Origin of the sequence: Bacillus sp. BF2-3 (assembly GCF_008368795.1) — a bacterium.
GTDB classification, from domain to species: Bacteria; Bacillota; Bacilli; order Bacillales; family Bacillaceae_G; genus Bacillus_A; species Bacillus_A cereus.
The window spans coordinates 1-57,671 of record NZ_QOSA01000037.1 but is presented as its reverse complement, the minus strand read 5'-3'; the positions used below and the strand labels follow the sequence as shown (position 1 = coordinate 57,671).

Sequence of the window (57,671 nt, the reverse complement as noted above, 5' to 3'; positions counted from 1 at the left end):
TCTTTAGTCCTTACGATGATAGATTGCCTGTTTTTACAGATGGAATAAAAACAATAGATGATTTAAAAAGACATTCAAAGGTTAGGATTGGGGATGTTATCCTTACAATACCGCCTACTTCTATTGAGATAAACAAAACTTCGAATATCTCAAAAATAAAAGCACTTCGTACAAAATCCTCTGTATTAGTTAACAGTGGTCAAACACTTACTACTTTAAGTATGGATCTTTATTTCCACGATATTGAATCAATTAATGGTAAGAAATATCCGTGGAAGAAAGAATATGCAAAAGGAGAAGAAGCTAAGCACTTCTATGTCGATGGACTTAGACCATTACTTGGACAATTTTCTAAAGCGCCGTTTCTTCCAATTGATAACTACTACATTAATGATGTGTTAGGTATTCGTGATGTAGCTTTAATGAATATTGAAGTAACAACAGTCCCTAATTTCCCAGAGTCCTTAATCGCCAAGTTAACGCTTGTTGAATTTAATTCAGAAGCATACTTAATGGATAAAAGCACATTGGGAGACTCTATAAATTATCCAATGTTAAGATGGTATTATAATCAATCTCTATCGAATCGTGGGGACAAGTATCGTTTCTTCAAAGGGTTAGAAGGTCCAATTAAAAGTGATATCAAATTCACTCTTGCTGATGAAACTATCCTATCTACACGAAAGCACGCTATTGATTATATGAAAAATGCAGATTCTCCAGAGCAAAGACGAAGTGATTTAAAGACAAAGAATCAGGATTACAAAAATAAAAAAGCAGATGCATCTGTTGTTAACGAAATCTTGGATCAGTATAAACGTTATAAAGATTCTAAGTTTGAGGAAGAAATGATTATTGATGACCTTCGAAAAGGTTTTGGTGATGTTAACTATTGGTACATGGTCAAAGAACTCCAAAAGAAATACAAATTAAAAACAGAAAAAGCAGAAAATGTTCTAGTTAAAGGAGCGGAAATGTTTTCTGAAATTTATGATGGTAAATACAAAGGTTCGTTTGTCAATCTTGTTGACCAGGAAATCTTTATCCCATATCAATCTCGTGTATACTTTAAGACTCGATTTGATTGGTCGGATGTATCCGCAATACTCAATTACTATGATGAAGACCCTCCAGTGGATTATTCAGAAGAACAATACAAGGGAAAAGAAGAAAGCGGTCTTATTATCTTAAAGAAACTTAAAGATGCAGGTAACCAAAAACTTCTTGAAAGTCAATTCAAGAAGTTTTATGCAAAAGGAAAATTCTGTATTCCTGCTGAGTCTAGTGTGATAGAGACATTGAAAAAAATTGCTAATGGTACAAAAGCGATGGAAGAAGAAATAAACAAGTACGAGGATGCTTTCAATGAAAATATGAAAATTATTGAAGCTACTGAACTTGTGATTCCAATGAAAGAGTACCCAATCTCTGGGGGAGTTATCCCCATTTCTATCAATGCTCGTTTCTCAAATGAGTTTAGCATGTCTAATGTTCAATCCAGTGAATCTGCAACTTTACAATTTATGGGAGGTGGAGACCCATATATTGATTTAATCTTAGAAGTTGATGAAGGTGGTGCAAGAGATTTTAATAATCTTATTGCGATTTCTGATTACTACGCTAAGACATATAATCAGGGTATTACAAACGGATATATTGGTATTGAAAACGATCTTGCACAATTATTTGGTATTCGATATGTAATGTTTGAAGGTATTTCTGTAAATACAGTTCCTAACTATCCTGGAAGATATCAAATTATGCTTCAAGGTATTGGGTTTAATAAGACACAACGTCAAAGTGAGGAACTAAAAGATTTACCTGGTAACAGTAAACATATGGATTCTGAAAAGCTAAAGGCTAATAAAATGGCATTTATGAATGACCGTCTGATTGAAGCTAGACTTCACAAACTGGAAGTTTATCCAGATATGGAACTCCCAACTTACGCTGAAATTAATGCTGTATTACCAGAGATGGATGCAGGGGTAACAGAGTATCAAAACCTAACAAAAGGAACATATCTTGACCCAGACTTCTATTTCTCTACAGGTAGCACGTTAAGACAGTTAATTGAAGAGTCATACAACGGAAATCATCAGGTAAACATGTTTGATGCTACAGGTGTAGCTGCTTATACAAGCAATATGTCTGAAAAACTGTTTGATACTACCGAAGAAGACTGGAAAAAACTTAAGGAAATGCAAGATACTGAAGGTGTAGAGCCCCTTGATTGGAAGTTTAGTTGGGGCAAAGCGTTAGAAACTGTGAAATATGATACACCAAATACATCAGCAGGAACTGTTATAGCAGATCAAAGTGGTACTGCTGCAGTAAAGAACGCAGAAGTTCAAAAGTTTTTAACAGAGAAAAAAGATGATAAATTTGCGTACGAAACCTTCCCAACTATGGAAGAATGGAAAACACTTTTCCCTGATGGTGGAAATGATTATGGTACGTTGGCTAAAGACCCTAGTGGTGATGAAGCGCTTATCTACCAAGAGCTTAATAGTTTAGTTGATAAGTATTTCAAGAAGTACTATTCAGCCCCTGAATTCATTGAAGAGTGTCGTGGAGATTTAAAAGATGCGGATTCATCTAAAAAACTGGTTTCTTATGAACCTGCAGATGCTCTTTATTCTGCAAGTTTTGAAGCAAATCGTAATAAGCTACACAATTCTGATATGACTAGTGTTACTAAGCTAATCCAAAAAGACACTATTAAATCACCGCAAAAATCAGAACGTATTAAGTCGAATGATTTCCACAAAACAGATTTAAAAATCACAAAAGAGAGATTCATGACACTTATGAAAGCATTCCTTGATAAAACAAGTCAGTGGAAGCATTTCAAAGGAACAAAACCTTCTGTAAGTAAATCCGGACGTGTAGGATTAGCTCAAGTAGATGTTTCTTCAGCCGACATGAAGGTTGATGAAGTAAAACGCTTGATGTATAACTGGAGATACAATTTACAAACAGCAGTTAAGCAACTCGCAGAACATTACGAGAAGTTGATTAAGTTAGATAAAGACTATATGAATTTTGAAGCTTATTGTCGCCCTTGGGATGGAATGTTTGCTCTATATGAAAAGCCGGATGCAACAATTAAAACGGCTAAAGACATCGAAGATAACTCTATGGCAAGCGGCGTTATGAACCGATTTAATCATTATGCGACTAAGCCATTTAATACATTTAGTGGTTACAATAAAGATGTGTATAAGACATATGCAAATTTAAGTATGGACGAGTTCATTACAATTGGTAATGGAAACAAAGATGACTATATTGATAAACTTCTTGAACTTGAATACTATGATTTATCAGTATTAAAAGAAAATAACTTAAAAGTTGATTCTAATAAGAAAGACATTAAGAAGGTAATGAAAGTACAACTTGAAAAAATGGATAAGGAATCATTGTATACTACTTATGAAAAACATCTGAAGTTCTTATATGAACTAAAACAGAATGATAGCACACTTGAGAAGGTTGTAGATGGAGCTGCTGGATATATGAATTGGGCTACTGGTGGCAAATCTGGTGAATTTGTTGATGGTCTTACAGACAAGATATCGGGGCCTAGAGCAGACAAAAATGGTTATAAATATTCTCAAGAAATCATGAAGAAGGCTACAAAGCTTTACGAGGCAATTCGTGGTGTTAATGAAACAGCTACTGCTTCAACACAAGCCACAGATACTCGTTTGTATAATGATGTTGATCCGCGTGTACTTTATGAAGAAATGTTCTATGATTTAAGGTACCATGATCAACGTGGAAGAATGCTTCGTGCGTTCCCAGGTTTCCAGATGTTTATTATCCATGAAGGTGCTTATTTCGGGAAGTATAAATTCTGGGATAACATGTACGGATTCAATGCTATTAAAAGTATTGATGTTCACCGTTCTCGTAAAATAGCTGCAGATACAGCAGTCATCTCAATGACTAATGTTTATTCTAACTTAACAACTCGACGTACGGATGTGGACTATGTGGATCGTGAGTTAAAATTTTGGGATAATTATGTTTGGAATGAAATACCTCAAGATTTAATTGAGAAAAAAGAAAATGAAGTTAATAAGAATCTCTTCATAGAAACAGGAGCGCGTATCCATTTAAGAATGGGATATGGGTCTACAGCTAGTGCTTTACCAATTGTATTCAATGGTACGATTTCAGAACTTCAGATTGGTGACGTAATTGAAATCGTTGCTCAAGGTGACGGAATTGAATTAGGAAACGTTGTATCTGGTGATCCTGATGATAATAATGATGGATTATTCCAAGTAACTGAACCAAGAGACTTAATTTGTAGCTTTATGAGTTCAAAAGGAAGTTGGTTCAAAGACTTTATGAATGGCGTAGTAGATGAACGGTTGTTTAAAGACAATCCACTAGGAATCATGCACTTTGGTCAACCATTCGATGTAAACTCAAGTAGTTCAACCGATTCAAAACCCTTGGGCAATCTATTATGGTTCAACGATGAGTATGGAGAAGTTGCTCAAAATATATATTCTTCTAATGGAACCCCTACATTCTCACAATGGTTACATCCTAACGGCGAGCGAAATAATATTTTCGAAGATTTTAGCTGGAAACGTCTATGGGAAAATAAGTTTAAGATTTTTAACCCTGGTGATGAAGATAACATAGTTATTAAATTCTATAACAATACAGTTTGGGATATTATTCAAACAATTGCATATTCGACTCCAGACTATATGGCCGCTGTTCATCCATTTGAATTACGCTCCACATTATTCTTTGGAAAACCATATTGGCGCTGTGCATTTGATTATGATTCTCGATATGAATTTGATGCCGCAAATAAAACATGGAAAAGATACCTTATAGGTGAGGCAAGACGACCATATATGCAAAATAAATTTTACATGTCGGCTTATGATATTATTGAAAATAATATTAAAGCTAGTGAGGATAATGTTTTCACAAATGTTATTGTGAACTATGACGGAAAACAAACGCCTGTACTGTATGCAGATGCGGATATTCGTTTTGACAAGCAAAAAACAAGAGTAGTAGAAGCAGACATTGTAGCAAAGTTTGGAGACTTTTATACCTCGGAAGTCATGGCCACATACTTCGGACACTCTACACTTAGAGATAGTATGAAAGATATGTATAAAGGAAATCTATTAGTATTAGGAGATCCTACTGCTAAACCGTATGACATGATGTATATTAATGATGAAATTAGTGACATGCAAGGAAATGCTTTAATTAAATCAGTAACACATCATTTCAGTATGGAAACAGGATTCATTACTTCTATCGAACCAGATTTATTGGTAGTAAATGATGACCAAGTAATTATTGAAATGGGTAAGTGGTATGCGGGTTTTGGGCAGTCAATAGCTGCTACGCTGGCAATACGTGCTGCAGCAAATAAAGCCGGAAGAAACCTAAGCAAGTGGATCACAAAGTCTAAGAATATCCCTGCTAATGTAGGAAAATGGGTATCAACAAAAGGTTTCAGACATACTGTAAGAATGGCAAATAATAATGGGGATATGGATAAAATCCTAAAAACACTTGATGAGATCATCTCTAAAGAAGATGGTGATGTTAAAGCTCTCCAGCAGAAACTAGCAACAGAAATTGAAGAAGCAAATAAAAACTTACAAAAAGTCACAGGCAAAGTAAAAGATAAAATAAGATTTATCCAAAACACAAGTAAAAAGGCTATTTTGCAATCAGGAACAGCTTTTGCAAAGATTTTATCAAGCTCTAATGATATAGCAAAGATTGGTAAAGGAGTAGTGAATTCGCTTCGAGGAGCAGCTTCTTTCACACCACTAGGATTCATTGTTAATTCAGCAATATGGATTGGTACGGAAATGTTGTTTGAACACTATCGCCGTTTTAAGGAAAACCTTCAATGTGTTGTGGCAATGCCATTAACTTATAGAGGGAAAGAATTAACAGCAGGTATTAATAACCATGCAGGTATGATTTATGGTGATGCACCAGGTCGATATGATAAGATGTTCAATGCAACATTATTCCATGACGATGAGGATGCAGAGTTCTTCGGTAACGCATTTATAGAAATAGCTAACTTCTTTACCGATTCAGGGGGGGAAGAAGGTGTATATGCAAAAACTGAGAAAGCTCATCAACTTAATGAGTTAGCCAAGAAACAGCAATAATATAACGAAAGAAGAGGCATAGCCTCTTCTTTTTCTGTGTTAACTATAGCGAAAATCAAAATAAATGGTTAGTTTATCAAAATAAGGAGGAATAGCTATATGGCACAAAAAGACAAACAAACATATAATATCGAATTGTATATAAAGAAAATAAAAGCAGCGAAAGAAGTATATGCGGAACGTAAGAAGTTTCTAGAGGGTTTCTCACTTAAAAAGAAAAAAGACAAGCCCAAAGATGGAGGCGGAGAAGTTGCAGCATCAGGTGGTGGCGGTTCAGTAAACTTCAATGGAGAATTGCCTACGGTTGCTCAGTATACTGGACCAGATGTTTACACCGACAAACTTCTAAACGGAGGAGTATACCAAAATGGAATTAAAGGTAAGATAGCTGGTACCGATAAATGGAATCAGCATATTAAAGAACAAGCAGCAAAAGCTGGTGTAAATCCTCTATTGGTTAAAGTAATTATGGCAACGGAATCCGGTGGAGTACACGATTCGACCCCAAACTCTTCTAACTGTGTTGGGTTGATGCAAACGGAAAAGGATATTACTGGAAATCTAAAGTTAGACTTTGGAAGAGCATGCAGTGATCCAGTCTATAATATCTATGTAGGATGCATGATTCTTAAAGATAAGCATAATTATGCTGGAGGCGTTATCTCTAGGGGTAAAAATCCATATGCAGAATTTAAGAGTAAAGGATTTGAGTTAAAACAAAACGGTCATGGGGTTGCTTGGTTATATAACGGTTTCAGTGTGCCTTTTGACGGAAAAAATAAGGTTTATCGTGGTGGATATGTTTATGCGAACCAAGTAGTTGCAATGTATAAAGGTTTTGGAAGAGACGCATACACAGATACAATGTTAACTCTGGATGTTTTATCTGGTGGCGGTAGTGGTGGTGGAAGTTCATCATCCGCTGGTGGTAAAGGAACAGGCGGAAAATGGGAATACGGAAAAATATTTGCAAGTGGTGATGAAGTAGTTAAGTTTTTGAACACTGTAGACACTAGTATGATTAATGGTATCTATGTCCACCACACCTATGATCCAGACCATACAAAGGCTAAAGGTCAAACACTAACCAAACTAAACGATGACATGAAAAAATTCCATACAATAACCCGAGGTTGGGATAATATCGCGCAACACTTCACTATTGGTGTGGATGGACAAGTAATTCTTGGACGTGATATTGCATCTGTTCCATGTAGTGCAACAGGATATAACGGTACAGCTTCTAATCATCCCGCGATGTATGAAATGATAGGCAACTTTGATATAGGTAAAGATAAATTACAAGGTAAACAGTTGGAGTCCGCTGTTGCTATCGCTAAGTACTTTGCTATGAAAGCAAATGGTGTAAAGTTTCACCGTGAAGGATTAATTAATGGCCAAGAACCAAAAAGTTGTCCTGGTAGTGGAGTAGATAAAACTTGGTTCATGAATCTAGTTACAGGAAAGGCAAAAATAAGTGAGTTCTCTGCTCAATCAGTACCTGTATCAGATTCAGATATTGAAGCGAATTATGCAGCAGGCTGTGACCTTTCTCAAGATCCGATAATAGAAGATGTCATGGATACACCATTCAGGCTACCACCAACAGAAGATGAATTAGAACACGCTAGAAATTTTGCAACGAAGATAAGTATCCCTACTGCACAATTAAAAGAGAGTAGAATTATTGCTCCAAAGTACCCAAGGTCAAACTATGTGGAAGACTTTAAACTGTCATCCAGTTATGACATGAAGAAAAATTACTCCCCATTACCTCCACATGAGTTTATTCATCTAAATGGTCCTCAAGAGAATTTCTACACAAGTGAAGCAAGACAAGCTTTCCGTCTTCTTAAAGATCGACTTGGATACAAAATCTTAAGAATAGCTAGAGGGTTTGATCCTTCTGATGGAGAGTCTTCTCATTCTATTGGTATTTCTATGGACATATATGCTGATTCAACAGAAGAAGCAATTTATATAGCTGATACTGCATGGTTAACAGGATTCCGAGCTATTGCGGTTGGTCCTAAGTTTGTTCATGTTGATATTGGTCCTGAATCAGCTTGGGGATATGATAATCTACCATTTTATCAAGGACCAGGTACATTAAGGGCGGGTGATTTTAGTTATGGCTACAAACAAAGAAACCTATAATCTCGAATCATATAAGAAGAAAATTAAAGCGGGTAAGGAAGAGTATCAAAAAAGAAAAGAGTACCTTGCTAAATTTGAACTTCCTAAAACTAATGATGAAGAGGAAGAAGAAGTAGAAGTATCCGATGGTAGTAAAAAGCCTGAAGACCAAGGGAACGCAGTAAAAGAACCTGAGGGAGGAGTTGGTAACTTCACAGGTTCGGGCGAACTAGGCGTTCCTGCAGAACCAAAATCATATAGATTTACTTCTGTTATGGGACCTCGTGATGGAGCAAACCATAATGGAGTGGATTTAGCTCCTAATACTCGTGGCGATACAAACTGCAAGATACTGTCTGCAGGTGATGGAGTTGTTTTGCAAGCCAGAAGCGGTGTAGGAGGATTTGGTACTTGGATCGTTATTAAGCATAAAGATGATTTGTATACGATTTATGGACATATGCATCCTGATACATTACGAGTAAAAACAGGCGATACGGTTAAAAGAGGTCAACATATTGCGATGATGGGGCAACAAGGTCAGTCTTTCGGTGTCCATTTACACTTTGAGGTTTGTACAGACTTTGTTAATAACAGAAGAGGAACTACAAAGAACCCCGAAGATTATGTTGATATTCGAGGCAGCGCCTCAGCTATTCAAGTAAATTCTATTACACCTAAGGCTAGCTTCTCAGCAAAAGCGGATGAGAAAGAAGAAGGTAATGAAAAACCAATGCATGCTCTTTATGAGAAGGATGGAGCAGAATTATCAGAAGAAGAAAAACTAATTGATCAGACATACAGAAGCTCTTTCCCATACCTGCCAGTTCAATTCATAGGGGATTCTCTTAAGAAGGGTGACATGACAAGAGAGTACTTTCTCCTTAACCGTGTTGGTTGGGCTCGAACTACCAAGTATGAAAAAATGGTTCCCTTAAATAAGGAAAGATTTATTCATAGTGAAAAATATGATGGTCATGAAGGGAATCTTTATTCTCCAGACGCAAAAAGGTTGTTTGAAAGCTTGCTTTTGAAAACACAAAAACCTTATTTTGAGGTTATTAGTGGTTTCCGCTTTAGTAACCCTGGTCAACTTTCACCTCATGAGGCAGGTTGTGCAATTGATATTCTTGTCAGAAGCATAGACGAAGTAAGAGAAATTGCTGACTGTGCATGGCAATTAGGTGTGAGATCGATCGCGATTGGTGGAGACTTCGAAAACAATAAAGGGTTCATTCATATAGATATTGCTCCAAAAGGGAAAGACATTAAATATGATGGAGTTCCTATCTATGGTGGACCAGGAAAGTGGGTGACTCAATGAATTTCAACAGTCCAATTCACCAATCTATTTACAGTAAAGTAGTTGTACCGTCTTTAAATAGATTACAAGGAACAATTGAAGGCTATGTGATTCAAGTGGATTATACGAAACTAACATGTGAAGTAGTATACTCCGATGAAAACAGTCATGCTTTACGAACAATGAAAAACGTATCTTTACCTAAAGATGGGGATGGCGTATTTACACAAGCTGTTAAAAATGGTGACAGGGTTTCTATCTCTTTTAAAAACAAATCAAAAGAGTCACCTTATATATCTACAGTGTACAAGGCAAATCATAGTGATGAAAATTATCTAAGCCCATACGGTGGAAGAACAATTCGTCAATCCCGTATTTTTTAGAAAGGAGGATTCCGATGAATGAAGCATATGTAAACAAGACATATGGAGATGGAGATAAGGACATTCATTACCCTTATTGGCGACAAGTACTGCAAAATGAACTTGTTAACTTCAAAACTAAGAGTTTAGAAAAGGAATTGGAGAACTGGCAATTTATCAGTGAAGACGAAATTGCACTTAAACATCCAGTTACAGGTTCAACCTTTAAACTCTGCGATGATGGTTCAATTGAAATGTTTGTGAATGAAGACACAGGTATCCGATTGGATGCTAAAGATAATGGAATCATTTTTTATGGTGACAGTATTCATTTTGCTACAAAGGAAATGAGGATGCATACAAAACCATACGGATTCATTTGGAATAATCACAACCTAAATCCTTATCTGTATTATGGCGATAAGGTAGGAGAAAAGAGAAATATTCCAAAAGCTTCAATGGTTTCTATGTTGCAAGATGGGCCAAGCAATATTAATGTCCCCTTGTTCCAAGAGCAAAAGAGAAAGCACTATTACGATGAAAAAGTTACATCTATGATTGAGGATCTAGGAATAGAAACCTCAAGAATAAAGAGAGGAGGCTAGTCATGGACTATCGATTAATCGGCCTTGAAACATATGGTCATCGATGTGAAATTTGTGGGCACTCTCTAGTAGAAGTTCATCATATCGACTATCAAGAACAGCAAGCGTTGGAGATTCAAATTCGCAAGGCTATAAAGGTGGGCCAAGACATAACAGAATTAGTAGAAGCCGCAAAAGAACAAGGATACGAGGAATGGGATGGAAAACAACTATCGAAAAACAATCGATCTACTAATCTATCGGTATTGTGCGGTAACTGTCACTATCTTATCCACCGACTTGATGCAGGCAAGCAGTTACTAAAAGTATTAGAAAGAAGGAGATAAGAATGAAAGTCGATTTTCGTTTTTCACCTGAAGGGGATTTAGAGCTTGGTTCTCCTAGTTACAATGACTTTGATGAATTACTCTATATCGATTCAGTAGGAAATATCTCAACAGATAGCTCACAAGGATTATTAATAAGGGATATTCCATTGCAAGTATCTTACTTAAGCGAGAAGCAAGTAATACTCAATAGATTAAGAACAGACAATCCGGACTGGTTTATACATCGGGAGATAGGGGCTGATTTATCGGAATTAATTGGTCTTCCTAACACAAGAGAAACAGGAGACTTAGGAAAGTCCCTAATTGAAAAAAGTTTAACTGGCGACAAGTTTCTACTTCCTGGTGATCTAAATGTTAGACCCGTCCCTGTTAATTCGAGCGAAATACTCTTCTATATTACTGTTAGAAGAAAAATAGCAGATTTAGTTATACCAGTTCTATTTAATTTAGAACATGGTTTATTATCAGAATATGAGGTGAACAGTTAATGAGAAAATCAAAGGATGAAATGCTCGAAGCGGTTTTGACTCGACTTCGAACTGAAGGTGGAATTACTGAAACAAGTCCAGGATCGATTGCTCGAATGTTTGCAGAAGTAATGATAGAAGAATTTAGTCCATTCTACGATGAATTAGATTTAATTACTAAGATGGGTTTTATTTCAACATCAACAGGCGGATATCTGGACCTTATTGGTGAACTGTTAAACTGTACTCGTGATGGAGATGAATCAGACGATAACTATCGTGCAAGAATCTCTAATCAAGTATCTGTTGAACAGAGTGCAAATTTAATTGCTATACGATTAAAAACACTACGAATTGATGGTGTTGCTGATGCTCAGTTTAAAAGATTTACAAGAGGAACAGGCTCGTTTACATGTTATGTTACTCCTCAAGTTTATCCAATTGAAAACGATCTATTAACTCGTGTAGAAAGCGTTATATCTGAAGTAGCTGCTTATGGCATGAATGTAGAAGTAAAAACAAGTGAATACAACCCCGTGGACATTACTCTCAACTTAATTTTCCACTCCAAAACAACTTCTCTTGAAAGACAACATATCCGCAATAAAGTTGTTCAAAATGTTGGAGCATACATGAAACAATTAAACATGGGTTCTCCAATTATTATCAATGAAATTATTCAACGTGTAATGGAAACAAGCGAACAAATTCTTGATATGGAATTTAAAAAACTTGTTGTCGGTGAAAAAGAGTACTTCATTAAGAATGTAGAACCTTCATTAGAAGAACGATACTTCTTAAGAAAAATTAACGTAGCATAGAAAGTAGGTGGCACATTGTTAAACAAACATACAACGAGTATGATGTCCATGCTTCCTCAATGGATGAAGATGGCCAAAGATCCGAAATCGATAGGGGCCTTATTTTTAGATGCATTTGGTGTTGAATTATCAGAGATTGAACGTTACATAGAGCAAGCTTGGAACAACATGTACATCGGTACAGCAAACTTACAAACAGCCGATTACTGCTATAAGATTCCGCTTGCTACTCGTGACGTTGTGGATGTTGAAACACCAGATCTTCACGTTCGTTTAGTTATTGATGGTGTAAAAAGAGATTGTATGCCAGTTGATACTTTGCGAATATTTTTTGAAAGTGACGACAACTCCTACATGATTGATACTATCGAAGGTTATGTGTATATCAAAGTAATGGATTATTACATGAAAGATAATATTTTTAAACCATTCGATGCAATTGAAGTAGGGGATACCCTTCATTATGAATATATGCTTCATCATATCTGGAACGTATTTGACGAGTTTGGTATGTTGTTAGGTATTTCTAGATTACCAGGTGAAAGAAACGAAGACTTTAAGAATCGTATCTTAGATGTCTTTAAGAATCCTGGTGGAGCAACAAAGAAAGGGCTTATTAATGGTATTAGTAGAGAACTTGGCATTGATAAATCTCAAGTTGAATTAGGCTCGCTATCTGATGATAAGTATGTTCAAACAAAACTTATGAATACAGATGGGACACCTTCTCAAACATATATCCAATACGTAAATCAGATTAATAGCAATCTAGGTTTCTCTTGGGATCATATGAACTGGGGGGAAGCTTATTGGCGTAGTATTGAAGAAAACAATATGGGGTTTCATTATCTACCTCATATCTGGGATGGTTTCTCTGCTTCATGGAAAGATAACGAAGTACAATCAGGTATTGGTAGCGGTGACGATTTATTAGTAACTGCTCCAAAAGAAGAGTCTTCTGTTCGAGAATTCAAAGCTTATGTTGGACTACATGGAACAGAGGAACAAATTGAAGAGAATCACCCAGAAATCCAATTCAAATACAAGATAGTTGCTAAAGGAAAAATACCAAATGATGAGTATGATTTAGAGGATTATAAATATACAGTAATGGCTTCTGAAATTATTCCGCTTCATTACGTATTAGTAGCTTTACGTGAATTCCTATATCAAACTCATATCACTTGGGACAATCGTTATGGTTATACATTTAGTGACAATACGTCCCCTGGTATGGAAATCGTTACCGGGGAAGATGCTCTTCATAATAATGAGGAGCCACAAATTAAAATTCATGTAGATATGAAAACTGCTGATAGAACAGTGACACCTGTTTTAGAAGAGCTTATAGTGGATTGGACCGATCAGAATGATACGCCTCAGTCTTACAAATTAACAACAGATGAAGACTTTACTCTAAATAATACAATGACCCAAACGACGTTAGCTGATGTAGAAGTAGGCAGCGGTTCTGTAACTCTTGGTAAAGGTTCATTCTCTGCCGTTATAGATACAGAGGGATCATTCTCAAGAGGATCACAAGGTATATCAGTAAGAGTTAACCGAGAAGGTTCTTTATCTCTTAATCTACCAAATTAACAAGGAGTGGATAAAATATGGCTGAAACTGGCTCAGTACAAAACGCAGTTGGGAATAATGTTTACCCAGATTTAGTTCTTACTCGTTTCCCAGAATTATTCGACGAGCGAAGTGGTTCTAAATCGAACCCCAACCTGCAACGATGGACAAACCTTAAAGATTATAATATGGCTGAGCATGTAAACTCTCTACAAGATGCTGTAATGGCAGTACAGCGTATGCTAGGAGAATTAGCTCAAATGCCAGCTGCACCAAAGGATGTAAACGGAAAACCTATTACAGACCCAAACGTGCTACTAAACCTTAAACGAACTTCTACCGTTAAGTCTCGTATAGACGCACTTGAGACTCATGATTGGTATGCTGAATTCGATAAACGATACGGTGGACCAGTATGGAAGTTTGATAAGGACAAGCCTACAAATCCTACAATTCAGCAACACCGTCACTTAGGTAGCACTTCAGGAATTCCTGGTATGCCAGAGAAGATTATGCTTACACAAGAAGTACAGGGTAAACTTCCAAAGGCAAACGTTGATTTAACAAAGACTGCTACGGGAATCACCGGTTCTGACATCTACGTAGAATCAACTTCAAATACGAAAGTAGCTGATGCGATTAATGACAAGATTTCTGAAACAACAGGTGGGACAATTGCACAAAATGCAGAGTTGAAAGTATTAGGGAAGACAAACACTCGATGGACAAGAGAGTTTGATTCAAATGATGCATCTTCAACTGGTAACACTGCAGTTGCTGACTCAAAAACATTATTAAACAAAGCAATTGAAAGTGGTGCTACTGCTGCTTCAGACCTGTTAAATGCTCCATTAGATGGAATGCAGTATGGTCGTTATGTTGCGATTGTAAGATTATCAACAAGTAGTCTTCCTTCTAATGCGGTTGTTGAGATTTCTGCAGTTAACTCAAAGACAAACCAAGTTATTAACAAAGCTACTTTAAACGGAACAGACTTTGATACAAGTGGACAGTATAAAACATTCTACTTGATCTTCAATCATGACGGTTCTACAAAACTACGTGTTAGAAAACTAGCTACAACATCTTCTGTAAAAGTTCGTTTTGATTATGCGATTGTTGAACCAGTTCACCCAGCGGTATTTGATCGCTAAGAAAGGATGTTATGTAAATGGCAAAACGACCAGAAGGATTATCTCCTAATTTTAACTCCATCGTTTCTCCAGACGTTCCTTCCTCATTGATTTTTTCATGGACATTCATTAAAGAAAACTCTGGTGATTATCAGAAAAATGCAGAAGTAAAGGTATATAAAATGGGATCTAATACAGCCCTTATTACCTTCTCTACAGGAACAGATCAACAAGCAGACATAACATCTCATCAGGGTGTTCTTGACCTAGAGCAGACTTATGAATGGGAAGTAAAAGTAACAGCTGCTAACGACTCCACTGCTTTTAGTGGAAGAAAAAGATTTAAATTTGGACCTGTATTTTTACAGGATGGACTTGTATGGCGAGATGGACCAGACGCATATGAATACATCGGGACTCGTCAATACTTTGAGGAGATTAGAGAAAATGCTGCCTCAGTATTAGAGGATTACGTGGTAGATTCTATAGAAGAAAACGATGCCTTAGAAAAAGCTTTGGCTTTATTTACTCGTGAAACTGTTCCTAGTCGTACCGATTTTGAAAACCTCGAAAGTATTCTATGGTTAATTGCAAAAAAAGAAGATACATATCGAGATGAAATTCAAAGACTTATTGAAGATGGTCTAGGGGCTCAAGACATTCATAAGATATATACAATCTTTGACCGTCTTATTAGAATTCCACCAAGAGAACCAAGTAATGTGTACTTAACATTTGGAGGTTTTGAACCGCTTTATGTAAAAAGTGGACGTGCATATAATAATGGTAAAGAGGATTTATCTGTTGATGTTAGCTGGCAACCCTCAGATCTTAAACCAGGTACATGTACGATTAACTTTTTAAATGAACTTTCAGAAGATGTTTCGTATTATAAGGTTGAGTTAGCGGTTGGTTTCACTGATAAGGCTTGTAATTATACATTATTTTATCGAGTAGAAGATGTAGAATCATTCGGAAGAAAAATTAATATCCCAATGGATCACATTAACTTTGTGCATCTTTCTTCCTCAAAAGAAACACGTTATGTTTTACGAGTTTCTGCAGTAGATAAAAGAAAAGAGCAATCAGTGCCTTACTACAAACCCTACAAAGTGGATAATGTTCCCCTTGGTGTAGCAAGTTATAACCTACGTGTTCAACAATACGATTTATCAAATCAGTGGATTACCCAGTCTTACTACGACATTTACAACGGCCCAAATACAGCTTATGTTCATAATGTAACGGGCAATGTAGATGGTGTTTACCATTATGCTGTTCGTGTATTTGATAAAAATGGACATGTAAGTGATTGGTTTTGGATCTTAGATTATATAAAGATTGATCCGTTAAAACCTCCCGCAGCTCCAAAACCTCGTATGGCGTGGTCTGGACAACACGAACTGAATTTCGTTTGGGATGCTGTTCCTACTGCTGAGTATTATGAATATTTACCTACGTGGTGGTCAAACCCATCTATACAAAGAACGAACAACTTAGACTCACCTCATGAATGGTTAAATCCAGATACAACATATGTCGAAAAAGTAAGAGCTGTAAACCGAGCGGGCGCATCACCTTGGGCTACTGTTAGTGGTAAAACACAACCAAGACCAATTATAGAGAAGGTTCAAAAGAATGTAGGAAGTAGAACATGGCGTACAAATTATGTCATTTTAATGCAGAGCGGTAGAGTTGTAAGAAATCCATCTGAATGGCGTTACGAGTACGATGATAGAGAAGTGTTTCATGGGGAATGGATAGAGCTTGAAAACAAAAAACAGGACGGTCTTTATGTTAAAAAAGGAACAAGATGGGGTAATAATAAATGCTTGTTCTTCCTTGATCATAATGACTGGAGACAAAAATTACAGGGAAAAGAAATCCTAGATGTTCAGTTTTATATACGTAGAAGAAATACTGAACATGGATATCCACATGATGGTCGTTTTCTTCATGTATGGGCTCACAACTATGCAGGGAAATGGGATTTACCTTCAGCATCTCAAGGACCTCAATTGTTTAATCATCAAAAAATTGAAAGAATAGACTTCAACCGAGGTGAATCTCACTGGATTTCTCTTAATAAGTCGTTTGGTGAAGGATTACGTGACGGGTGGATTAAAGGAATTGCATTCTATCACCCTGAGGCAGAGTATGGCCCATATTCTTACATGCGTTTTGATGCTTATACATTCCAATTTTACGTTAAATATCGATAGGGAGAGAGCAATCTCCCCCTTATTTTTTTAAGGTGGTGACACAGATTGGCACAGTACCAAAGAAACTTTTATTCTAGTTCATTATATGGACGACTAAAAGCATTTTATGGAGATTATCTAACAGAAGAATTTGATGCTCAAGAACCTTTTAGCTATCATATTGATGCAAAAATCCAAGCACAATTACCTTCTACGTTTTACGCAGCAACAAGCAGGGAATTTAAACGGATTGATTCAACGAAATGGAAAGTATCAGGAAAAGATATTAAAACAAGAACTGCTAATACACCTGTAGAATTTGTGGCTACAGGTGATAATTTAGAAGTGCATGTGCGCCTTCAAAATGTGGATACTCAGAACATCGAAGCAAAGCTATATAAAGAAGAATTGGTAGCAGAAGCATACCAATGGGTAGAGAAGCAAACAAAGTCAATCAATACATTATCTCTAACAAACCCTAATAAGGTAGATAAAATTGCTTTTGACTCTTACGGTTTTGGTGATTACAAAGTAATTATTAAAGCACTTGATACGACAGCAGATGCAATCATTGTGGGAGGTAAATTAAGAACAAGTGATTTTAATATTGAGATTCGTACCTCTGCCAATAAAACTACATGGTCGAAATGGGAGCCAATTACTTTAAACAAAAAACTTATTCAAGGGCAGAATTATTTATCTATAGGACAGAGCGTAACGCTTTACAAAAACGTTCGTTACGTTCAAGGGAAAATAATTTTATTATCTTCGGATAATGCAACTTCCCCTATTGTTGATAGGGTTGAGTTACGTTCGGAAGATAGTGGATTATATGACCAAAATGGTGATTACACCGTTAAAATTGATATGACACAGGTGGCAACAAGTGTTGGAAAGTCATTCAAGCATGTAGATAAGATACGTTTTATTCAGAAGCAACCAGCTGGTACTGAAATGAATATTCGTTCTTCTTCTAGTCGAGACAACATATTTTGGGGTCCAATAACAGCACCTTATCGTCAAAACACAAAGCGTCTTCGGTTAAAACGTGAGGCCACAAACCATAGTGTAACGTTAGGCCCAATTAATGAAGGAAGTAAGTTCGATTTTAGTAAGACAACTGCGCTATTAAGTTGGGATACACAAGCATTCTCCCCGAAGGATGCAAGTAATACCAAGATAACTTATATTTTCTCTAAAACAAGAACAAATCAGAAGGATCCTCGAAACCTTCTTCAAGTAATTGATAATCCAATGAATGTAAAAGATCGAGCGATTAAGTTCTCCCCTCAACCATATTTCTTAACTGTAGAAATGACACGTTCTTCAGCAAGGGGAACACCTGTAGTTGATCTTATAGATGTTTACCAAAATATTTTATACAAAGAGGTAGTCAATATAATTAGTAAAGATGTATCTGCTGTAGATGGTTTAAGTACAGGTAGAAAATCACTTCAGAAAATTAGTGACTATCCATTCAAATATCCTAGTATCTCAAATCAAATTCCATTTAATCAGCAACAAATTACTGCTGCTCAGCAAAAATATGAGCTTACAGACCAAACAAGAAGACCTTCGGATGTTATGCTGTACCTTAAATCAGAGGAGAATAAAGGGTCTAGAACTGGTAAATCTACATCTGCATCTGATGAAGTAATCGCAAAAGCTATACAAAGGAAATTGGAATTTGGAGATAAAACAGGAGTCCTTATGCATTATCAATATGGTGCAGGGAAGGTTCAATATCTAAGACCTTACGAAAGAGAGTTAGATTCTACATTTACACCATTTTTATTGCCGAATCTTAAGTACCGTTATTACATTAAAAATGGATGGCCAAACGAAGTACACAAAGTCATTAATGGACAAACATTAAATGATGTAGCTGAAATGTATAACACGACGGTAAATGCAATTAAAGGAAGCAATAAGGACATTCTGCTGAATGAAGATACAACATTGGTAAAGGATCAGCTTATCACAATTCCGAACACATCCAAGAACGACGATGTTTCTCTATTATTTAAGAACGGTACAGTTTATACACAGAAATCTAGTCATAACTCAGTTTATGATAAAAATCATGGCTTAAACGTTACAGACTTTTCAAGTGAACCAATAAGTATCAAGGTTCCGAACACTCCTCCAAGAGGGTATGTAGATTGGGCATCAGAAGAAAAGATTTATACAGGTATAATTAATGCCAATGATATCCGCGGGGAGTTTGTTCGTACACAATTTAATCTTTCAACTCTTTCGGATTTTGATCGTGAATATGTAGTAGCAAATGGTGACACATGGGAAAGTATTGCTTCTAAATATGATATATACGTACAGGATTTGAGGGCAGCTAATAATTCAATTGAGGAATTAAAAGTAGGTAATACAATTATTATACCTCCAAATATTATTCTGCCAGCATTAGCTCCTGAAGCAGAATTTGAAGATGCGATGCCTTATAAGATTTCTATTATTGAAGATTCTGTTCATAAGAAGGATGGAGTTAGAATTGATGAATCCTTTGTTCCTATCGATTGGAATGGAAAACATCTTCCTCTTGAAGTTACATACAGAACATCTGAACTTCTTACAGCTGAAATGGTAAGAGGTTCAGATGCTAATGGAATGGATCCACTGCCTTTAAGTGAGGTTATCGAGATTGTCTCTTGTAAGAAAAAAAACGGAAGTGTAACATATCACATTTGGAACGACACTTTAAAAACAGGTGACTTCAAATTAAAGAGTAATTATATTGATTGGTCTCCATCTCAGGCAGGAGTATTAGAGCCTGCACCAGGGGAAGAGTACGTTGTTGTTTATAAACGTCGTGAAGTAGATAGTGTGAAAGTTCATCTAGATACAACTTATTTTGAAAAGGTGGGGACAGACATTGTATGGCGTTCACCTGAAGTGAAAGTATTTGATGGGGTCTGTACACCAACGGAAGACTTTAAGCTAGAGCTTCCTACACCTCAAACTTTTGAAGGATATGATGGAATTTATAAGAATATTAGTTACATTATAGAGGATAATGACTTGTGGGTAGAAACAAGTGTCCAAGATATTGACGGTAAGAAGTTCTTGGTAGGTACCTTGAATGGAAAAGATCCAAGCAAGAATTGGTATCCTGAAATTCAGAAAGGTTACTACTATCTAAAAGAACAAGAGCATTATCTATATTCTGAGCCATTAAAAACAGTATTAGCTGAAAAAGAATTGCCGACAGCTGATGGTATCGAGTATGTTAAGGGGCCAACTGGAATGGGGGCAATGTTATTACCTGCTAGTAGCAACATAGTTAGAGATTCTGTATTTGTGAACGATGATTGGCAAAGGTCTAAAGTCTTTAATGCCACATCATTCTAAATGAGTTAGGGAGAGGAGAGATTCCTCTCCTTTTCTTATGGACATTAATAAGAAGTAAAGGTTAGATTGTCAAAAGAAATCAATAAAAAGGTGGTGCAGAAATGTTCACTAATCCGGGAACAATTATTAAACACGCTACAATTCCAAACGCGATTACGTTCCAAAGTGCAGGGTATGTTTCTATTTCAAATGAACTCTATGAAGATAGTAAAGTAATATTCTCGTTTTCCAAGCCGACGGAAAAGGTAGCATTAATCCCTAAATATTTAAGTGATGGAAACTATTTATTTACTTCTTTAGATAAAGAAAACAAGTTACATATAGGCGGAATTGTAAAAGATTCTGAGAAGATTTATGGAGTCGTAGATGTAAAGGATAATATTTTGAATTCTAACATTTTAACAATCTCTTCTAATGGATCTCATTTTACAGTTGACCTAAACAATAAAACGGTATTTAAATTTGAATCTGCTTTATTTGTAAATGGCCAAGTTCGTGTATGTGGTGAAGTAGGAGAAATCTTTTATTCTTGTGAAATACAAGAACCCCAATCTACTGCATGGAAAAGTAATGCAGAAAGTGGGGGAGTAGAGGTTAAGACGATTAAAATAGGAGATCACGAGTACATAAAGCTCTTAGGCTCTACTACTAAGAAAGCAACGTTCTCTCAATCTATTTCTTTACTTGCAAAAGACCATACACTTTCATTCAATGCTCAAGGAAATGGTGAGTGCTTAATTAAATCCGGGGAGACAATTTTAAAACAGATTAACATCTCACAAGGAGATTTGTCTTATATCTCGCAATCTTTTAATTTATTAACCCCGCAAACAATTACCTTAGTATTCCAAACAGACGAAATTCTTATTGTAGGAAAACATCAATTAGAAGACCGAGTTGATTCTACACCGTATATACCGAATTCTAGTATTACTGATTCAGTAGTTCGTAAGGGGTCATCATTAAAGTTCCCAGTAAAGAGCTTGTTTGATAAAAAAGCAGGGAGTATCTATTTAAAATTAACTACAAAAAACCGTATCGATAGAGACCAAACCCTTTTCCGCTCAGATACAAATGAACTATCTCTTGCAGTGCGTGGAACTAATTTATCCTATACTGTTGGTGCAAGTTCAATTACTATCCCTAAAACACTCGAAAGAAGTACGTCATATGAATTCCTTTGTAGTTGGAATGATGAAGGTATTGAGTTAACTATTAATGGTGAAAATGCGAAAGCTTTAAATACAGGGCTTTTACTTACAACTCCTCAAGAATTGATTTTTGCAAATGAAGAAACACCTATTCAGGAAGAAGTTATCTTAGAAGAGTGGGCACTGTTCAATAACAAATTACCAGATGCTTCTAATATTAAAACGCAGCTACCTTTTGCAGTTATGCAATCTTTATTTGATGGAGGAATTAGTGGCCAGAATGTTACTTGGTCTGAAATCCCTGTAGCGCCAATTGATCATTCACCGATCCTGGTTCAAAAAGAAAATGGAGACACGTTGCAAAAAGTTTCATTCTTTAATCATGAAACAGGAGCATATCAAACGTGGAATCAAGAACCATTCAAGTATGACGGCAAAAGTGATTACGTTGAGGTTGCTTACAATAACCTTGATGAGAAATTTAGAGATATTGCTATCCATACAGAGGATGGAGAAAAAATAGGTGAGCCTTACAGAATAGATGGTAAGAGGTTTTATTTCTCTTTCCACACAAATAGAAAGGCAGTATTAAAAAACAAAACCCTCTATGCAACGTATCAAGTAAACGATACCTACACAGTTGATTACAATATCAAAGCTGTTGATGGTTATCGAATTGATTTCGCTAAACACGATGGTGGGAAAAGAATTGTGTATCAAGAAGGAAACCGTTATGGTGAACCGAGGAAACTAGCAACAATGATTGATATGAATCCAATTCAAAATCAAAATCATGAAGGGTTCTTATATATTACGAACACAATAAATAAGACAGATAGCTTTAGAATCACAGCTACACCAGATCGATTACATGCAGATGGAGCAAGTTTCTCAACACTTATTATTGAGCCGCTTGATTATGAAGGAAACTTTTTATCTCACTCTAATCTAGAAATTATTGCTTCTAAAGGATTCATTTCTAGACATATCTCAAGGGATGCAGTTGAGGCACAAAAACGTTCGGGACAGTATCTATATCAATACCATGCTCCATATATCCAAGCGAAGCGTACAGGTGAGATTATAGAGGATTATATTTGGATTACAGACAAAGATAACAATATTGGTGTTTGCTACAAGATGCTGTTGAGTCCTGTTTCAAAGCCAGATAAAGTTCAATTAACACAAGATGAAAAGAACTTATTAACTACAAAAACAAAAATCATTAACTACCTCCTTATGTATGAGGGCATAGAGAGATATGAAGATGAGGAGCTTTTCACTATTTTAGATTTTAACCAAGACGGTCGCGTTACAATGGACGAGATTTTAGTCCTAGAAACGAATCAGAAAGATAATGAATTGATTGTTATCTTAAACAAGTTAAAAGAATGGGAGGATACAAAACATGCAGATGCAACCTCATAAAGATCTTGTTCGCAGTGGTCATAGAAACCGAGGGTACGCTATTCGTATTGGTAATAAGGTTCCTAAGAATAGTGCAAACCTTGCATATGTACAATCAAAATCTGTATCACCCGAGGAGAACATCTTATTAGAGGATGTTTCTTCTCAAATTCAAGAAAACGGATTATCTAATTTCATAGAAAGAGATTACATGGTTTATCCAAATCATAATTTCTTATTAGAAACTGAATCCGGACAAGCTATTTTTCCTACTGATGCAGTCTATGTAACGGATGAATTTACTATTCGTAAAAATCGTCAAGATACTCCAAAACCGGTATTCTATCAAATGGAGTTGAAAGGACGTTTCGATGCAAGAACTGCTCAAGTTATTCCTTATCTAGGCGGCTTCTCTTCTGAGACCGAACAAGAGGCTATCTCCTTAGAAGAAGTTGTGATAGACAAAAGAAATGACTTAATTTATATAGGTAATAGTATACGTATAGAAGCAAACAGTGGACCTTTACAGGACGGTGATGTGTTTAAAGTTCAATTAATTCGTGAAGACAACTTTGTATACCGTATTGTTGTATTTACAAATTTCCGTAACAACAAAGATGTTACATACAAAGTAGTCTATCCTAATTACAAAAATGACAGTAAAGAGAGCGAATTAAAGGAGGAAGTCCTAAACGCATATCCATTCTTCGAACAAGTAACAATGGACAAATTTAAAGATACTGTTTCTGAAATGGAATCAAATCCGGATAAATACAAACATTTGAAAGTCTATGCAATTGAGGAGAAGGGGAATGATTTTTCTTTCTATGCAACATCTGATGTTATGATTGCAAACTATCAAACTCGAACACCTCAACTATTTAAACATCGCGTCGAAGCAAAATTGAAAACCAAATTAAGTGAAACAAACCCAGGTAAGATGAACATTGGATTTAGTTTTGTTCAATCGGTAGTTAATGTTGAAAATTTATCTTCTATTGGTAAAACAATCAATGAGCACCTGTCGCTTCCAAAATATATAGAATTACAAAATCCGCATCCAACAGAAGTAGATCTTTTGAAAAAAGATGTTCGATATTGGGCAGTTAACCTTGATATGCCAGATCACCATTATGAGGATTATGATTTACTCGTTATAACTGGTTACGGTAAAGCCGACTTATCTATGTTTAAAGACAAGTTTGAGCATTACTTAAAAAATGGAGGTACGATTTGGATAGATAATGCTGGTAGTGGAATTAATATTCTTGATTTCAAAACGAGCAAAGGGAATACATTTATTTCTGATATCGGGTTTTCGTCAAGTAGCAATGAATTTGGGGTTAAGGAAATTAAAAAAGACTCTCCATACATTAGTCGCTTGCTACCAATTCAAAACGTTGGAGCTTTAGGCTATGCGGACATTTCTCCGGCTATCCTATTCGGACAAGATGAGGAAAGTAACCAGTGGGATACAATTGTAAAACACTTAAATGGTGGCCCTTCAATTATTAAGAAAACACTGTTTGATAAAGGTACTGTTCTTGTTTCTAACTGTGGAATATTCAGAGCATTTTACCACAACCAAAAAGAAAGTGTAAACCTTGTTTTAAACTCGATCCTTTATTATTCAGAAGAACAATGGGTGTTTACTCCTTGGAGAAATGACTTCGTATATCACCGAGATAATTTATTTGCTCAGGAATACAAAGTGAACAATACGGATGTTTATATTAATGACAGAAGTGATTACAATGCAAATCAAATTGTCGCAAAAAAAATTCTTTATAAGAACTGTAAAGAATACGTGAAAATCTACTGCAAACCTTGGTTCTATAATGCTACAGGAGTGTATGAACATGCTATAGATGGTGATAAATCAATTCCAATTAACAACAGTGGATTTGAAAGTGGTCAAGTAGATTCAGGTGGACAGCCTATTACTTCTTGGACAACTGATACAGTAAATGCAATCCCTTCATGGAATACAAAGAAGTTAGCTGGTCAAACAGTTACATTCACACATGATTCCACAAAAAGCTTATTCGGTGTTCGTCAGGTATCCTTAGACTCATCAAACGGAACAACAGGAGCTCATGCCTTTTGGGAAAGTGAAGATATCTATTTATCTATTGATGATTACAAGGTGACTGCATGGGCAAAAATTGATCAAGTACGAGGGATTACAACAGATGGTGTGAAAATCGGTATTTATAACTTACAGGGTGAAAAAATTTCTTCTTCTATTTCTATTACAGGGAAAAAAGATTGGGTTAAGTTAGAAACGAATTTCCACATCGATAAACCCCAAAAAATTAAGATTCGTTTAGGCTTTGTAGATGGAAATGGTTTTGGTAAAGCAAGCTTTGATGATGTTACATTAGATACAATCGGAGCAGTTAGAGGTGTTGCACAGAATGAAGGAGAGAAAACTCTCTATGCATTCAGTATTAAACCGAATGCTACAACGATTGATATTGAAGCAGAAGGCTTTGAAAATGCAGACATCACTAGAGCTACACCGGAAATTCCATTCACATATACGATTATGCCATTTATTCATCAGTGGATTTCCTTCGGAGTAGACCCAGGAACAGGACTAGAGTTTGGTCGTTATGAGCGAATGTATGGACCACCAGTTGCTTATTCTAAATCAATTCGTAAAACAGAAGGATTAAAGAATCTAGGCTACTTACATACGCTGCTTCCTCCAGTGCCAAGTGGAAAAGAGTGGTATGACAAGAACAAAATTTTCTACAAGATTTCACTTGGTTCAGAAAACTTAGAGGAAAACAATTTAGTTAACCTAAAACTGTTTGACCGTAAAACAGGCATGGAATGGTTCTACAGTGGAGATCTTGTTATTGGCCATAAAGATATTTTTTGGGCAACAGACAAACCAAGTTTTGTTCTTCATGCTGAAACTGGATTTGAAACAATAAGAGCTTCTAAGCGAAACTTTGGATTGAAGTTAATTGATGACCGTCGTATCTATAGTGAACTTCCTCAAACAAAGGATGCTAAAGAGAACTGGTATTTAAGAATTCATAACGGACAATTCATTAAGGATGACCTTGGATATAAAGAGTGGTCAGAGATGCATGCTAGTAATAATCTTGCTGTAATGAATCAATACAAAGAACGAGTTATGAAAAAAGAGAAGTATCAAGTCAACGAATACGCTTCTCAAATTTTTAATCCTTCTATCGGAATTATGACAGTAGAGAACGAGATGGAGTACATTACTCCTTCTACAGTAAAAGTACCTCACAATAATCTGTATGTAAGCCAAGGCTCTGTAGAAAAAGAACAGCTTTTAGTTGAGGGCTTAGCGAATTCTGCAGGAACATTGTTCCGAGCTAAACAAAAAAACTGGATTCGTAACGATAAGGTTCACATCTTTATAGATGCTGCAAACAATGGAAACATCGTGGAGATTTTCGAAGAGTATCCATTCGAGATTAATCATGACGAGGGTACTGTTTTCTTCCCAGGTAGAAATATAACTGGTAAAGTGTACGCTACTTATGAACATCGTAACTTCCGCCTTTATAAGCGAATCTACAAAAATACAAAAATGTCTAACGACTTATTGGAAGATAAACGTATCGATCCGGTTACGAAAGAAGTAATCATGTATGGTTCAAAAGAAAATTGGTTAATCCAACCAGTGTCAGTTCTAAAAACTACTAAAGGCAAGGCAACATCAGCTAATACAATTCCTGCTACAAACTATCGAATCGATTATGAAAAAGGGAAAGTAGTCTTTAAATTTGAACCAGTTGGGCCTGTATATGCAGACTATGGTTATTTCGAAAACCAAGAGTTAACAGCAAATGATTATGATATCCAAAACGGAATCTTCTTCTTAAAAGAAAACATTTCATTTAAAGATGATTTATTTGCTAAGTATTCTTATTTCGATAACTTCTACGAATACAAGGGATTCTACAATGAAACACTTCGAACATTCCTTCATTTAGACCTCAACCCATCAGTGGGACATTACTCAACTCTTCCAATGACAACTTATGTGAATGGTGTTCAAAAGGTAGAGTATAAGAAAGTTCCATCTTCAAAGCTTCTTAATAAGCTTATCCATATTTACATCGTTCCTGATTCTGAAAATGGAAACTCAATTCGTCACTGTTTCAGTAGGGAAGAATGGAGAAACATTCAACAGTCAAACCCTATGTATCTTCTACTTGCTAAGGTTCAAGTACGAGAGCATACGAGCGTTAAAGATGTGGTTGTTATGGATGCACGTACTCGCGGTGGCGGTATCTCTGAATCACTATCAACTAAGACAATTGATGAGAGAGTACAAGGAAAACAACGTTATTGGGATATTGGTAATTGGGATGGAAAAGCATTCTACCGAAATGGTGTCCTAATTGTCACACTTCCTAAGTCTATTCTAACTGAATATGGCGGTAACTTATCAGAAGAATATGCAAAAGAAGTTATTGATAAGCACGTAGCTTACGGAACGTACTGCATTATCGAATGGGAGTGATTAGTATGAATTATCCATTAGGAGCATTTCAGTACTATGACAAGGAAACGGATACAACCCACCTGCAGTGGAGTTATGTTGACGATCCGAACCTTACTCATTTTGAAGTTGAAATCTATGATCAAAACTTACGTAAATGGGTGAAGTGTGATGGACGAAATGGAATTATAGAAAAGCAACCAAAAATGGGAAGTAACTATTAACCAATGGGGCGGATAATTCCGTCCCGTTTTTTATAGCAAAAGTAATTTGTAATGGTTATAAAAGAAACATATTAAAGACAAAGTAGGTGAATGTATGGAAAAGGAATTAATCTTCCCTGTGCCTTATTCTGAGTTTGTCCGTAAAAAGGATGCACAATATGACGGGGATCCTAATGGGGATTACGTCATGTCTGAAGATGTTAATGAACTTCAGGAATCTATTGAACAGATAGAGCGCGTCATTAACTTTAAAGAGTTAGGAAGCACAGTCTCAGATGCACTTAATAAGAAAGTAGATAAGGCAGCCATATCTGATTTTGGTAGCCCGTTATTCGTTGGTTATAGAGGTGCATCTATTAACACGTATGATTCCATCGAAAAACGAATCAATGCTTTTAGTTACATTCCTCATGTCATGATTAATAAAGAAGAATCTACGAATTTTAATTTCTTTATAGATGAAGTTAAGAAGAGTGGGACATTGCTATATGGTATTATCAATTACCCTAATGTTGTTTTAAATAACATTGAAGCTGATATAACATGGTTCGAATCTAAAGGTTTTCATGGGGTCTTACTATCTAATTTTGGATTTGAAAATGGATGGAACAGATCGCAACAAAACCAAATTCTTCAATACATTCATACAAAAGGAATGGCAGCTGTTATTACAGGTGAAATAGAAACCACGTTATTTAACAAACCCCACAAAAATAATCCTCAGCAAGAAGACCTTAAAACATCGAAAGATGACATTTATTTAGCACAAGACGTATTCGTTTTAAACGGTGCTAAAAACAATCCTATCGTAATTCCTTCCGTTGTTTTCAATTTAAACAAGGCTCAAAAAGAAAGAGGTATTCAAATATTCGTTGAAGATACAGCGGATGCAAGTAACGATAACAATAAGCTTTATCTATACGGAAAAATGTTATCTACACTGTACAACTTAGATGGATACAGTCTCGTTCCTCAGAGTCGATACGCTTTAAATGAGAAGGTTGAAAGATATCTTCATGGTTTTGAGTTAGGGAAATGGAAAGCGCAGAATCCAGTCTATGTAGAAGAAGCGACTGCTACATCACGTTCTTTCTCTAAAGGAAGTCTTGTATTCGATAAAGTAAAAAACGAATGCTACATAAAAGGTGTTGGATTAAATCCTTCAATCTACACATGGCAAGATAAGCAAATCCCTGGTAGTGCAATTGATTTCGCAAGTGCCATTTATGGTTCTGAAGGTGTTGAAACTCTTGTTGATGCAATTAATGACAATAATCATCTAATTCACTATTCGAAAATTGCTGGATTAACTGGAAGCGGTGCAACTCCGGATTCAATTAAGGATACTGTTATTAGGGCAATCAATAACTCGCCTGCTGCTGTATCTAAGAATGGTCCCGGTGGTTATGATGCAATAGCAGGAAACGACTTTTTACATGGTGGCGTTATTGACTACATTGACGCAGGATCTATTAAATCAGGGGTACTGAACATTGAAGCGATCAAGACCAATATCATTGAAGCAATTAATGCTTATATTGGTACAGCTAAAATCAATACAGCTGTTATTGGTGAGTTATCTGCAGAGCACATTGCAGCCAATGTTATTGATGCAATCAATATTTATGCTTCAAACATTTCTGCTGGACAAGCAAAAATTAATAATGCAGTTATTGGTGAACTATCAGCAGATAAAATCAAGGGGGCAGTTATTGAAGCTGTTAACTTGTATGCAGGGGAAGCTGTAATTGATTCAGCAAAGATCGGACAACTTGATGCAGACCATATTAAGGCAGCTGTAATTGAAGCAATTAACGCGTCCATTGAAACTGCTGTAATTGACTCTGCAAAGATTGGTACCCTAACTGCAAGCCATATTAAAGGTATGGTTGTTGAAGCTATTAACCTTTACGCAGGACAAGCTAAGATCGATGCTGCTCAAATTGGTGCTTTAAAAGCTGAAAACATTTCAGCCGGATTAATCGAAGCTTTAGAAATTTCAGCAGGAAGTGCGGACTTCGATAGATTACAAGCTTCTGTAATTGAAGCAATTAATGCAAGTATCGAACATGCTTTTATTGATGGAGCTATTATTGGAGAAGGTACAGTTGATTCTGCTCAAATTGCCGACGGTAGTATTACAGATGCAAAGATTGTTAGTTTAACAGCCGCTAAAATTAAAGCAGGTACAATTGATACCTCATTAGTAACCTTACAAGGTCCAGGTGCGCGATTAAAAATCACGAATAACAGATTGCAAGTTTTTGATGACCAAGCAACTCCAATTGAACGTATCTCTCTTGGTGATGTGAATGGAGACGGATCAGAGTTTGGTTTCCGTGTTCGTGGTGCAGATGGAACTACTATCCTATTAGACCATAATGGTGTAAGGGAAGAGGGTATTACTGACGGGGCAATTACTAATAAAAAAATTGAAAACGGAGCGGTAGACAATGACAAGGTTTTACAAAATTCCTTGCAAGGTGACCGACTAGTAGTTGATGCTATTACCGCTAGAGAGATAGCAGCGAAATCTGTTAATGCTAATCATTTACAAGTCGGTGCAATCGTTGCAGGTAGTGGGGTTATTGAAAAGGGTGCTATTGGTGAAGCTGAAATCGCACAAGCTAGTATCACAGATGCTCATATTAAAGCGTTAAGTGCTAACAAAGTAACTGCTGGTTCTATTCAGATGACGAGTAGAAACTTAGTATCTAATGCAACATTTAGAAAAGGGACAATAGATTGGATTCTTGATTCAAACTTTAGCACTTCTGAAGTAAGTGAAATTGTTCGTTTAAATACCACAAATAGTCTTCACTTATTTACCACTGGAAAACCTCTGCAAAATTCAAGTGCATATTCTAAGTTTGTTCCCGCAAGTGCAGGAGAAAACTACTCTGCTTCTGTATATGTCCTCACAAAAAACCTCTCCGCTTATGATGGTGGACATCCTAGAGTCGAAGTAGAGTACCACAATGACTCAGCTCGTATCACAGCAAAAATCACCACATCTATATTAACAGGAAATGATATATGGCAACGTATTAGTGTTACAGAAACTGCTCCTGCAGGAACGACAAGAGTTCGTTTACGAATCTATCATCCTAAAAACGGAGATTCTTATTTCTGTAGACCAATGCTCCAAAAAGGAAACATCGTAACTGAGTGGACTGGTGACGGTTCATTTATGACTGAAGATGGTTTCTATACAGGAGAATTACATGCGGAACAGATAACTACTGGAAGGATTAAGGCTGGTATGGTTCAGATTGGACCAGATACACAGTTTGAGCCAGGTTATAGTCCCGGTGAACTTCTTCAAGAAATAGAAAAACGAACTCCTTATCGTGTAGAAATAATAAGTACAAATGGAATGTTCTTTAAACAGGGTGTTGTATCAACGACATTAAAGGCTCAGGTGTATAAAGGCTCTACTGACGTAACAAGCCAGTTGCAAAACAACCAGTTTCTATGGAGAAGGGTAGACAAAGACGGTATTGAGGATGTTACTTGGAATCAGACACACGCAGGATTAAAAGAAGTACCAATTACCAGACAGGATTTAAAACAAAGAGCAACATTCCTTTGCCAGATTATCAGCAATTAGGTGTTGCGATTCTAAGATGTAATAGATTACTTTGAGTGGGTAAAACAAAGTAGTCTATTACTTTTTTTAATAAAACATAAATCAGAAAGAAGGGAACAATATGGAAGTATTAGCAACGGGGCATATATCACTTGTTGATATTAACGATGCGATTGTATCAGATGTACCGCCCGCTGACCCTTCATTAGGAGCACTTTGGATTGACACAACTAAAGATCCTAATACATTAAATAGTTGGGACGGAATTAATTGGGTTGAGCAATCGTTATCTATTTCCGCTCTAGATCCATCATTTTATCAAGACGTAGAAAAACTAAAAGACTTTGCTGATAAAGCAGGAAGTGACGGTATCATTACTTCAGGCGAAAAAGCAAACATCAAATTAATTCTAATGGAAATCACAGGTGATGTTCTTTCTGGACAAACTCTTCCTACTCTTGCAACGATTGATACTGCAAAAGGTGGACAAGTTTATTTATCAAGAGCAGAAGCAAGAGCTTCAGGTATGCCAATAACTCATGCGGATTACACAGCTTTTGAAACAGCCTACAGTGATTTAAAAACATATTTAGAGTCACTAACTCCGAGACCTTGGTTAACAGGAGATACAACAATTGATCCTGTTACGTGGACAGCTAAATGGGATGCTTACTATGAAAAGCTTTCAAGATTAGCGGTAGCAACATCTACATATCTAGCAAACAGTATTAGACCAGGAGAAGACTATAACGGGGTTACTATTAATACTGATAAAGGTATCGTTGTTTTAAGAGGCGATGGTGTTTTTAGAACAATCCTGAATGCAACTGAAGGTATTTCTATTGAGAAGAACAATGCAGGCACATGGAACAAAATGTTCTATACAAACCTAGACGGTAAAATGTATGCTCATGGTTTAGTTATTAGTTCTGATTCTACAATTGCAGGGACACCAGCAGGAACGGTTGCAGATAATGCTGCAAAAGGTAAGGCAGGTATTGATGAATTAACAAGTGATTTAAAGGTTACTCCGGTGGAAAAAACACAACTAAGTAGAGAGTGGGAAGCCATTAAAGCAGAATACACACAAGTGTTAGCGCAAGCAACTGCTCTTGGTGTTACAACTTCTACTTATACGACATCTTATACAAACCTTGATGGCGTTACTCCGAAACTAGCAGCCGAAGTATTAGCTACTATGACAACCACTTATACATTCGCTTCCGCATCTGCGAGAGATGCATTTAGAACAAAGATAAGCTCTTATTTTACCGAGTCTGAAAAGATTAAGAAAGCAATCAATGACGCAATTAACAAGGTAGCAAATGACGCTAATAATAAAATCGCTAATTTAAAAATTGGCGGATCAAACCTTTTACGATACACATCAACATTTGCTGGATGGACGGGCGTTACTATTAATACGAATGACTTTCAAGGTAGTAATTCGATAACTCTGCAAAGAACGAATTATCAAAGCGGAAATCCTAGAGCGCAAACAGCACAAAGAAATATTACTTTGCCGAATACTACAAAAGGAAGTAGTTACGCAGCTAGTGCTTGGGTGTATGTTGATAGTAGTGTACCTCTTATTGGTAATGGTTCTGACGATCTTGCTGTTAGGTTTACAAAAGCTATAAGTGATACAAGCGGTACGCAGTTTGATGTAAGAATTGCAGACTTATCAAAGCTAGCTAAGGATCAGTGGGTATATGTATCTCTACCTTTTGAATTATCTCAAGATACTACAGATAAAGCTGAATTTATGATTTCTCTATCTCAAAACGGCTTTGTGAAAATGGCAAGACCTAAGTTTGAAGAAGGGAGTAAGGCAACGAGCTGGACACCACATCCTGCTGATATTGATGAATTGATTTCTGCAGTAGATACGAAAGCAGAAGCAAGTAAGGGTGCTATTGCTGATATGTCTAACGACAACAAAGCAACACCTTTGGAAAAACAACAGTTGAAAAAAGAGTGGGCAACAATCTCAGCAGAGAAGCCACAATACGAAGCACTTGCTACTACTTACGGAATCACGACGGAGAAAACAAACTATGCCAATGCTTACAATGCTTTAAATACAGCGATATCTCCTATTATTGCTGACATTACAAAAACTAGCGATATTAATGGTGTTACTTTCCGTAATACATTTGATGACTATTACGATAAGAAAGCACAATTAATTAAGAAAATTAATGAAACAGCTAAGAAGCGTGCAGAAGATGCCGAGAAAAACGCAAAGGATTACACGAATGTAATTGCATCTAATGAATCTTCTTATATTAATAAGAACTACAACTTCGCTGATTGGACTGGTTCTTTACCTAATGGGTATGCAGGGATAGTGGGAACTGCTCCAACCAAGGTAGCTTCTGAGAATGGAAATGGTAATTCTGTTAAATTCACTACGACAGCAGGACAAGCAGGATACATGAATATTGTTTCTAAGAATAATCCGTTCTATGAGTATGTTTATTTGGAATCTACATTCAAATTAGAAAGCGGTTCTATCAATGGTGCTGGTGTCCTGTTTAGACATTGGAGAGCAGATATGACAAATATCTATTGGGACAGTTATCTAAAGTTTAAAGACTTAGTTCCGACTCCAGTTTTAAACAAATGGTATACAGTGTCTAAAGTATTTAAAATCTCTGTAACTTCTGATTTTGGTGGCTATTCAATTTATCCGATGGCCTCATTTAGTGCAATTGATTCTACAATGCCTGCGAATGTAATTCATTTTGACTCTGTAATCACAAGAGCTGCAACTGAACAAGAAATCAGTGCGTATGAATCTAAGTTAGCTATTGCTGATATGACAAGCGATATGAAGATTACACCACTAGAAAAACAAACACTAAGCCGTGATTGGGAATCAATCAAAGCCGAATATACGCAAACATTGGCTCTAGCAAATTCTCTTAGTGTTTCAGCTTCTGCATATACAACAGCTTACACAAACTTAGACAGTGTATCTCCAAAAATCGCTTCGGAAATCCTAGCAAACATGAACACAACTTATTCATTCGCTTCAACTACTGCTAGGGATTTATTCAAAACACAGATAAACACGTACTTTAGTGAATCTGAAAAAATCAAAAAAGCGATTAATGACGCGATTAATAAATCAGCAGGTAACGCTAATGATAAAATCGACAATTTAAAAGTTGGTGGTAAGAACCTGTTATTAGAATCTAATACGGATTACTCAACAACAGATTACCTTATTAAAATGTATAGCTTATCCGAGGATTGGATTACTGGACAAGAATACACTTTTGTTATTAAAGGAACTGTTCCTGCGGGGCAAAGATTCGGTATATGGCAAAATGGTGGCTCAAACAAGGTAGGAGAAGCCACAACTACATACGTTAATGGAGTAACTTATGTAACGTTTAAATCAATAGCTACAACATCAGGAAACGAAAGAAAACTAAGCTTGTATAACTATCCTCAAAATACAACACTAGCTACTGTAGATTGGGTTGCTTTATACAAGGGAAATAAACCAATGGACTGGTCTCCTGCTCCGGAAGATATTGAAAATACAATTCTTGGACAGCTCAACAGTGGTAACAATTTATTTAGAAACTCTGGAGACTTTAAAAATCTAAATGGTTGGGTATTAAATAGTGGCACATCTCTAGACATTGTTCAAAAGGATGGTTTCTCTGTATTAGAAGCAGTCGGTTCTATTAGTTCTACTAATACAGTAAATGTCCCTATAATTAAAGCAGGAACAGAATACGTATACACTACAGAAATTATGTTTAGTGAAGATACAACAATAGCTAGTACAACTCCAATGCACTTTTGGTTCTTTGACACAGGAGGAAATAACAATGCAATAGAAAGAAGTGCATTGATTTCTAGCGAGACAGTTGCTAAGGCAAACACTTGGACACGAATCTCGATACTCTTCAAGACGAAACCTACTATCAGTTCAGCAGCTTATTTCAAAGTCTTTATCTATGGTGCTCAATTAACAGCTACTAACAAGTACTGGGTTAAAAATGTTATGTTTTCTGAGGCTAACCGAATTGTTAACTGGTCTCCATCGACTCTTGATGTTTCAGATATGATCACAGACATACAAGTTGGTGGAAACAATATAATTCCAAACTCTTTATTCAAAACAATGGGTAAATGGAGAGGCTTCGGTACTGCTGGTGGAACAAAAACGGCAGGTGTAGATGTTGACCTAGCAGGATTCGGAACTGGTTTTCAATTTGAATCAGTCGTAAATGGTGAATATGGTCTTGCATTAGACAGTGTTAAAGTAACTATAGGAGAAACCTACACACTTTCAGCTTGGTTTAAATTAACTAAAACTGGTGTCATTAAGATGCAAGAAGGTAACTCGAATGTAAAATGGACATATACAAAATCCCAACCGGAAGTAGGTAAGTGGGTTCGTGTAGTTCATACATTCGTTGCAAAAGACAGTACATTAAGTGTCTATGCTGGGGCAGATTCATCATCAGTAGCAACTGCAGGATTCGTTACTGGATTCCAATTAGAAAGAGGGAATAAGGTAACAGACTGGAGCTTAGCTACTCAAGACATTAATGATTTAATCGATGCAGCAAATAAAAGATACGATGATATGAAGATCGGCGGCACTCAAATGCTGACTGGAACAGACTTTAAAGATGCTTCTGGTTGGAGCCGTTGGGGAAGTATTGGATCTGTTGGTCATTATGTGCAAACGCAATTGCCGACAGGAAAAGCATTATTTATGGAAACGAGAAACGGAACTACTCAGTTACCTGTTCCTTTAGATACTAAAATCGGGATGGCAAGTGATGGAAGAAAGTTTGCAGTTAAAAGCGGACGAGAGTATACACTTTCTATGAACGTTGCAACAAGCGAATTGGGTGATTTACTAGATTACATGTATTTAATGTATACGGTAGAAGGAGGTAACCGTCGTTTAGGTGATATCAAAACAACAGATTTCCCTAAGTTTGCTCCAATCGCAACAGGAAGTGCCACAAATTATTATAGTGTTAAGCTAACATTTAAAGCCGATCGTGACGACGACAATGCGTATATCTTAATTGGTGGTAGTACAAAACGAGAAATGACAGGTTCTAATGGTTATGCATGGATTCGTGTTAACTCATTAAAAATCGAAGAGGGGAACGTTGCTACATCTTGGGAGTTAGCTCCAGCAGATATCGATAAAGCTATTTCTGATACGGATAAAAAAGCTCAAGACGCAGCAAATAATGCAAACAATGCATTGAAACAGGGACAAGTAGTTGTAAACTCAACATTCTCCAAATGGACTCAGGCCTTCCCTGCTGGACTTGGTTCATGGACTAGTTCAAGCGTTTCAAAGGAGACAACTCTAACAAGAACTGGAAGCGCAATGAGATTTGATGTTCCAACAGATACTGCACAAATAGGAGCACAAATTACAACAGGATACTTTATCCCAAACCTCCCAAATAACAAGTACTATGTAGTTGAGTTAGACTTTATGTTAGTTAGTGGTTCAATAACAGGAGCGTGTGTCTTATTAGATTGGAATGGAATGAGTCCTTCTAGGGCATCAATTCATCTTTCAGATGTAGTATCTGCTCCAACGTTAGGTAAGTGGTATACGGTTCGAGCAGTTATGAAAAGACCAACAGACAATCTATCTGGCTATTCAGCTATGGCTGGTTATTTACTTGCTAACTACTCTGGTTCTACAACAAACAAAGTTAAGAACATTGTCTTTGACAGACTTGTGTTTAGAGAACCTACACAACAAGAAATAGATGCTTATGAAATCACTACTATTGAAAACGGAGTAACTGTTATTGATGGTGGCAAACTTAAAACTAACTCTGTAAAAGCGGAATCAGTCGATGCAAGACGTTTAAGAGTAACAAACAATAGTGGTACTGTTACTTTAGAAATTACCAACACAGGGGAAGTAACTGTTAATGGTACAGTTTATATTAATAGTAGCTCAATGTTTGCCGATGGTTATGACCCATCAAAAACAGATGGTGGACGTAATATTGTTTTAAACTCTCGCTTCTCTACTGCAGATGCAACAAGTTGGACAACCTGGGGATCTCCTTCTGTAAAACAGGTAGAAGATATTACAGACTTGCCTGGTTTTGATAAAGCAGTTAAATTTACAACAACAGGAGCAAACCAAGGATTATACCAAACGCTTTCTGTTGAAAGTGGTAAAAAATATACTGCTTCTTGCTATGTGAAATCTTCATCTGGGCAAGGAATTATCCAAGTGAATGATGGTGCATCAGGTTATCCAGGCGCAACTATGGATCCAGGTGATGCGGGTAAAAATAAATGGGTCAAGTTGTACTTTACCTTTACCGCAAAAGGAAACACCGCACAGGTATACATCGGTAGAAGTGGTGGAGGTACAAATGGAACCTATTGGTTTACTGGTGTTAAGTTAGAAGAAGGATCGAAGTTGACAGCTTGGAATCCTGCTAATGAAGATATTGATGGATTAATCGGAAAAGTAGTAACTCCAAATGGAGACATTAAAGCACTTGATATTGCTTCTTCTATGTCTATCACACCAGGAGCTATTGATGTAGTAAGTAAAAATATCAACTTAAAAGGTAAAGTAACCTTCTCTGATTTTGCTTCTGGATGGGCACTTGATTCAAAAGGAAACAAGATTAGTAACTCTGACCAACCGGGTTATGACCCTGCAAAGCCGCTTTATCTAGATATGGATGGGAACTACAGACCTTTATCAGATGAAAAGAATTTCATGTCGAACCTATTTACTAAAGACGACACAAATGGAGTTACGGTTATTGACGGTAACTACATTAAAACAGGAACAATTCAAGCAAAATACGCCAACTTTAGAGATGTCCAAGTATACAATGATTCAGGTCAACAGACCTTCCATATTGATACAAATGGTAACCTATCTACATCTGGTACCTCTCAATCTATTGGATATGAAAGACAGAAAAAAGGTTGGAAGATCGATGCCGATGGTTCTGCTGAATTCAATGCTGCTACTTTCCGTGGAGATATTGAATTGGGGTACTACAATGCACCAACAGATTCTTTTATTGTTACTGGTGGATTATTAAGTAGTATTGGCGGAACTGGTAAAGATTTAAGGTTCTGGGCAGGCCCCAATAAATCTACGGCTCCATTCAAAGTATTCTCAGATGGTACTTTAGAAGCGACTAAAGGATACTTCACAGGAACATTCTCTGGTGAAGTAGTGGTAGGAAATATCTCAATTCAAGATAGTAATTTAATAAAAGGTGATGCAAAAATCATCCTTACTGATGATTCAAAGATTCAGAAAGTTGTTCTTGGAGAATCAGCAGTAGAATTAAATACAAAAACGACTTTCGGTAACTTCTTAACGATAGATATCACTAATCAAAAACTCGATTTCGGAGCGAACGATTTCGGAATTGATTACAAAAACAATACAATCAGAATGAAAAGCTTCTCATTAAAGGGAACGACAGCTTTAGAATTTGTATCAGATGGTTCATCTGGTGATGATTTCATATTTAAAAACGTAACTGGTGATACATCGGTTAGAGTAGATGGTAGTTTTATTGCTAGGGACGATATTGAGATTACGAACGTCTTACGTATGAAAAAGTCTACAGATTCCGGCAATAAGGGTATAGACTATGTATTCATTTAGTAGATAAATAAATTAAGAGAGGAGTAAAACATATGGAGTTATTTTCAGCGTTGGCGTCGGGTTCATACCCGACCATGCTTTATACAGTTTATGCAGAACAGACAAGTCGTTCTGCAAATTCAGTTACATATAGCTTTACATGTTGGGCTAGGTTAGATAACCAAACTTACGATTATTTTAACGCACTTGTTTATCCTAAGATTAATATAGGTGGTACTACTGCTTCTTTTGCTGCTTTAGGTAAATTCCCAAAAGGGGCAGGAGCTAAATTTAGCACAATCAGCGTAACTGTATCTGGAATATCAGCGGCAACATCTAGCTTGTCATACACATTCTCAGCAACGTCACAACTTGGTGGAACATCAAGTAGTACAACAGGTTATGTCGGAGGTAAATCAGGAACCGTACCTGTTTCCGTTTATGCTACGACTCCCTCATTAGGTGGCTCTGTTACCATTAGGGATGGTTCAACAGTGGTTTCTTCTTATTATAGAGAAAATCTTGGGACAGGCTCTTTTAATATTAGCTGGCCAAGCGCATCAGGTGCAAACGGAACTCTTGTTTATGAGCTACAAAGAAGTATTAATGGTCAAAACTGGACCATCGTAAATAGTGCTATAAGTGGTACGTCTATTAATGATGCTCCAGGAGCAGGTGCAAACTCGGTTCGATATGCTGTGCTGGCAAAGAACCGTGTAGGAACAGACGAAATGATGTCTGGGTTTATTTACTCTCCAACAGTAAATAAAAATGAATTAAAATCACCGTCATTAACTTCTAGTGCTAATGTTACTTACAATACAAGAACCTTTGTTGTAACACTTGGAGCTGCTTCTGACAATTTGGGTTCTTCAATAAGTTACACCATTAGTGGGATATCAAGTAAGTACACAACTATTAATGGAACTACTAATGTTTCTCCAGGGAACATTACAATCAATGCAAACAATGGTACGAGCGGTACTTATATGACGCTAGACAATCTAAAGGCCGCAGCATTAAATGGGGCTGCCCATTCAGATACTAACCCCTACAAAGGAACCATTGATTTACAGGTAACTGCTACAAATGGTAAAGGTTCATCGAGAACTGAAACAGTAGCTATTCCACTCAATTTAGGAATAGACGCTCCTGTAAATGGAACTCCTAGTGTATCTATAGCAGCCACTTCTTACTACTCAATAAATTCAGTAAACTATATCTTCCCTGAATATAAACCACTTTCACTTTCGATTGCCGGCTCAATTAAGGACATGCTTGGCCGAAATTGTAGCTATGACATAATAATGGAAGAAGGAGAAGCATTATGGGTTCTTAAAAATACAGGTATTGTTACTGCCGCAACTACAGCAACTCTCAACCACACTGAAGTCGGTTTATTAACTAGTAAGAAAAATGTTTCCTTCTTTATAGAAGCTAAAACAATAGGTAACGCATCGAAACTGTCTGCAAAAACCCAAAAAGTAGATCTTCACTACTACAAAAAACCAAGTGTTACTTCAAGTGAACTATCTCGTATAGTTGGTAAAGCAACCTTCAAAGTTAGTATTACTCCTAATACTTCATTAGCAGGAGCTACAAATACCTCAACAATGCCATCAGGATATACAAAAGGAACTTCAGCTATAACTTCCGGAACAGAGTCTTACACAGTAACAAGTAGTACAACTCTTGCTGATTCGTATACTGCGACAATTTCTGTTGTAGTTCGTGATTCAATAGGTTACATATTAAGTGGGAACAATGACGTTACTCTAAAAGTTACTATTCCTACGTTTACACCTGCATTATCTATTCGTGAAAGAGGGGTAGGTATTAATGGTTTTGCAGGAACTACTGAAAAACTTTATGTTGGTGGTAACATAAAACTTACTGGAAACTTAATTGTTGGTGGAATAATCGACATGGGTAATACAAATATCGAAAACGTAAACCATATTACAATTGCTGATCCAGGTGGTGGAGAAGGACTAGAATGGAAAGATCCTACAAACAACTGGAAGATTGTAGTTGCTCCAGACAACCTTGGAAACTCTACAGGTGATTTACAGTTTGCGCGAAATGGCGCAAGAAGAGCAACAGTAAGAGCCAATGGTGAAGTTGCATCAGTAGGTGGATTTACTGTGAGTAATCCTAGTAATACTGCAGCAACAGTTTCATTAAACTTCCATAACAATATCGCTAGACTTCGTACTGGCGGATCAGGTGCTGGCGCAGATAATGGACTTGAAATACATGGAACTGGTGATTCTGTTAGGTGGAAAGTAGATGGTACCGGAAACGTATCAAATTATGGAGAACTAAGAATGTATAACGGTAGGCAAATCCAATTCATGAATAGCTCAGGCATGGCAATGGACGGATATGGGAACATAAAACCTAGAGATCCTGCAAGTCATGCGTCAGGTGCCAATTGGTGGGTATCAGACGTGAATGGTACTCAAATAATTCGGATTAACACCGGTAGTGCTGGTGGTTATGGAGAAATGATAGGTAGACCATTTACACAAGTCACAGCATTTACGAATGGATGGTCGGATTACGGTGGATTCGGTCCAGTTGCGTATACAAAAGATGCAGCAGGATTTGTTGTGTTACAGGGATTATTAAGAGGTAATAGCGGTACTACTGGATCTGCATTCCAATTACCTGCTGGATTCAGACCAAGTACAACACGTATATTTAGTGCTGTTAATGGTGTTAATGGCCATTCTCGTCTAGATATAAATGCAGATGGAACTGTTGTAATGCAGGGTGGCGCTCATGAGTTCTGTTCTCTAAATGGAGTTAGGTTTCTAGCTCGACAATAAAAGGGGGGTTGTTTATGGGAAGTTTAGAAAATATTGAAGTCATAGGTGAAGTAGGAATTATAGGGGAGCCTATTATAGAAGAACCTGTTAATGATTTTCCACTTACCTCTATAGATATGGGATTACCATGTTGGGAAGTAGATGAGGAAGGTTATGTGATTGAGCACTACTTAATGTCAGAGGACAAAATAGAAAAAGCTTTATCTGCAGGAAGAAGAATTATTAAGTTTTGCTGGAAAGAAAGTTATTACAAACCCCGATTTGATGAAACTTTAAATGAGTGGGTTGAGGGTGCAGATATGGAAGTTGTTTTAAAGGATGTTAAGGCAGTTAAATTTAATCAACTAAATGATGCATGCAATAAAGATATCTTAGGCTACTTTGATGCTTCTGTTGGTTCAGAGACATATACATTCTCTTTTGATACAGAAGCACAGTCTAATTTCATTGGTAGTTTAGCATTATTTAATGAAGGTCTTATGACAGAAGTTGAGTGGACTGCATGGAAAGGTGATACACCCCATAGAGTTACTTTAAATAGAGAGCAGTTTATGAGTGTTGCATTTGTAGCGTACCAAGAAAAGGATGCGAAAATATCTAAACTAAGAAATGTACTTCAGCCACGAATAGAGGCATGTACAACTATTGAAGAAGTAAATGCTATTCAGTGGGACGAAAAACCAACACAACTAGCTTGATATTTTAATAAGTAGTCCTTATGATTTGTTCAGAAAATAATATGTTCCAAATATTCAATAGGAGGAAAGACAAAATGAATCAACAAGGGAATACAACAAATTTAGATGTAAATCTACTAATCAAAGAATATGAAGCAACAATTACTACGTTAATCAGTGAAAATGTTAAATACAAAACACTTCTAAAACAAAAAGCTATCGAAGAGCAGCAGCTTCAGGAAGAAATGATGCGACATGCAGCACCCCCTGCGCCACCTGCGGTTCCGACAAAAGAAATAGTAGAAGCTGAAGTCGTAGCATAACAATAACTTATATATTGACTGGTCATATACGAATGGTTACGTTCATGAGGGAGCAATAGCTCCCTCTTATTATATTTTGGAGGTGTTTCTGAATGACACAGGTACGAATCCGAATTCGTTCTATTACAACAGACGAAAAATCCCCTTGGGTTTATATTCAAGAAGAGACCAGACAGGAAACTCCAAAAGCAAATGCATTCCAAGTGAAAGCGGAACCTGTTATGAAACGAACCACTAAGACAAATCAATATGGACATTTTCATTACAGCGAAATGCAATATGGAAGAATTGAAGAAATCTTAGCTTCTGCTTTAGAGATAGGTAAATCTCCTATGAGAATAAGAAACGAAAAAGGAGAATGGATTTATATTCAACAAACAACCATCGATAGTGCTTGTCCTGCTATTCGGATACGAAATCGATATAGTGAACAGGCAGGTCCTTGGGTTTATATCCAACATAAGGAGGTGTAGGTATGGAATATTTGAATAATTATTTATCTGTTCTACCTAATTATGATCGTAAAGAAGTAGAGCAGCTATTACAAGAAAATATGGATTTGTTTGATGTAAAAGTCATAACAAAAGAAGAGTTCGAAGCACTTATTCAACAACTTGCAAATAGAAAAGAAAAGGTTACGACTCTTACGACAACGGGTGAAAAAGTAGATGCCGAACATTTTAACCAAATTCACTCGAATGTAGCTTTGGATTTAAAGAGACTTTATAACTCACATCTTATTATTGAGAAAGTAATTGCGAATTACGACAGAATTCTTCGAGGAACATTAGATGATGTAAAAAGAGAAGTGGACTCACTTTCTACTCGTGTTGAGGAATTAAACCTAAAAGCAAAAGGAGAAGATGGTTTAGTCGTAAAGACATACGGTTTTGAAGAAAAAGAAAAGAGTTTGTACATGGAAACAGATCATGATCAATATGCACATTTATTCTTAGACCGCGACGGTAAATCTTTACAAAGCGCATCATTGAATCGTAGTTTTCATCAACACTATTTATCACTACCTATCAGAGAAGTGGAGAACACAATGCAAAATTCAAATGGGGTGACAACTGCAAAGATTGAAGTTATGTATCAAGCACCAAATAGCATTTCAGATAAAAACCATCCATTGGAACATGCAATAGATGATTCACTTGAAACGTATTGGGCGCAAGCAGTTAAAACGAATGCACCTGCTTATACGGAAATAAAAAAACTATAGAAAGGAGGAAAGAGAATGCCTACTCCCATTTATATTGAACAACATTATTCATTATCCATATCTGAATTTGAAGGACTATGGGAAATGACATTTATGCACCCATACAATCGACAAGAGCATTTTAGTATCTATCTAGTTGCTCCTAATAGTGATTATGAACATGCTGAGCTTGATGATCGCCCGATTGTAGAAGCTGGACCAAGATTAACGGAAGTATTAAAACGATTACTTTATAAAATCGAATACTATCCTTATTCTTGGGAATTCGCGGGAAAGAAAATTGTTTCATATGGGTATGATTTTGAAACAGACTTTACAGGTACTAGTTTGACCTATATTGATTTAACGGAAATCGCCCTTAAAGAAGTAAATGAGTTTTATAATTTCTTCTCCGCGTTAGAAACAGATGTAGTAGATGAAACAGAAAAGGTCAGCGGAAAAGGTGTTATGGCCAAGCTGAAAATCACGTTAGACAAGCCTAAAACCGTAAATCATTTGTTCATTGATTTCTTTACAGAGTATCCAATCGAGTTACTTTCATTGATGTATCAAGTTGACCAGAATGAAGAATCGACTACTTACGAAATTCCTCTTTCAAGAGCAGTTCAAACAAATGAATCGATCTATCTCCATTTCTCTCCTGTATTTGCAAAGGCATTCTATTTAATCATTAAGCAAGAGTCTTACACATTACTAGACCAAACAATGAAGGAAGAAGAAGTAATGAAAGCAGAGCTATGGGATCAAGCTTCAACAAGAAGCCAATCTATTTATGAGTCTGCAGTTGGAGAATATGTAGACCAATTATTCTCTTCTAAATCTGGTATTCAGCTGCATCAAGAAATCTTAGATAGTTACCAAAACATTAATGTAAGTCACTCATCTATTTCATCGGACCCTATGAATTTATACCGTAGTGATTTTGAACAAGCAAAAAAATCTTTAGATAGCCAACAACGATAGAAAGGAGGATTTAGATGGTTAACAGTTTTGAAAGTGCAAGTAAACCAAAAACAACTTTACTACAAAGTCAAAGTACTACAAGTAGCACAACACCTGGACCGCTTCCTCCAATCGTAGAAGGAATTGGTTCAAGTAATCGTACAAATAGTTCAACAGAATATGTTTACCAGTATGGAATAAAGAACATTCAATTAAATCATTCTCTGTATGAACAAGCTGGAATTTTTGTTACAAAACCAATTGAAGTAGAGGGGAATATTGTAGAGGTTTCATTATCTACCTTTGAAGACCATCCGCTGTTTAATGAGCTAAATGGGATGGCAACAGATCGAGTCACTTCTATTGAATACTACATCTCATTAGAAGAAAATCCTTCACTTAATGATTGGGTTTCAATCCTTCCTGAAGGTACAAGGAATGTGAAGTGTGAAAAGCTATTCTTCCGTGGCTCAAGTGCGGGACTTCGATTCCATGCAAACATTAGTGATGAAGATAATACAAGAGTATACCGCAATAATATTTTAATGAATAGGAGTGACTGGTACTTTACAGAAAGAGGAGCTGCTATTCAGTTGGCTGTGCCTCATGATAATAGTTCAATTTACACTATTGATTATGTACCAAACGCAAACCTATTTGACCCCTGGACAGTTAAGGTAGGAGATCGATTTTCTAAAAGGGTTCGTAAAGTGGAGTCTTTCCCAAATGGAACTGATTATAACAATACAATTAAGCTGTCTAAGTATCCATATGTTGATTATAAACAAGTGAACAGTGAAGAGAGTTATGATCCGAATACAAGTGATTACAGACCAATTGATGTATTTCTAACGAATGGTTCAATTGTAGTAGAAGGGGGAAAGACACAAAAAGAGTTCTTCCCAATCTCTTATTCAAGCAAAAATGAATTTACAACAAAAAACCTTACAGATTATAAAACTAACAAAGATGTGTTTTTAAATAAGTACAGCATTGTTCCGGATTCTGTTTACAATACATTTGAGTATAAGCAAGAGAAGAATAAACTTATTTTTACAGAAAGCTTTAATCGATCGGACCTTTATTATAATGAAGCAACAAATCATGGTAATGCTACAGTGGTTGTACACTACGATTACTTAGTGACAAACTTTCGATTAAAAGTTATTTTGCGTAAAAACGTTGGTGATGAACTAGTAGTAACGCCAATGGTCGATAGTTACCAATTAAAATTTAAAGTCATGAAGTAGGGAGGTGCAAGAATGAATGCCCCTGTTATTGAATCTAAAATATTAGAGAAACAAAGAGAATATCTTTTGGAGCAAGCGAAAATACGATTAAGTAGTTCTGCTACAAAAGAAGAAGTATCTCAATTAGCAGATGAAATCTTTTACAGGTATCAATCTTGTATAGGTAAGCCTTTATTCCAGGCACGTAAAGTTGTGTATGGAGAACTACCTTTTCTTGAGGATTACTATGATAACAACAAGGAAATGGAGAAAGACTTAGGTATCTTATTCTCAGAACTAAATACCATTGCTACATACCTGGTAGATTATTTTAATTATTCTCAGAGTGAGAAAGATAGAATCTTATCTATCGTGCGCAGTATTAATGGGGTCGTATCAGACCTTCAAATGTTAACTGAAGAAACAACCCCTAACACGGTTTATTTAAAAGAATCGTTTACGAATTACGATAATGTGGATTCTGCTTTAACTCCAGTAGAGAACAGAAGCATGATTCATACACAAGAAGGCGTATTAACACTGCGTCGTACAAATGCTTTAAATAGAAGCATAGGAAGTAAAGTTCGAGCTATTCAAGGTAATGGAATTGCAGGAACTTATTTTCTATCTCGTAAAGTTCAATCAGATTCAGATTTCGAAAATTACCAGTATGTTTCTTCTCAAATTAAGAATGATGATCCAAAAGCATTAATCGACGGAAACCCGGATACTGTATTTGAATATGAAATGGTAAATATCCCAGAAAGTTATAAGAAACAATCATTCTATTACGACGTTGAATGGGCAAAGGGAAAGGAACATGGTGACTTACTACGTGTAAAGATTGTTGTTCAACTACCTAAGAACGAGACAATCAACTGGATTAATTTAAATCCTTATCATGCTGCAGGTAGCCCAGGTACAGTTAATGTATATTCTATTCGAACGTCTAATGACGGTATTGAATACCAAGGTCTTTTCGAAAAAGACCAATTTGTATTAAACCAAGAAATCAATAAAACACCTCAAAGCTATCGAGCTGAGGATTTATTCGATGGTAGTGAAAACTTTGCTAAAACAAAATTTTCTGGCCAAGGTGTTTGGAGCTTCCCATCAAGAGAAGCAAAATATATTGAATTCGTACTAGAACAACCAAATTCTTATAAAGAATTATTAGGACAAGAAGCATTCTATAGAAGAAAAAAAGATTCTACTTCATTTACACGTATTCGCAAACAGGAGGTGCCTAGTAATATTGTTGATGAAAAATACGGCATCCATACTATTAATAGCGACTATGAGATTAAAAAGGTATTAGAAGCTGTTGAAGGTTGGCGTTACGCTATAGGAGTTCGAGACATCGACATTATGAGTTTCGAATTCGCTGACACGAGTGAATATATTAGCAAACCATTTCTATTTGAAGATGGTATTAAGAAAGTACTTCTATATGCAAATGAAAAAGTTCCTGCTATATACAAAGAGAAGGTAAGTGAATCCAATGATTGGATTCAATACTTTGTTTCTTTCGATGATATAGACTGGCATAGAATCTCCCCACAACATCAGCAACCAGTAAACGATAATTTCCCTGCAAAGGTGCTTTCAGTTAATGATAACGAATCTGATATTGAAAATGCGTTTGCTCTTTACAAACAAAACCTTCAATTAAAAGAACTTCCAAAGCAAGTAAGGTTAAAAATCATTATGAAGAGACCGGAGAAAACAACAGAAGATGAAATACCTCTTCTTCATACAACACCACTCGTTGAAGACTTCGCTTTAAAAATTCTTACCGAACAGAAAGGGGTGTAGGGGATGTCTATCAATATTCGTCAAAAACGTTTTACTATAGCGGTAAACCAAATCCTTCAAGAAGAACTGAGAAAGGGAAATCTTCCTACATCCAAGGAATTCGCTTCTCGTTTAAATAAACTATTAAGAGATCAAGAATTAAGTGCTCCTGAGTATACATTTAAGCGTATTCGTAATGGTGAATTAGCTGAGTCTGATTTTTTTAATGAAGTTGTTGAAAAAATTCAAAAAGATTTGATGATTCTTTACGAAAATACAATTGCTGTTCATAACCAGCTAAAGGGAAAGTTTCATTGGTTTGAAGTAGAAAAGAATCGATTAGAGTATGAAGCTAGAAGATTAGAATCGGAATTAAAAGAGAAAATTTTGCTATATGGAAAGACAGGTTACTTAGCTAGTATCTTTGATACATTGGATGACCTATCTAAAATTGATTCAGAAGACAATGTATCTATCGATATAAAAAATCATCAAATAACACTTAAAAAACAGGAGAATACCTCATTTTTAATTAATCCTGCTAGTGAAATTAAGTTCGTTATGCCAAAGAGTTCTGTAAGTACATTTAAGAAGATTCCCATTTCAGGGAAGATTGAACAAGCATTAAATGTAAATACAAATGAAACATTCCAAGAAGTATGGTTGTCTAAAACGGAAGGGCTAGCTGATGGATATATAGATATCAAATTTAATGATAAACAGGTATTGAATCGAATTGATTTAAGCCTACATACAATTAAAAGTGCTACTGTGTATATTGAATTCACGCTAGATGAACTGAATTATTTCCACTTACCATATTATCCAGATGGTAAGCAGACGGGGAATAATGTATCTTTTTATTTCCCGACAACAGAAATGAAGAATATGCGAATTTGGATTCGCAAACAGGAAAGTGATAAAGAAATTGTCCATCCTGAAGGTTATTCATATCAGTACTTGTTTGGAGTTAAAAAAATTCAATTTTTCCAATTAAGTTATCCAGAAAGAGGAGAGGTTGTTACAAAATTTCTTACGCCAAAAACAGATGAGACATTCTCTATTGGGAAAGTATCATTGGTTACAGAAGAAGAGATTCCGGACGGTACGGATATCGAGTACTTTGTACGAGTAGATGATAGGGAAGAGAGCTGGAAACAGATTTCTCCTGTTAACAGGGATACTGCACAAGCACCTAACCTAATTGATTTTAAATATGTTGTTCATGCTAGTCCAACAAACTTGGGCATTAGAAAGAATATCGGTGGCCAAGAATCTGAGATTATTGAACTGCAAGCAAATGGAGTTGCATTCTACTCATTAGGTTCTATTGAGAAGCGTAAAATCGTTCCGCGAACAGAGCGTTTATATATGGGTAAAGATGCTTGGAGTGTTCAGAAGACAGTCGAGAATTTTGGTGAAACCCATATCCCTTCTCTCGATGATTGGAAGAAGCCATCAAATGATATCGTTCGAAATGTAATACCAATCAAGGAAGGGAATCGAGGACTGATTTTACAAGATGAACAATTCACACAACATACGCAACTGTATTATGGAATGGGTATTTTCTATGAAGGAAAAGAACAAGTGCTTTCTACAATCCCATCATCTACAGAACCGATTGCCATCTTCTTAAATGGAGAAAAGTTATTTGAAGGAATCCCTTCTTCTCAAACTAATGTAAACTACAAATTTAAACAGGGATGGAATGATCTAACTGTGTTGGTGTATGTACAGAATTTGAATAAGGACTGTACGATTGATTTAGGATTTGATCCGATTCGTGTAAGTACTCATTGTTATTCTTCAAGTCAGTTCCTGGAAAAGGTATCTGTATTCGACTTACGATATAACACAAAGAACAACGATTGGTCTAAGTACGCCCTTTATGAGAAAGATGGAAAGGTTTATATTGTGGTTAATCATTCACTACCGGGTGTAACATATGATTTTTACTATGACTATGTGGATGAAGTAGAGCACCGAAATATTCAATTAAAAATCGTTATGAAACAATTCTCAGTAGGGCAGTATACAACACCTGTATTACGTCGATATACATTACAATTTAGTTAGTGAAGAGTTATCAATGGGTAAAGAAATGCTAAGACATACTTGTTACAAGTCTTAGAATAAAATAGGTAAGTACTGTCCCAATTAGAAATGACAAAACGTATGTGTTGGTAATTTACACAACTGTATTAAAGAGAAATACCTATCTAAAGCTTAAATAAATGAAAGGGATGGCAAAGAGATGAAAATAGAAAAGAAATATAAACCTTCTTTCCATAAAGCCAATGCTCGTTACCGTGGTGTTACTGAGCTTTCCCAATATACGAATTTTGTTCTTGAATCTGCCCACGACCTTTTATTATTAGGAAACATTACAGAAGGAAATGAAGCAACACATAAAGATGGACACAAAAAAGAAATGTACAATAATTTCATTTCTATCATGACAGGTGATCGGGAAGTAGGGAAGTCGAGTTTATTTACGGCTTCCACACTTCAAAAAATTGATTACTCACGAACAGTTCCTATTCCTGAATTAGATAGTTGGAGCCCTTTAAATGGCTGTACAAAAACAGCAGTGAGTGACGCAATTAAGCTCTCTTCAAATGGATTGCTAGATCCAGTAGGAATGTTTAGTACTCTTTATGTAGAACCAGGAGACAAGGTTTATATTCGAATGAAGGTAAGAAGTACAGGTGGTGCTTCAGACTTTTCCTTTGGTTCGAACAATATGCGTATGGGACCAGATAAGAATGGTGACACAAGGAAGGTTCCTTTAGCGAAAAGTAATGAATTTATCACTATCGATTACGTGTTACGTTTCCAATATGCTGAATCGGTATCAATTAATATAAACGTTCATGAAAAACCGAAAGAGTTAAAGGCGGAAAATGTTGAAATAAAAGATCTTGAGATATATTACTTTAATGAAACACCAATTCAAGCTTCATCTATCGACATGGTTATTAAACCAAATGTTGATGAACTAGAAGAAAAAATTAATTCGATACGATAGGGAAGGTGAGTACATGCGCCCGATTACATTAAGAAATCCGAATCTAAACAAGGGGCCTAGCTCTTCTGAAGAGTTTAATAAACTACGTAATGACATCCAGACTGATATTACAAATTTGTTTGATATTGTTAATAGTCATGATGGCACAATCTCTGAAAATATGGATCATATTTTACGTGAAAATTACTTCTTACAAAACCGTCTAAAGAAGTTAGAAGGACGGGTATATGAGCTAGAAAAGGATTACCAAAATAACAGTGTAGACGGGGAGAGTATCCTAACTCGATCCTTCTATCATGCAAGCAATATTATTTCCTCAAATGCAAATAATCCCATTAATATAGATACACTTCACGGAATTGTTACCCCAGTTGTTGTTAGATCTCATGATAAGATTGCTTATAAGAATGACTTAGGAGAATACATATTGCCTAGCAACCTAGAAGTAAGTGTATTTGAGTCCTCAGATGTAGAGCTAATTGATGAAGAAACAAAACAACGCAAGTTCTATGCAGTAGATTCTAGTGGTATTACTAAAGCATTTGATGGAGATAAGAACTCATTCTGGGTTCGTCAATCTGAATCAAACGAAAACAAATGCGTAACAGAAGTGTATGGATTAATTCATGTGAAAATTCCACAAAATATTTCTAATAACATTTATACAAACACAATTACTATTCATCCATCTCCGGAGTACTCTATGAGTATTCTTGATATTCAATATAAGAATCAAAATGGAGAGTGGAGGCGTATTGAAACTTACCCAATTAAAAAGGTAAACAATACAGAAATTCCAGAAGAGATTGTTGAATCTGGTAAGTTAGTATTCTCATTCCCAAGAAGACAAGTAACAGAACTACAAATTAAAGTAAAACAACCTTACTGGTTTAAGCATGATAACAAACGAATTTTTATGTATGGATTCCAAGACATCGTTGTTGAATACCGTGAATATTCCCAAGATACTGCAGAATTCACAACAAAGTTCTCTTTAGAAGGAACAGATCGTCGTTTTACAAATGTAAACACGCCAAAGGTAACAGTACCCGTTGGATGTCCATCATTTAATGATTACACTGTAAAACATGAATTGTACTTTGATGAAGGACTTACGGAGAAGTTTGATTTTTCAACAGATATTTTCCAACCAATTCAAACTGTATATGTAAAAACGCTTTTAAAAACAGCAGGGGATCAGGTACCGATCTTACGTGAGATTGAATTGCCTTACCGACATGAAGAATTAGAAGTGTTTTAAAAAGAGAAGGGAGCATAACCAAAATGGTGTGCTCCCTTCTCTTTTAATTTATCAAATGGTTCATCGTTTTCATCAACAAAAACAAATTTGTGATTTTTCCAGACATTATCATAATACTTATATTCCCCAGAGATAAAAGGGGGATATAAGTACTGTATTCTTAATTTTGTGTAATGAATAATTATTCATTTAATAAGTAATATACTAAAAATAATATTCCTGTAACTAATGCGGATCCAAAAAAGCCTACCAACATTTTCCCTTCAGGACCATTAATAATTTCTTTTAGAACTTCTTTTGCTACTTGCTGAGCTTTGCCGCTTAAAACTAATGAAAGAAATAAAAAAAATATAAATAGGAATAATGATGAAATTATAAGTTCCATTACTCTTGTACCTCCTTACTTTAAGTCATTCTATAAATTATACCAGTTAAGATACTTTATAGTAAGAGAATTTTATTTTTATAGTAAAATGTTCTTAAATCAAGATTTAAAATTTTACGAGAGTTAGTATCTTTTATATTGTATTTTTATTTACGGTAGTTGCATAATTATAATAATTAAACCATACGACTGTTCGTTATTTCACCAAAATTTTTGGCGTTATTTTGTTTTTTTTACGAATTCCCTCTTCTGTTATATTTTATAAAAGAAAAAGACAGCCTGGGGTGGCTGCCTTTTTCTTTTAGGGAGGAATTTAAATAATTAGGTAAGATAGATAGGATGAAACAAGTTCAAATTCACGGGAGATGTGAAAATACAAACTTGCGAGGTAACTTACATTTTTAATAAAACCTTTTCACCGTGAAAATGCAAACTTATATTGTAAAAAAAATTAAGAAGAAAGGGATTAAAGTTAATTCCTATGTATTTTAATGTAATATGAATTTAGTTGAAAGATTGCCGGAAAAATAAAACTATGAGAAAACTCATAAGTAAAAAATAATAACTTTATTTAGTAATCTTTCCGAAATCGTTAATATATAGTTGCAAATTTCTTATATGTTGTAGTTGGTGAATGGGCACCAAAAATACTTGCGATTCAAAAGGATGAGAAGGTTCCATTATTGCTTTCGGCTCTGCTTATCTAGTCTTGTAAAATCTTATATTCTTTATATAATGATAATGAACTATCTGAAGAATTCGAGAAAGCAAATAATATAATTATAGACGTACTGAGTACATGGAAACCAATTTTTGATGAAATAGACAAAGATTTCCCTGATGCGAAACGTAAAGCAGAGAAGAAAGTAGAAAGGAATTTAAGTGATGATGCAGAAGGTGGATTTCGTATTCATAAATTAAATCCTAAAAAGGTAAGTAGAGAAGAAAATAAAAACGATTATTAAAGGGGGACGACGTATGAAGTCAAAGAAACTAATCACATTAGCGATTCCGGTTATATTATTAGGTGGTTGTGCTACGACTCAAGGTTCACCAAAGATAGAAGCAAAGCGAAAGCTACTGAACAAGATAAAAAGTCTGCTAGCTTAAAAGATAACGAGAAAGATATTTAAAGGATTCGAGTTTTAGAAGAGGAATACCCACAATATATGTTAGACATGGAGAAAGATTTAGTGAAGCGGTTAAGTTTTTATAAAGATTCAATAAAATACTACCAAAAAGGTAGTAAATCAAGGAAAGAAGTCTTAGTTTCCATTAAAGACTATATGAAAGTACTGGATAAGATAGAGTCTATAGATGCCTCTTCTAAATACAAGGAAGATCACAAAGAAGTCCTTAAAGCAGTCAGTAAGTATAGGGAATCTTTTGAAGAAGTAGAAAAGGTATTCAAGAAAACAGACTTCTCAATGGAAGCTGATAAGGAAGTACTTGAAAAGGCAGACAGTAAGCTATCAGAAGGTAATCGTATTTGGATACCAGTGTTTGAAAAACTAAAGAATGAATCAAAAAAGTAGAAAGTTCTTCTGATTCGTCTAGTGAAGACGTTTCATCAAGTTTTGTTCCAAAATCATCTTCAACATAACTCAAGTCAATTAGAATTAGACAAGAGCCAAGCTGAAACAGGTATGTTCAAAGGGATAGTTGGTACTGATGAAGAGTTAGGAATAAACGATTCTAATACATCTAGGTATATTAAAAATGAAAGGTCTATTGTAGGTAAGTATGGTATTGATTTAGGAGAAGGAATCAAAACAATACTTGATTTAAAAGATGATATGACATTTGCTTTTTATAAGTCTGGGGATTTCTCAAGTAGAGATAGTCTAATGGAAGGAACATACGAGTTAGACGTACCTTCTTTACAATTAGCATTAAAATTAACAAGCGTAACTGAGAATGGTCATAAGACTCAAAGAACTGAGAGTTTTAGATATCAGGTACAAAATTATGATTTAAATATGTTACAATTTTATAGTGCAGACGAAGATGTCCGTATGAGATTGATTAAACAAGGGTAAATATATTAGTAGGGTTAGGTGAAAAAGCCTAGCTCTTATTTTAAGGGGATATTGCATAAATGGAGCGAGTTATACAAGAGTTTTTTTCTTCAAGTAAAAACTATAAGGTTCAAATCATTAAAAGGAAGGATGGTCTTTACACAACAGAAGCGTATAGGTGGATGGAGGATTGTGGATATGAATTTTGGAGTTATATATCACAAGGATTGATTTTGATAGATAGTAAGGAACATGCGCAAAAGATTGCTATGGAACAACTAAAGGAATGTTCAAGGGATGAGTATTAAAAATATGCTATTTTATCTGTAAAATTATAAGGAATTATGATGTTTTATGAAAATATAGAAGTGAATTTCAATTAATCTTATTTATCTTATGTGAATTATAGGTTATAATAAAATTGGGTGCAAAGATGCACTATTTGAAAAAGAGTGCAAGGCAAAAAGGAATTCGTAAAGGATTCCTTTTTTGTTTTTTAGAAAATGAAACAACTTTGTAAATATCTCCTTCTTTTTTTAGTATAAATGAACTTCTACTTTATAAACATAAAAGGTTTTTTGGGGAATTGCCATATTCCTGTAACAAAACAAAGGTATGTTATGTGTGTAAAATATAAAGAGAAAGAAGGAAAAGTTGTGAAAAAAATTTTGCCAATTGTTGCGTTATTAGGCATGATGAGTTTTGGAGTACAGGAAATGAATGTAAGAGCTGATACCTATCATAAGAGCGATTCAAAAATTAGTTTTTGGGATTCGAAAAGAAAGGGTACTAATTTCATGAATAGTACGTCATTACCTGAAAACTATAAAAGTGCAAAAGAAGCTAATATTGAATATGTTCGTTTAGCACCTGATAAATGGGCGAAAGATAAAGATTTTCTATTTGAAGATAAACCAGATACTTTTGGAAAGGATTTTCTAATAGGTAATGCAGATAACTACCAGGGATTAGTAAAGGAAGATCTAGAAAAATTAAAGGCGGATTTAGATGCCGCACAATCACAAGGAATGAAAGTCGTTCTTACAATGTTATCCTTACCTGGTGATCGATGGCGCCAATTTAATAATAATAAGAATGACGACAGAATATGGGAAGAAGAGAAGTATCAAGATCAAGCAAGTCAATTTTGGAAGGACCTCGCTTTGGAACTAAAAGATCACCCCGCGGTGGTTGGTTATAATATTATAAATGAACCACATCCAGAAACAGCTAAAAATAATAGATATAATGATTTTTGGACGGAAGATTACGAGAAATGGTATGCAAAAGTGGAGGGAACGACAGCGGATTTAAACAGATTTTATCAAAAGGTAATCAATTCCATTCGTGAAGTAGACCAAGAAACACCGGTTATTTTAGATTCAGGTTTATATGCTACTCCATGGGCCTTTAAATACTTAAAGCCAGTAAAGGATAAAAAAACGCTTTACGCATTTCATATGTATGAACCATATGAATTAACGAGTCAAGGTGAAAAGAAAAATAAAGAATATCAATATCCAGGATTAGTAAAAGTAGGAGACTTAGAGAAACCTGTAATGTGGAATAAGCAGGGATTAGAGAAGTTTTTGAAGCCAATTCAACAATGGTCTAAGAAAAATCATGTACCATCTAATCGAATTATTGCAGAGGAGTTTGGAATTAACCGTACTGTTCCAGGTGCTACCCAATACATACAAGATCTTATTTCTATCTTTAACCAAAAAGAATGGCATAAATCATTCTATGCATTCCGTGAAGACACATGGACAGGGATGAATTATGAATTGAGAACAGAAAAAATAAAATGGGATGAAGAGGGTAAACCGATGCGTCAAGATAATTCAATCTGGGATGTAATAAAAAAAGATTTAGAAACGCGTAAATAGTTTAGAATACTAGGCTTAAGGACTAAATGTAAGCATCTAATTCAAATAGAATTAGATGCTTTTTATTTCGAAAAAAGGTGGAGTTGAATTAAAGATTCCATCTTTTCTTTTGCATAAAGAGTACCAATCAGGTTTATTTACAACGAAAAATAAGATTTTTAGAGAATAGCTTAGAAAAAAATTGTGGAGGTTCAAACAAATGTGGTCACAATTGTTTAAACCTTTAAAGTAAATAAGTTTTATGAATTTTTCGTGAGATCCCAACCTTTAAATGTTGTAATTTATTTACTTATTTCCCCAATTGGATATATTTCTCTAATTGGATGGAAGTTTAGAATACAGAATCAAAACATAATAGGCTGTTATCGATGAGTTTATCGTAAAGTTGTTATTTAATGTGTCATCAAATAACATTTATATACAATAATACATAAAGAAAAGGAGATATTTATGAAAAAATATAGAGTAATAGACACAACTTAAATAGTATGAATAGTTTAGATTGTAAAAACATGAAGAAGAAAACAAAAAATCCTTAAGAGTAATAAGGAAAAATGAGGGAGTTAATATGGGGAATAATTCAAAACATAAAACTAGAAAAATACTTGCAGCTACTGCTACAGTAACTTTGCTTGCGACTGGAATGATTTCTTCATCAGATGTCTTTGCGGAGCAAAAGGAGCAGCAAAAAAATTTATCGACATCACCGCAAAGTGAAAAGTCAGTTAAATCAGAAAATAGAACATTTACAGTCCCAGGAAAAGGGGATGTTGAGGTACTGAAACAACAGGAAAGAAAAAATATGGCATTTAGTCCATATGAACCAACTGGTTTATATGCAAAGCCAAATGAACAAATAACGATTAATGTAGAAGGTAATCAAGATATTCAGGTATATATTGGAACGTATTCGTATGATGCTTCTTGGAGAGAAGATTCTAAGATAAAATCGTTCACATTAAAACCTGGTATAAACACAATCCAATCTCCAAATGGGGGGATGATTTATTTTTATAATAAACAACAAGGTGGTACCATTCGAACAACAATCACAGCAGGTGGAACGACTACGCCT

General features: G+C 35.7%; 35 protein-coding genes (1 of these 35 running past the window's edge). 34 read left to right on the top strand and 1 reads right to left on the bottom strand.

The features are described 5' to 3' along the window. From DN401_RS23280 to DN401_RS23140, 28 genes are all read left to right on the top strand, one after another. Positions 1–6,179 carry the 3' portion of a nuclease gene (locus tag DN401_RS23280; RefSeq protein ID WP_149287982.1) on the top strand. The gene continues 1,183 nt to the left of window position 1, outside the view, so the window shows 6,179 of its 7,362 coding nt (coding positions 1,184–7,362); its start codon lies beyond the left edge, outside the window; the stop codon is at positions 6,177–6,179. A gap of 99 nt (positions 6,180–6,278) precedes the next feature. Next, complete coding sequence (locus DN401_RS23275; protein ID WP_098297754.1) at positions 6,279–8,336, top strand: transglycosylase SLT domain-containing protein; 2,058 nt, start codon at positions 6,279–6,281, stop codon at positions 8,334–8,336. Further along, positions 8,311–9,639 (top strand): M23 family metallopeptidase, encoded by a 1,329-nt coding sequence (locus DN401_RS23270; RefSeq protein WP_065845289.1) that lies wholly within the window; start codon positions 8,311–8,313, stop codon positions 9,637–9,639. Before DN401_RS23275 ends, DN401_RS23270 begins: the two co-directional genes overlap by 26 nt. Next, entirely contained in the window at positions 9,636–10,001 is a 366-nt protein-coding gene (locus DN401_RS23265) for a hypothetical protein (protein ID WP_001010564.1), read from the top strand. The genes DN401_RS23270 and DN401_RS23265 overlap by 4 nt, the downstream gene beginning before the upstream one ends. Positions 10,002–10,015: 14 nt before the next feature. Continuing rightward, entirely contained in the window at positions 10,016–10,585 is a 570-nt protein-coding gene (locus DN401_RS23260) for a hypothetical protein (protein WP_001001213.1), read from the top strand. 2 nt (positions 10,586–10,587) lie between these two features. Further along, positions 10,588–10,911: a hypothetical protein gene (locus DN401_RS23255; protein WP_000386570.1), complete on the top strand. Its 324-nt coding sequence runs from the start codon at positions 10,588–10,590 to the stop codon at positions 10,909–10,911. 2 nt (positions 10,912–10,913) lie between these two features. Next, positions 10,914–11,402, top strand: a complete 489-nt coding sequence (locus DN401_RS23250) for a hypothetical protein (protein ID WP_065845290.1) — start codon at positions 10,914–10,916, stop codon at positions 11,400–11,402. Next, positions 11,402–12,202 carry a baseplate J/gp47 family protein gene (locus tag DN401_RS23245; RefSeq protein ID WP_001232162.1) on the top strand — a complete coding sequence of 267 codons (801 nt, stop codon included), beginning with the start codon at positions 11,402–11,404 and terminating at the stop codon, positions 12,200–12,202. The genes DN401_RS23250 and DN401_RS23245 overlap by 1 nt, the downstream gene beginning before the upstream one ends. Positions 12,203–12,217: 15 nt before the next feature. Then, positions 12,218–13,801, top strand: coding sequence for a hypothetical protein (locus DN401_RS23240; protein ID WP_149287961.1), 1,584 nt, complete (start codon positions 12,218–12,220; stop codon positions 13,799–13,801). A 17-nt stretch (positions 13,802–13,818) separates the two neighbouring features. Beyond that, positions 13,819–14,934, top strand: a complete 1,116-nt coding sequence (locus DN401_RS23235) for a hypothetical protein (RefSeq protein ID WP_065845291.1) — start codon at positions 13,819–13,821, stop codon at positions 14,932–14,934. A gap of 17 nt (positions 14,935–14,951) precedes the next feature. After that, positions 14,952–17,135, top strand: a complete 2,184-nt coding sequence (locus DN401_RS23230) for a glycoside hydrolase family 78 protein (RefSeq protein ID WP_149287960.1) — start codon at positions 14,952–14,954, stop codon at positions 17,133–17,135. Positions 17,136–17,180: 45 nt separating this feature from the next. After that, positions 17,181–20,480 (top strand): LysM peptidoglycan-binding domain-containing protein, encoded by a 3,300-nt coding sequence (locus tag DN401_RS23225; protein ID WP_149287959.1) that lies wholly within the window; start codon positions 17,181–17,183, stop codon positions 20,478–20,480. Positions 20,481–20,581: 101 nt separating this feature from the next. Then, positions 20,582–23,059, top strand: coding sequence for a hypothetical protein (locus tag DN401_RS23220; RefSeq protein WP_149287958.1), 2,478 nt, complete (start codon positions 20,582–20,584; stop codon positions 23,057–23,059). Continuing rightward, positions 23,040–27,554 (top strand): hypothetical protein, encoded by a 4,515-nt coding sequence (locus DN401_RS23215; RefSeq protein WP_149287957.1) that lies wholly within the window; start codon positions 23,040–23,042, stop codon positions 27,552–27,554. The genes DN401_RS23220 and DN401_RS23215 overlap by 20 nt, the downstream gene beginning before the upstream one ends. Positions 27,555–27,559: 5 nt before the next feature. Further along, positions 27,560–27,757: a hypothetical protein gene (locus DN401_RS23210; protein ID WP_085782632.1), complete on the top strand. Its 198-nt coding sequence runs from the start codon at positions 27,560–27,562 to the stop codon at positions 27,755–27,757. Between the two features lie 94 nt (positions 27,758–27,851). Next, the gene (locus tag DN401_RS23205) at positions 27,852–31,367 is read left to right on the top strand and encodes a hypothetical protein (protein ID WP_149287956.1); all 3,516 of its coding nucleotides are present in this window, start codon (positions 27,852–27,854) and stop codon (positions 31,365–31,367) included. 100 nt (positions 31,368–31,467) lie between these two features. After that, complete coding sequence (locus tag DN401_RS30310) at positions 31,468–39,012, top strand: carbohydrate binding domain-containing protein (RefSeq protein ID WP_255481382.1); 7,545 nt, start codon at positions 31,468–31,470, stop codon at positions 39,010–39,012. Between the two features lie 32 nt (positions 39,013–39,044). After that, positions 39,045–41,822 carry a hypothetical protein gene (locus DN401_RS23190; RefSeq protein WP_149287955.1) on the top strand — a complete coding sequence of 926 codons (2,778 nt, stop codon included), beginning with the start codon at positions 39,045–39,047 and terminating at the stop codon, positions 41,820–41,822. Positions 41,823–41,836: 14 nt separating this feature from the next. Beyond that, positions 41,837–42,520: a DUF4376 domain-containing protein gene (locus DN401_RS23185; RefSeq protein WP_149287954.1), complete on the top strand. Its 684-nt coding sequence runs from the start codon at positions 41,837–41,839 to the stop codon at positions 42,518–42,520. A 74-nt stretch (positions 42,521–42,594) separates the two neighbouring features. Beyond that, positions 42,595–42,822, top strand: a complete 228-nt coding sequence (locus tag DN401_RS23180; RefSeq protein WP_001075732.1) for a hypothetical protein — start codon at positions 42,595–42,597, stop codon at positions 42,820–42,822. A 92-nt stretch (positions 42,823–42,914) separates the two neighbouring features. Further along, the gene (locus DN401_RS23175) at positions 42,915–43,295 is read left to right on the top strand and encodes a hypothetical protein (RefSeq protein WP_000195547.1); all 381 of its coding nucleotides are present in this window, start codon (positions 42,915–42,917) and stop codon (positions 43,293–43,295) included. Positions 43,296–43,297: 2 nt separating this feature from the next. After that, on the top strand, positions 43,298–44,047 hold the full coding sequence (locus tag DN401_RS23170) for a hypothetical protein (RefSeq protein ID WP_149287953.1): 750 nt from the start codon (positions 43,298–43,300) through the stop codon (positions 44,045–44,047). Positions 44,048–44,062: 15 nt separating this feature from the next. Then, positions 44,063–45,010 (top strand): hypothetical protein, encoded by a 948-nt coding sequence (locus DN401_RS23165; RefSeq protein ID WP_149287952.1) that lies wholly within the window; start codon positions 44,063–44,065, stop codon positions 45,008–45,010. Positions 45,011–45,024: 14 nt separating this feature from the next. After that, positions 45,025–46,239, top strand: coding sequence for a hypothetical protein (locus DN401_RS23160; RefSeq protein ID WP_136363569.1), 1,215 nt, complete (start codon positions 45,025–45,027; stop codon positions 46,237–46,239). A 12-nt stretch (positions 46,240–46,251) separates the two neighbouring features. Then, positions 46,252–48,033: a hypothetical protein gene (locus DN401_RS23155; protein WP_149287951.1), complete on the top strand. Its 1,782-nt coding sequence runs from the start codon at positions 46,252–46,254 to the stop codon at positions 48,031–48,033. Between the two features lie 3 nt (positions 48,034–48,036). After that, positions 48,037–50,091 carry a hypothetical protein gene (locus DN401_RS23150; RefSeq protein ID WP_149287950.1) on the top strand — a complete coding sequence of 685 codons (2,055 nt, stop codon included), beginning with the start codon at positions 48,037–48,039 and terminating at the stop codon, positions 50,089–50,091. Positions 50,092–50,269: 178 nt separating this feature from the next. After that, positions 50,270–51,043, top strand: a complete 774-nt coding sequence (locus tag DN401_RS23145; protein WP_149287949.1) for a hypothetical protein — start codon at positions 50,270–50,272, stop codon at positions 51,041–51,043. A 13-nt stretch (positions 51,044–51,056) separates the two neighbouring features. Beyond that, positions 51,057–52,304: a hypothetical protein gene (locus DN401_RS23140; protein WP_149287948.1), complete on the top strand. Its 1,248-nt coding sequence runs from the start codon at positions 51,057–51,059 to the stop codon at positions 52,302–52,304. Positions 52,305–52,485: 181 nt separating this feature from the next. On the opposite strand, the gene DN401_RS23135 is transcribed toward DN401_RS23140, so the two are convergent. Further along, positions 52,486–52,689: a hypothetical protein gene (locus tag DN401_RS23135; RefSeq protein ID WP_149287947.1), complete on the bottom strand. Its 204-nt coding sequence runs from the start codon at positions 52,687–52,689 to the stop codon at positions 52,486–52,488. Positions 52,690–53,667: 978 nt separating this feature from the next. On the opposite strand from DN401_RS23135, the gene DN401_RS30305 reads away from it, so the two are divergent. The 6 genes from DN401_RS30305 to DN401_RS23105 form a co-directional block, all read left to right on the top strand. After that, positions 53,668–53,799: a hypothetical protein gene (locus tag DN401_RS30305; protein WP_002098175.1), complete on the top strand. Its 132-nt coding sequence runs from the start codon at positions 53,668–53,670 to the stop codon at positions 53,797–53,799. 83 nt (positions 53,800–53,882) lie between these two features. Continuing rightward, the gene (locus DN401_RS23125; protein ID WP_255481381.1) at positions 53,883–54,224 is read left to right on the top strand and encodes a DUF3994 domain-containing protein; all 342 of its coding nucleotides are present in this window, start codon (positions 53,883–53,885) and stop codon (positions 54,222–54,224) included. Positions 54,225–54,245: 21 nt separating this feature from the next. Further along, positions 54,246–54,728 (top strand): DUF3994 domain-containing protein, encoded by a 483-nt coding sequence (locus DN401_RS23120; RefSeq protein WP_255481380.1) that lies wholly within the window; start codon positions 54,246–54,248, stop codon positions 54,726–54,728. A 59-nt stretch (positions 54,729–54,787) separates the two neighbouring features. Beyond that, on the top strand, positions 54,788–55,015 hold the full coding sequence (locus DN401_RS23115; RefSeq protein WP_149287946.1) for a hypothetical protein: 228 nt from the start codon (positions 54,788–54,790) through the stop codon (positions 55,013–55,015). 312 nt (positions 55,016–55,327) lie between these two features. Next, a complete protein-coding gene (locus DN401_RS23110; RefSeq protein WP_149287945.1) occupies positions 55,328–56,596 on the top strand; it encodes a glycoside hydrolase family 5 protein in 1,269 nt (422 codons plus the stop codon). A 568-nt stretch (positions 56,597–57,164) separates the two neighbouring features. Further along, positions 57,165–57,671, top strand: a 507-nt coding sequence (locus tag DN401_RS23105) for a M60 family peptidase N-terminal accessory domain-containing protein (protein WP_304521039.1), incomplete at its 3' end; no start/stop codon positions are given.

Bases quoted from the DNA above. Each gene is read 5' to 3' on its own strand.
- DN401_RS23275 (WP_098297754.1), top strand. From the start codon at position 6,279: ATGGCACAAAAAGACAAACAAACATATAATATCGAATTGTATATAAAG.
- DN401_RS23270 (WP_065845289.1), top strand. From the start codon at position 8,311: ATGGCTACAAACAAAGAAACCTATAATCTCGAATCATATAAGAAGAAA.
- DN401_RS23265 (WP_001010564.1), top strand. From the start codon at position 9,636: ATGAATTTCAACAGTCCAATTCACCAATCTATTTACAGTAAAGTAGTT.
- DN401_RS23260 (WP_001001213.1), top strand. From the start codon at position 10,016: ATGAATGAAGCATATGTAAACAAGACATATGGAGATGGAGATAAGGAC.
- DN401_RS23255 (WP_000386570.1), top strand. From the start codon at position 10,588: ATGGACTATCGATTAATCGGCCTTGAAACATATGGTCATCGATGTGAA.
- DN401_RS23250 (WP_065845290.1), top strand. From the start codon at position 10,914: ATGAAAGTCGATTTTCGTTTTTCACCTGAAGGGGATTTAGAGCTTGGT.
- DN401_RS23245 (WP_001232162.1), top strand. From the start codon at position 11,402: ATGAGAAAATCAAAGGATGAAATGCTCGAAGCGGTTTTGACTCGACTT.
- DN401_RS23235 (WP_065845291.1), top strand. From the start codon at position 13,819: ATGGCTGAAACTGGCTCAGTACAAAACGCAGTTGGGAATAATGTTTAC.
- DN401_RS23230 (WP_149287960.1), top strand. From the start codon at position 14,952: ATGGCAAAACGACCAGAAGGATTATCTCCTAATTTTAACTCCATCGTT.
- DN401_RS23220 (WP_149287958.1), top strand. From the start codon at position 20,582: ATGTTCACTAATCCGGGAACAATTATTAAACACGCTACAATTCCAAAC.
- DN401_RS23215 (WP_149287957.1), top strand. From the start codon at position 23,040: ATGCAGATGCAACCTCATAAAGATCTTGTTCGCAGTGGTCATAGAAAC.
- DN401_RS23210 (WP_085782632.1), top strand. From the start codon at position 27,560: ATGAATTATCCATTAGGAGCATTTCAGTACTATGACAAGGAAACGGAT.
- DN401_RS23205 (WP_149287956.1), top strand. From the start codon at position 27,852: ATGGAAAAGGAATTAATCTTCCCTGTGCCTTATTCTGAGTTTGTCCGT.
- DN401_RS30310 (WP_255481382.1), top strand. From the start codon at position 31,468: ATGGAAGTATTAGCAACGGGGCATATATCACTTGTTGATATTAACGAT.
- DN401_RS23190 (WP_149287955.1), top strand. From the start codon at position 39,045: ATGGAGTTATTTTCAGCGTTGGCGTCGGGTTCATACCCGACCATGCTT.
- DN401_RS23185 (WP_149287954.1), top strand. From the start codon at position 41,837: ATGGGAAGTTTAGAAAATATTGAAGTCATAGGTGAAGTAGGAATTATA.
- DN401_RS23180 (WP_001075732.1), top strand. From the start codon at position 42,595: ATGAATCAACAAGGGAATACAACAAATTTAGATGTAAATCTACTAATC.
- DN401_RS23175 (WP_000195547.1), top strand. From the start codon at position 42,915: ATGACACAGGTACGAATCCGAATTCGTTCTATTACAACAGACGAAAAA.
- DN401_RS23170 (WP_149287953.1), top strand. From the start codon at position 43,298: ATGGAATATTTGAATAATTATTTATCTGTTCTACCTAATTATGATCGT.
- DN401_RS23165 (WP_149287952.1), top strand. From the start codon at position 44,063: ATGCCTACTCCCATTTATATTGAACAACATTATTCATTATCCATATCT.
- DN401_RS23160 (WP_136363569.1), top strand. From the start codon at position 45,025: ATGGTTAACAGTTTTGAAAGTGCAAGTAAACCAAAAACAACTTTACTA.
- DN401_RS23155 (WP_149287951.1), top strand. From the start codon at position 46,252: ATGAATGCCCCTGTTATTGAATCTAAAATATTAGAGAAACAAAGAGAA.
- DN401_RS23150 (WP_149287950.1), top strand. From the start codon at position 48,037: ATGTCTATCAATATTCGTCAAAAACGTTTTACTATAGCGGTAAACCAA.
- DN401_RS23145 (WP_149287949.1), top strand. From the start codon at position 50,270: ATGAAAATAGAAAAGAAATATAAACCTTCTTTCCATAAAGCCAATGCT.
- DN401_RS23140 (WP_149287948.1), top strand. From the start codon at position 51,057: ATGCGCCCGATTACATTAAGAAATCCGAATCTAAACAAGGGGCCTAGC.
- DN401_RS23135 (WP_149287947.1), bottom strand. From the start codon at position 52,689: ATGGAACTTATAATTTCATCATTATTCCTATTTATATTTTTTTTATTT.
- DN401_RS30305 (WP_002098175.1), top strand. From the start codon at position 53,668: ATGAAGTCAAAGAAACTAATCACATTAGCGATTCCGGTTATATTATTA.
- DN401_RS23115 (WP_149287946.1), top strand. From the start codon at position 54,788: ATGGAGCGAGTTATACAAGAGTTTTTTTCTTCAAGTAAAAACTATAAG.
- DN401_RS23110 (WP_149287945.1), top strand. From the start codon at position 55,328: ATGTGTGTAAAATATAAAGAGAAAGAAGGAAAAGTTGTGAAAAAAATT.